The organism is Paenibacillus sp. 1-18 (assembly GCF_000520755.1).
GTDB classification, from domain to species: Bacteria; Bacillota; Bacilli; order Paenibacillales; family Paenibacillaceae; genus Paenibacillus; species Paenibacillus brasilensis.
The window spans coordinates 1-49357 of sequence record NZ_ASSB01000360.1 but is presented as its reverse complement, the minus strand read 5'-3'; the positions used below and the strand labels follow the sequence as shown (position 1 = coordinate 49357).

43 protein-coding genes, 1 tRNA gene, 6 pseudogenes and 1 other annotated feature are annotated in these 49357 nt (G+C 47.2%); of the genes and pseudogenes, 34 read left to right on the top strand and 16 right to left on the bottom strand.

The window, feature by feature from the left end:
* On the bottom strand, window positions 1-932 hold a 932-nt coding region (locus tag L693_RS0124630; protein ID WP_025720816.1), incomplete at its 3' end, for a GGDEF domain-containing protein.
* 209 nt (window positions 933-1141) lie between these two features.
* Between L693_RS0124630 and L693_RS0124625 the strand changes: the two genes are divergently transcribed.
* The gene (locus tag L693_RS0124625; RefSeq protein WP_025720814.1) at window positions 1142-2266 is read left to right on the top strand and encodes a glycosyltransferase family 4 protein; all 1125 of its coding nucleotides are present in this window, start codon (window positions 1142-1144) and stop codon (window positions 2264-2266) included.
* Here L693_RS0124625 and L693_RS0124620 read toward each other — a convergent pair.
* The gene (locus L693_RS0124620; RefSeq protein ID WP_025720804.1) at window positions 2263-3369 is read right to left on the bottom strand and encodes a YkvI family membrane protein; all 1107 of its coding nucleotides are present in this window, start codon (window positions 3367-3369) and stop codon (window positions 2263-2265) included. The genes L693_RS0124625 and L693_RS0124620 overlap by 4 nt on opposite strands.
* Window positions 3370-3509: 140 nt before the next feature.
* On the opposite strand from L693_RS0124620, the gene L693_RS0124615 reads away from it, so the two are divergent.
* The 5 genes from L693_RS0124615 to L693_RS0124595 all read left to right on the top strand — a co-directional run bounded on the left by L693_RS0124615 (window position 3510) and on the right by L693_RS0124595 (window position 6033).
* Entirely contained in the window at window positions 3510-4115 is a 606-nt protein-coding gene (locus tag L693_RS0124615) for a DedA family protein (protein WP_025720802.1), read from the top strand.
* A gap of 86 nt (window positions 4116-4201) precedes the next feature.
* The gene (locus L693_RS0124610; protein ID WP_025720801.1) at window positions 4202-4774 is read left to right on the top strand and encodes a xanthine phosphoribosyltransferase; all 573 of its coding nucleotides are present in this window, start codon (window positions 4202-4204) and stop codon (window positions 4772-4774) included.
* Window positions 4775-4877: 103 nt separating this feature from the next.
* Window positions 4878-5222, top strand: a complete 345-nt coding sequence (locus tag L693_RS0124605) for a hypothetical protein (RefSeq protein ID WP_007429850.1) — start codon at window positions 4878-4880, stop codon at window positions 5220-5222.
* A gap of 138 nt (window positions 5223-5360) precedes the next feature.
* Window positions 5361-5585 carry a hypothetical protein gene (locus tag L693_RS0124600; RefSeq protein ID WP_025720800.1) on the top strand — a complete coding sequence of 75 codons (225 nt, stop codon included), beginning with the start codon at window positions 5361-5363 and terminating at the stop codon, window positions 5583-5585.
* Between the two features lie 118 nt (window positions 5586-5703).
* Entirely contained in the window at window positions 5704-6033 is a 330-nt protein-coding gene (locus L693_RS0124595) for a carboxymuconolactone decarboxylase family protein (RefSeq protein WP_025720799.1), read from the top strand.
* 157 nt (window positions 6034-6190) lie between these two features.
* On the opposite strand, the gene L693_RS0124590 is transcribed toward L693_RS0124595, so the two are convergent.
* Window positions 6191-6730: a hypothetical protein gene (locus tag L693_RS0124590; protein ID WP_025720798.1), complete on the bottom strand. Its 540-nt coding sequence runs from the start codon at window positions 6728-6730 to the stop codon at window positions 6191-6193.
* 221 nt (window positions 6731-6951) lie between these two features.
* On the opposite strand from L693_RS0124590, the gene L693_RS0124585 reads away from it, so the two are divergent.
* The 4 genes from L693_RS0124585 to L693_RS0124565 all read left to right on the top strand — a co-directional run bounded on the left by L693_RS0124585 (window position 6952) and on the right by L693_RS0124565 (window position 10987).
* Window positions 6952-7036, top strand: a tRNA-Leu gene (locus L693_RS0124585).
* Window positions 7037-7300: 264 nt separating this feature from the next.
* Entirely contained in the window at window positions 7301-9196 is a 1896-nt protein-coding gene (gene shc / locus L693_RS0124575; RefSeq protein WP_025720796.1) for a squalene--hopene cyclase, read from the top strand.
* 203 nt (window positions 9197-9399) lie between these two features.
* Window positions 9400-9912 (top strand): peptide-methionine (S)-S-oxide reductase MsrA, encoded by a 513-nt coding sequence (gene msrA, locus L693_RS0124570; protein ID WP_025720795.1) that lies wholly within the window; start codon window positions 9400-9402, stop codon window positions 9910-9912.
* Between the two features lie 124 nt (window positions 9913-10036).
* Window positions 10037-10987: a divergent polysaccharide deacetylase family protein gene (locus L693_RS0124565; RefSeq protein ID WP_025720793.1), complete on the top strand. Its 951-nt coding sequence runs from the start codon at window positions 10037-10039 to the stop codon at window positions 10985-10987.
* On the opposite strand, the gene L693_RS0124560 is transcribed toward L693_RS0124565, so the two are convergent.
* On the bottom strand, window positions 10962-11723 hold the full coding sequence (locus L693_RS0124560) for an N-acetylmuramoyl-L-alanine amidase (RefSeq protein WP_025720791.1): 762 nt from the start codon (window positions 11721-11723) through the stop codon (window positions 10962-10964). The genes L693_RS0124565 and L693_RS0124560 overlap by 26 nt on opposite strands.
* A gap of 246 nt (window positions 11724-11969) precedes the next feature.
* On the opposite strand from L693_RS0124560, the gene L693_RS0124555 reads away from it, so the two are divergent.
* Window positions 11970-12161: a YqzE family protein gene (locus tag L693_RS0124555; protein ID WP_025720789.1), complete on the top strand. Its 192-nt coding sequence runs from the start codon at window positions 11970-11972 to the stop codon at window positions 12159-12161.
* 89 nt (window positions 12162-12250) lie between these two features.
* Here the strand turns inward: L693_RS0124555 and L693_RS0124550 are convergent, their stop codons facing one another.
* From L693_RS0124550 to L693_RS0124535, 4 genes are all read right to left on the bottom strand, one after another.
* The gene (locus L693_RS0124550; protein ID WP_025720788.1) at window positions 12251-13288 is read right to left on the bottom strand and encodes a hypothetical protein; all 1038 of its coding nucleotides are present in this window, start codon (window positions 13286-13288) and stop codon (window positions 12251-12253) included.
* 257 nt (window positions 13289-13545) lie between these two features.
* Window positions 13546-14508 carry a YqhG family protein gene (locus L693_RS0124545; protein WP_025720786.1) on the bottom strand — a complete coding sequence of 321 codons (963 nt, stop codon included), beginning with the start codon at window positions 14506-14508 and terminating at the stop codon, window positions 13546-13548.
* Between the two features lie 2 nt (window positions 14509-14510).
* Window positions 14511-16355 (bottom strand): DEAD/DEAH box helicase, encoded by a 1845-nt coding sequence (locus L693_RS0124540; RefSeq protein WP_025720784.1) that lies wholly within the window; start codon window positions 16353-16355, stop codon window positions 14511-14513.
* Window positions 16356-16490: 135 nt separating this feature from the next.
* Complete coding sequence (locus tag L693_RS0124535) at window positions 16491-17330, bottom strand: helix-turn-helix transcriptional regulator (protein ID WP_025720783.1); 840 nt, start codon at window positions 17328-17330, stop codon at window positions 16491-16493.
* A 160-nt stretch (window positions 17331-17490) separates the two neighbouring features.
* On the opposite strand from L693_RS0124535, the gene fabF reads away from it, so the two are divergent.
* From fabF to L693_RS0124515, 3 genes are all read left to right on the top strand, one after another.
* Entirely contained in the window at window positions 17491-18729 is a 1239-nt protein-coding gene (gene fabF, locus L693_RS0124530; RefSeq protein ID WP_025720781.1) for a beta-ketoacyl-ACP synthase II, read from the top strand.
* A 246-nt stretch (window positions 18730-18975) separates the two neighbouring features.
* A complete protein-coding gene (locus tag L693_RS0124520) occupies window positions 18976-19929 on the top strand; it encodes a helix-turn-helix transcriptional regulator (RefSeq protein WP_025720780.1) in 954 nt (317 codons plus the stop codon).
* Window positions 19930-20041: 112 nt separating this feature from the next.
* Window positions 20042-20782: a zinc ribbon domain-containing protein gene (locus tag L693_RS0124515; protein ID WP_025720779.1), complete on the top strand. Its 741-nt coding sequence runs from the start codon at window positions 20042-20044 to the stop codon at window positions 20780-20782.
* A gap of 105 nt (window positions 20783-20887) precedes the next feature.
* On the opposite strand, the gene L693_RS0124510 is transcribed toward L693_RS0124515, so the two are convergent.
* Entirely contained in the window at window positions 20888-22090 is a 1203-nt protein-coding gene (locus L693_RS0124510) for an MFS transporter (RefSeq protein ID WP_025720777.1), read from the bottom strand.
* 197 nt (window positions 22091-22287) lie between these two features.
* Between L693_RS0124510 and L693_RS0124505 the strand changes: the two genes are divergently transcribed.
* On the top strand, window positions 22288-22875 hold the full coding sequence (locus L693_RS0124505) for a TetR/AcrR family transcriptional regulator (RefSeq protein WP_025720775.1): 588 nt from the start codon (window positions 22288-22290) through the stop codon (window positions 22873-22875).
* Between the two features lie 281 nt (window positions 22876-23156).
* Here the strand turns inward: L693_RS0124505 and L693_RS0124495 are convergent, their stop codons facing one another.
* Entirely contained in the window at window positions 23157-24341 is a 1185-nt protein-coding gene (locus L693_RS0124495; RefSeq protein WP_025720773.1) for an aminotransferase class I/II-fold pyridoxal phosphate-dependent enzyme, read from the bottom strand.
* A 43-nt stretch (window positions 24342-24384) separates the two neighbouring features.
* Window positions 24385-24623 (bottom strand) — a binding site (T-box leader).
* 111 nt (window positions 24624-24734) lie between these two features.
* Between L693_RS0124495 and L693_RS0124490 the strand changes: the two genes are divergently transcribed.
* Window positions 24735-25010 carry a DUF1361 domain-containing protein gene (locus L693_RS0124490; protein ID WP_231503757.1) on the top strand — a complete coding sequence of 92 codons (276 nt, stop codon included), beginning with the start codon at window positions 24735-24737 and terminating at the stop codon, window positions 25008-25010.
* Window positions 25011-25064: 54 nt separating this feature from the next.
* Here the strand turns inward: L693_RS0124490 and L693_RS30800 are convergent.
* Window positions 25065-25511 (bottom strand): annotated as a pseudogene (locus L693_RS30800) (transcriptional regulator); the annotation flags it as partial.
* Between L693_RS30800 and L693_RS32530 the strand changes: the two are divergent.
* The 8 genes and pseudogenes from L693_RS32530 to L693_RS0124450 form a co-directional block, all read left to right on the top strand.
* Window positions 25507-25605: pseudogene (locus L693_RS32530) on the top strand (carbohydrate ABC transporter permease); the annotation flags it as partial. The pseudogenes L693_RS30800 and L693_RS32530 overlap by 5 nt on opposite strands.
* A gap of 27 nt (window positions 25606-25632) precedes the next feature.
* The gene (locus tag L693_RS0124480; protein WP_025720770.1) at window positions 25633-26475 is read left to right on the top strand and encodes a carbohydrate ABC transporter permease; all 843 of its coding nucleotides are present in this window, start codon (window positions 25633-25635) and stop codon (window positions 26473-26475) included.
* Window positions 26476-26556: 81 nt separating this feature from the next.
* Window positions 26557-27936 (top strand): annotated as a pseudogene (locus L693_RS32020) (arabinan endo-1,5-alpha-L-arabinosidase).
* 238 nt (window positions 27937-28174) lie between these two features.
* Window positions 28175-29146, top strand: a pseudogene (locus L693_RS0124470) (glycoside hydrolase family 43 protein).
* Between the two features lie 258 nt (window positions 29147-29404).
* Window positions 29405-31492: a class I SAM-dependent methyltransferase gene (locus L693_RS0124465; RefSeq protein ID WP_025720768.1), complete on the top strand. Its 2088-nt coding sequence runs from the start codon at window positions 29405-29407 to the stop codon at window positions 31490-31492.
* Between the two features lie 119 nt (window positions 31493-31611).
* Window positions 31612-32133: a GrpB family protein gene (locus L693_RS0124460; RefSeq protein ID WP_025720767.1), complete on the top strand. Its 522-nt coding sequence runs from the start codon at window positions 31612-31614 to the stop codon at window positions 32131-32133.
* Between the two features lie 99 nt (window positions 32134-32232).
* On the top strand, window positions 32233-32658 hold the full coding sequence (locus L693_RS0124455) for a VOC family protein (protein WP_025720766.1): 426 nt from the start codon (window positions 32233-32235) through the stop codon (window positions 32656-32658).
* The gene (locus L693_RS0124450; RefSeq protein ID WP_197030054.1) at window positions 32621-33343 is read left to right on the top strand and encodes a hypothetical protein; all 723 of its coding nucleotides are present in this window, start codon (window positions 32621-32623) and stop codon (window positions 33341-33343) included. The genes L693_RS0124455 and L693_RS0124450 overlap by 38 nt, the downstream gene beginning before the upstream one ends.
* A 28-nt stretch (window positions 33344-33371) precedes the next feature.
* On the opposite strand, the gene nrdF is transcribed toward L693_RS0124450, so the two are convergent.
* From nrdF to nrdI, 3 genes are all read right to left on the bottom strand, one after another.
* Window positions 33372-34337, bottom strand: coding sequence for a class 1b ribonucleoside-diphosphate reductase subunit beta (gene nrdF, locus L693_RS0124445; RefSeq protein ID WP_025720764.1), 966 nt, complete (start codon window positions 34335-34337; stop codon window positions 33372-33374).
* A 214-nt stretch (window positions 34338-34551) separates the two neighbouring features.
* Window positions 34552-36636 (bottom strand): class 1b ribonucleoside-diphosphate reductase subunit alpha, encoded by a 2085-nt coding sequence (gene nrdE, locus L693_RS0124440; protein WP_025720763.1) that lies wholly within the window; start codon window positions 36634-36636, stop codon window positions 34552-34554.
* Window positions 36623-36982, bottom strand: coding sequence for a class Ib ribonucleoside-diphosphate reductase assembly flavoprotein NrdI (gene nrdI / locus L693_RS0124435; protein ID WP_025720761.1), 360 nt, complete (start codon window positions 36980-36982; stop codon window positions 36623-36625). The genes nrdE and nrdI overlap by 14 nt, the downstream gene beginning before the upstream one ends.
* A 371-nt stretch (window positions 36983-37353) precedes the next feature.
* Here nrdI and L693_RS0124425 point away from each other — a divergent pair, with 371 nt between their 5' ends.
* Both L693_RS0124425 and L693_RS0124420 read left to right on the top strand, forming a co-directional pair.
* Window positions 37354-37719, top strand: coding sequence for a DUF2500 domain-containing protein (locus L693_RS0124425; protein WP_025720759.1), 366 nt, complete (start codon window positions 37354-37356; stop codon window positions 37717-37719).
* Window positions 37720-37777: 58 nt separating this feature from the next.
* The gene (locus L693_RS0124420; RefSeq protein ID WP_025720757.1) at window positions 37778-38338 is read left to right on the top strand and encodes a GNAT family N-acetyltransferase; all 561 of its coding nucleotides are present in this window, start codon (window positions 37778-37780) and stop codon (window positions 38336-38338) included.
* Window positions 38339-38450: 112 nt separating this feature from the next.
* On the opposite strand, the gene ahlS is transcribed toward L693_RS0124420, so the two are convergent.
* A complete protein-coding gene (ahlS, locus tag L693_RS0124415) occupies window positions 38451-39299 on the bottom strand; it encodes an AhlS family quorum-quenching N-acyl homoserine lactonase (RefSeq protein ID WP_025720755.1) in 849 nt (282 codons plus the stop codon).
* 173 nt (window positions 39300-39472) lie between these two features.
* Between ahlS and L693_RS0124410 the strand changes: the two genes are divergently transcribed.
* Window positions 39473-39856, top strand: coding sequence for a winged helix-turn-helix transcriptional regulator (locus tag L693_RS0124410; RefSeq protein ID WP_025720753.1), 384 nt, complete (start codon window positions 39473-39475; stop codon window positions 39854-39856).
* Window positions 39857-40018: 162 nt separating this feature from the next.
* Here the strand turns inward: L693_RS0124410 and L693_RS0124405 are convergent, their stop codons facing one another.
* Complete coding sequence (locus L693_RS0124405) at window positions 40019-41710, bottom strand: ABC transporter substrate-binding protein (RefSeq protein WP_025720751.1); 1692 nt, start codon at window positions 41708-41710, stop codon at window positions 40019-40021.
* Between the two features lie 282 nt (window positions 41711-41992).
* Here L693_RS0124405 and L693_RS0124400 point away from each other — a divergent pair, with 282 nt between their 5' ends.
* The 7 genes and pseudogenes from L693_RS0124400 to L693_RS0124375 all read left to right on the top strand — a co-directional run bounded on the left by L693_RS0124400 (window position 41993) and on the right by L693_RS0124375 (window position 49275).
* Window positions 41993-43060 carry a LacI family DNA-binding transcriptional regulator gene (locus L693_RS0124400; protein ID WP_025720749.1) on the top strand — a complete coding sequence of 356 codons (1068 nt, stop codon included), beginning with the start codon at window positions 41993-41995 and terminating at the stop codon, window positions 43058-43060.
* Window positions 43061-43273: 213 nt separating this feature from the next.
* Window positions 43274-45822: pseudogene (locus tag L693_RS0124395) on the top strand (beta-mannosidase).
* Between the two features lie 298 nt (window positions 45823-46120).
* Window positions 46121-46483, top strand: coding sequence for a hypothetical protein (locus L693_RS28490; protein ID WP_197030052.1), 363 nt, complete (start codon window positions 46121-46123; stop codon window positions 46481-46483).
* A gap of 4 nt (window positions 46484-46487) precedes the next feature.
* On the top strand, window positions 46488-47489 hold the full coding sequence (locus L693_RS28485) for a hypothetical protein (RefSeq protein ID WP_049825270.1): 1002 nt from the start codon (window positions 46488-46490) through the stop codon (window positions 47487-47489).
* Window positions 47407-47940, top strand: coding sequence for a hypothetical protein (locus tag L693_RS28480; RefSeq protein ID WP_155983932.1), 534 nt, complete (start codon window positions 47407-47409; stop codon window positions 47938-47940). The genes L693_RS28485 and L693_RS28480 overlap by 83 nt, the downstream gene beginning before the upstream one ends.
* Before the next feature lie 79 nt (window positions 47941-48019).
* Window positions 48020-48316 (top strand): annotated as a pseudogene (locus tag L693_RS0124380) (ABC transporter permease); the annotation flags it as partial.
* Window positions 48313-49275 (top strand): sugar phosphate isomerase/epimerase family protein, encoded by a 963-nt coding sequence (locus L693_RS0124375; RefSeq protein ID WP_025720746.1) that lies wholly within the window; start codon window positions 48313-48315, stop codon window positions 49273-49275. The pseudogene L693_RS0124380 and the gene L693_RS0124375, both read left to right, overlap by 4 nt.
* Window positions 49276-49357: the final 82 nt, after the last annotated feature.

Sequence of the window (49357 nt, the reverse complement as noted above, 5' to 3'; positions counted from 1 at the left end):
ACCAACTCCTCACCGCCGTAACGACCGGTCAGTCCGATTTCATCCAGCTCATCCTCCATAATCTGTGCAACCTGCTTCAATACTTCATCCGCGCGGGCGTGACCCTGTATGTCATTCAGTTTTTTGAAATTGTCAATATCACAAAAAATAACCGACACCCGGATCCCCTGCTCTATATATCGTCGCAGTCGTCCCGAAAAGTATTTGCGGTTGTACAGGCCGGTCAGACCATCTGTGATGGAAGAACGGTAAATTCTTTGAAGCAGTTCCGCAATCCGTTCAAACAGGATGATAAACAGCGTGGTGTAATACAGCAGCGGCAAAAATGATATCCACAGAGCTGTACTTGCCGTGCCTTCCTCTACAGGGATATCGCTTCCCAGCCACAGGCAGCCGAGCCAGAGCAAATACAGAAGCAAACCGACTGTAAATTTCTTGGGCTGGCCGATTCGCGGGGTAATGAACGCCATGCTCAGTATAAGCACCAATACTCGATAAAACAGAGTGAACTCCACCAGCTTTGCTGTGCTGATCCAAGCGGGCAGCAAGCCGGCAGCCCAGGCGAGAATGGGGAGTAACAGTAACGCGCCCAGTAACAGGAGGGTCCATGTTTCCGTACGCTTTAGCTTTCGGTAGAGTTGAAATACGGCCCCGTTGATAAGCACGAAGGCTAACGCCTCAAGCGTGTTTTTCCACACGATTCCGTGCGTCTGCACCTTGCCTCCACTCGCCGAATAGAGATTCATCGCTTCATATGTCATAATAAAAATAGCGGCAATTGAAAAAAGAATATAGGCTTTTTTTCGTTGTCTGCTATATATGATTACGCACATAAGCGCCATCATGAGTATAATATACAAACCGCAGGCTGCAGTTACAGCCCCGGCCAAAGATGGGAAACCCCATGTTCCCATCAAGAACAATAACGTCAACGTCACCGACTCCATCTGTCTGGATAGTAATCTATTGAACGGGCGATATCGTTCCGATACAATAGACAGGATTAATTCCAATTAAAATGTTATAATTTTCTTTTGTACCTAACATTTATCCTCAATATATCATCTTTCAGAAAATCCGGAAACCTATACATATAACCTGTGTTCCGGTCAGTACAATTGCTTGAAAGGGGAAGCACGTCATGAAATTGCTACAGGCTCTCTTTTTCCCACCCGAGCAACCGGGCGGCGTATCTTCTATGATTCCATATCTGCAAGAGCGATTTTCATCTCCCCGTTGGGAAATGGAGCTATTTTCAATCCCTAAACGGATTCGTAACAAGGGGAGGGATGAAGTAATCTTTGATACCTTTGACTGGACGCAATATGCACAGTATCCAATTGTTCAAAAATATATCCAGACGTACCGTGACTATTTGTGGTGGACCCGGTTGCGTATTCAGAAGCCCTTTGATCTTATTCATGCTCATCATCCCATTGCCGGGATTGCTATGAAAAATGTTTTTCCTGACATCCCGCTCGTACAGACGATCCACTCTTCTTATGAGAAGGAGTTAATTCTAAACGGTAAAATAGAGGAAAATGGGCCTGAACATCAATTTCTGGTGTCGCTCTATCGAGAAATGGAGTATAAGGCAGACCGCCTGGTTGCGGTATCTCGTTCATTCCAGCATTATTTAGCACCGTATGTACAAAAACCGGAAGATATTGTGGTCATTCCGAATGGATACGATGAAAAGCGTTTTAAGCCCATCCCGCACGAAAATGAAGTGACGCAGCTGATCACAGTCTGCCGCCTCGTTCCGGCCAAGGGACTGGATATTTTGTTGAAGGCCTGTGCTGAATTGAAAAAAAGAAATCAGAGCTATGTCCTGCATATTATCGGAGATGGTCCGATTCGCCCTGAGCTGGAAGAGATGGCGCGTCAGCTGGATATTTACCATGAGACGATTTTTTATGGATATACTCTTCATCCGGAAGAGTTTATGCCTTTCTTTGATGTATTCGTTTTGCCTTCACGTGCGGAGGCCTTTGGTTCCGTATTTGCAGAGGCGGCGCTGAGCTGTCTGGCATTGGTCGGTACACAGGTGGGGGGAATAACGGAGCAAATCGAGGACGGGGTCAATGGTCTGCTTGTGCCACCCGATAATCCGAAGGCACTGGCAGACGCACTGGAAAAGGTGATTGCAGATCCTGCCTATCGTTATGAGCTGGCTAGATCAGCCTGCGATAAGGCTAAATCAAGCTACTCCTTGAGCAGGGCGGTTAATGAGCTGAAGAAAATGTATTTGAAATTTCCACATTAGCTATGTCGCTTATGATCTGGCTTGGAATCGGAATGTCGAAAGCTGGAGTGAGGACGTGAGGAGCGGAAGGGTCTCCTGCGTCCTGCCATAATCAGTTTACTAACCCACATCAGACTGAGCATTCCGAAAATAGGATAGAGGACGGATAACAGTGAGCTGAAGCCGAACTGACTGATTAGAAAACATGTGAGCATAATGAATAGTGTGATAAGCTTGGGCGAAACTTGGATATGCTGACGAATTTGCAGACTGGCTCCATAAATATCGGCCACAAAGGTACTGAAGATTTCCATAAAAATGAGTAAAATGTATATGATTTCGACCATCGAGCCCAACTGGTAAGCAATACTGCCCATCGGAATTTCAAATTGCTGAATGCCCGGCATATGTGCTGACATGACAAAATGTGCAGCCATCAGCATAAACCCGACACCAAGGCCACCGAAAATGCCGCCCAAACGGATGGTTCTGCGGGAAAAAGTCTGGCTGCCAAGCGGGACAAGCACGGCCTGTGCCATCGTTAGATTAAAGGACGTGTACAGGATTGGAGAAATCCATGTCCGTAATGTGCTGTGATCTGTCGTATTCGTAATAAAGCTCTGCGGATTTGGCATGGAAAGTGTGCTGTGAACGAGCAAAATAGATATGGTAATCATCAGTGGGACAACTATGGTATTCATATGCAGAATTGCTTTAATCCCTTTATTCAGCAGCAAGTAAGTTCCGATCAATGTAATGAGCAGTCCTGTCTGGTAGTGCAGATGAAGATGCTCTACAAAAACGGAGCCGGCTCCTGCGAGCATGACGCTGTTTACGCCGATCAGTACAGTAAGCGTGGACCAGGTGATCCATTTTCCGGCCTTGGCGCCAAAAAGGTGCTTGTTCAGATCCTCGTAGGACCTGGCTGAAATATCATGGGCGATTAGCATCATTTTTGTACCCAGCCATACAAATATGATTGTGGACAGCATTATAGTGAGTGTAGCCCAGCGTCCAAACTGTGTGAAAAATTGCAATATTTCTTGTCCGGTAGCAAATCCGGCACCGACGATTGTACCGATGTATGTAAAAGCAATCTGCAAAACATGAATATTACGTTTCATCCCTAGTCCCTCCTTGCCTGCTTGAATAACCCTACAGCGAGCATATAATACAAACTATGTTCAACTGAAATGGGACATGACTGGATGAGACTGAAATAATTATAGTGAATTCAATGAATAGCTTGACGGGAGCGTAATTTATGGGTCAAATCCTTGCATGGATACTGGAATACGGATATTTGGCAATGTTCGGCTTGCTTGCCCTTGGAGTGGCTGGTATGCCGATCCCTGACGAAGTGCTGATGATTGCCTTCGGCGGGCTCGTGTCTCAAGGACACTACAACTTTATTGCTGCGCTGGCAGTTACATTTTTCGGAAGTATGACGGGGATGATGGTTAGCTACACGCTCGGCCGTCTGCTGGGCAAGCCGCTGTTGCACCGATACGGTAAATGGGTGAGGCTTACACCCTCAAGAATTGCCTCTTCCGAAAATTGGTTTGGGCGCTACGGCACCTGGGGGATCTTGTTTGGTTATTTTGTCCCTGGCTTAAGACATGTGTCCTCATATTTGGCAGGTACAACCCGTCTAAGCGTTTTTCGCTATATTTGTTATGCATCAGCAGGAGCGCTGCTGTGGTGCGGTACGTTTCTGGGGATTGGACATGCGGTAGGTATGCACTGGGAACAGGTGGCAAAGCTGATGGAGAAGGTGACGCATCGGGTAGGTTTGGTCGTCATTCTTTTGATCGTTTTGGGAGGAATCACCGCATGGTTCTTGAACAAGCGTAAAAAAAATGTTACATGACCATATGGAAAAGCAGGCTTTGGCTTGAAAGCGGCGGGTAAAGTATGGTACTTTTACCGCATAGGAATGCCTTGGGAGGTCATGGAATGGAAGTATTAAAGAAACGAATTTTAAATGAAGGTGTGATTGCGTCAGATCAGGTGTTGAAGCTGGATGGTTTGCTTAATCACCAGGTTGATCCGGAACTGACGATGGAAATGGGACGAGAGTTCGCAGCCCGTTTCCGGGAAGAAAAAATCACAAGAGTAGTGACCGTGGAATCTTCAGGCATTGCCGTCGGTTTTGCGACCGCGCTGGAGTTGGGTGTACCGCTGGTATTTGCTCGTCGTAAAAAGACTTTATTGGCTGCCCCGGACGCGCTGTGCGAACGCGTGCCTTCGTTTACGAAAGGTATTGTCACGGATATTATGCTATCCCGTCAATTTATTCACGAAAATGACCGTGTATTGTTCATTGATGATATCATCGCTAATGGCGATGCCGCCCGAGGTATGGTTAAAATCATCCAACGTTCGGGAGCAGAACTGGTTGGATTCGGAGTTGCAGTGGAAAAATGCTTCCAAGCCGGAGCGAGAACGATCCGTGAACAGGGCATTCGTGTCGAGTCACTGGTCAAAATTTCATCGCTGGCTGACGGTAAGATTGAGTTTGCTGAATAGTAACAATTCAGCAGCTCATGATCCGGATTTCTAATAATAACCTTTGCATGTGCCTCAATTTCGCTTATAATATAGTTAAGGTTTTGGGAGAGGAGGCAGCAACATGGGGAAAGAACAATTGACCGAACAGTTTTTTCTGGAAAAACTGGCAGCGGCTAAAGTACATTTTGAACGCGCCTTGGATTGTAAGCATACGGAATTCGACGATTTATATCCCTATATGATTGAACATCCTCAGTTTTTTTGGTATAAACGCTATGTGGCCTGGTCGGAGTTATTGACGTTGGTTAACCTATGCGAGGAATTGTCCTTCTCTTGGAAAGAAGAATTTACTGCCCACCAAGTGGAGTATGTAGATCAGCGAGTGTTGTCTGCACAAGTGCTGGACTTCTGGTACGAGAAGAACGATACAAAAGAACACGATCACAGTGTAAATCAGTCGGGATAATTTGTCGCTCTGTTGGCAATCCATATAAGTAGTAAGAGAGAAGAGACCTAAGTGATTCGTTTAGGTCTCTTTTTAAGCTATTTAATTGCATATATTGCTGTTCGTTATACCAAATAAAGTGTGTAAGGGGGGACAAGGATGATTTTAGATGAAGAATTGGATGCCTATCGACTTTCCGGTGAGAAGGTACGTGTCGTGCGTGATGGATTGGAGTCCAACGATGTCATTGGCATTGTTTTAGCGTGGGATGATGAGCAAGTACTTATTCGCCGCCAGAATCGACGTGTGGTCAAGCTGGATCGCAGCTATACATATCAGCCGTTCAGTGAGCCGCGTTACAATCCGGTAGAACTGGATAATTAGAGGCATGTGCTTCGATAATTGGTTGAATATCATTGGTTGGTGGCTCATCAGCATACAGAAACTCCAAACCGGACACAGTAATGAAGAATAACTCAACATGAGAGGACGTGCTGTGTCAATGACTGTTATGAATGAAAAAGTACATGCTTACAAGGATCAAATCAGCCATTTGGAAGAAAAGCTGCCGGAGGTAGTCCATGCATATCATCGTTTCACTGGAGAGTGCTTTCAAGCCGGGAGTCTAGATGAGAAAACCAAGCAACTGATTGCGCTCGGCATTGGTTTATTTGCTAACAATGAGGTATGCACCTTTTATCATGTGGACGAGGCTCGATCCAAGGGAGCAAGTGACCAGGAGATTATGGAGACCATTGCTGTAGCTGCAGCGGTAGGCGGAGGACACGCACTTAGCCAAGGGGTTACACGTGTACAGAATGCACTGCAATAAAGCGAATGATTTATGGGAATTCTTTATACACCGTTCATAGCGGTTAAAATGGATAACGATAGCTGATGATTATGTAAAGAAGCTTCCGAGCACGTTATGGGGTTAGTCCTGTGGTGTGCCTGCGGAAGCTTCTTTTGTTTGTGGGCTGTTGCGGGGATTATGCACTTCCACTTGCGGCAGGAGCAGCAGAGCGAAGCGGTTTATGCTTATAGGCCGAGGAGGGGGTAACCAGACTCCGTTCAACGAACCGTAGGGGCTTGGAAGTTGAGCGGCTGTCTGGAGACTCGGGGTGATGTTTTTCGGGTAAAGGGAAGGCAGCTGTATGAGGCATAGAGGTTGAGAGCCCGAGATAAGCACGCATTCGTTCATACATTTCTTTGCGGAATGCGGGCATAGCCATACTGAACTGATTTTTGATCCCCTTACTTATATAGGTGGCGTGAACGCCTGAGTGGTTTTGTTGTATATCCAGAACACGAATATGACATTTATTGAATTCATGTTTTACTTCCGATAGTAAGATTCCGGTACGATCTACTCCTGCGTTGATCATTTCGACATAAAGACCAGGTGTTTTCAGGACACCGCTCTCTTCAAGAATCAGACTGTCCCGCTCAAATACTTTTTGAATAAAGGTCAGGAGCAGATAACTTTTTACAAGAGACAATTCATTCTGAACAGTAGCTGAAGAGATCATAACCATTCACCGCCTTAGGGAAATAGAATGATAAATCATATCTGAATGAATAAATAGGGAACCTATGTTCTACAGAACCCGTGTTCCTATTTTAACTCATTATTCCTTATTTATCAAGAAGAATTAAAAAACATAAAAGGTTTGACATCTTGATATGAGCATGGTATGATCTATTTTGTCGCTAAGAAAGTTATCTTTCGAAGACATACGACAACATATATGCGGTCGTGGCGGAATTGGCAGACGCGCACGGTTCAGGTCCGTGTGGGCTAACCCCCCGTGGAGGTTCGAGTCCTCTCGACCGCATTATCTTAAGAATGAACAAGCTCTTGATTTCCTTATGTGGAGATTCAGGAGCTTTTTTGCATATCCGGAATCTGCAAAGCGGTGCTCATCACATGGGCCGAAGACATTTTCAAGCTGTAGATAAGCATAAATGTTCGCCGTAGTAGAATAATCGCTATGTCCCAGTCATTCCTGAATTTCCTTTAAGCTGATAAGCCGTACATCATTTCCTCATACCGACGTTCATATAATGTACATCATGACGTTATTTGGAGGTACAAGAGAATGGGGGATATACAGAGCGCGGTCAATGAGGGGTTAAGGAAGCTGAGGGACTTTTTCGTGCGACGTCAGCATCAAGATGGATCATGGCATTTTTGCTTTGAGAATGGGGTGACGATGGATGCTTATGTGATCATCCTCTTTAGGATATTGGATATACAAAATGAAGAGCTGATCCGGCGTCTTCATGATCGCATTCTTGCAGAGCAGCAGCCGGAAGGCTGTTGGCGTTGGTACCGGGATGAGCAAGAAGGTAATTTATCCGCTTCCGTTGATGCCTATTATGCCCTGCTCTATTCCGGGTACAGTGAACCGACGGACGAGTCAATGGAGCAGGCCAGACGTTACATTCAATCGCAAGGTGGACCGGGGAAATCGAACAGCATTCTGACAAAGTCGATTCTCGCTGCAACAGGGCAGCGCAAATGGCCTGCATCAATCTCGTCTATACCGCTGGAGATCATCCTTTTTCCTGCCTATATGCCTATCAATCTGTATGAATTCTCAGGTTATTCCCGCGTCCATCTGATCCCAATGCTGATCATGGCGGATCGCAATTTTTCTATATCAACGGATAAGGCTCCCATTGTATCCGATCTGTTTGATTCACGCTATCATGACGAAGAGCCACAATCCCGGGAGCATCGGGAGATTGCGGAAAGCATCCGTATCGGTCTCAGCAGACTTCTCGGAACTCCCCGTTATATCCATGAAGCAGCTCTAAGCAAGGCGGAGCAATTCATGCTGAATCGCATCGAATCGGACGGCACCCTCTATAGTTATGCGAGTAGCACCATACTCATGGTTTTTGCTCTGCTTGCATTGGGCTATGATAAACGCCATCCACTTATTTTAAAGGCCGTTCAAGGGTTGACAAAAATGCAGTATCGCTTTGACGGTAAAGCCACCATTCAGAATTCGCCCTCAACGATCTGGGATACGGCCTTGATCTCCTATGCGCTGCAGGAGTCCAGTGTCGGCGGGGATCATGAGGCCGTGCAGCGGTCGACAGCCTATCTCTTATCCAGACAACAGGACAAAGCGGCGGATTGGAGTGTTCATAATCCGGATACGGTTCCTGGTGGCTGGGGATTCTCTGAGACCAATAGCTTAAATCCCGATGTAGACGACACAACAGCCGCATTAAGAGCGATTCACATTCTGTCCCGTACAAATCCTAAATATCGTGACTCATCCAATCGGGGGCTAAACTGGGTTATATCCATGCAAAATAAAGACGGCGGTTGGCCCGCATTTGAAAAAAACACCAATAGGAAAATGCTTACATGGATGGCTATAGATGGTGCCAAGTCTGCCGCTATCGACCCATCGGGAGCAGACCTTACTGGACGCACATTGGAATACCTCGGAAATTGTTGCGGACTCGACACGAGGCAAGATTTTATCAAACGAGGGGTCAACTGGCTGATCTCCCATCAGGAGAAGGACGGATCATGGTATGGAAGATGGGGGATTTGTTACATTTACGGTACTTGGGCGGCACTGACTGGTTTAGAGGCTACCGGGCTCCCGGCGAACCATGCTGCGATTCGAAAAGGAGCGGAATGGGTCTTGCAGATTCAGAATTCGGATGGGGGTTGGGGGGAATCCTGCACCAGTGACCGGGTGATGCATTACATGCCCTTAGGGGAAAGTACGCCATCCCAAACTGCGTGGGCACTCGACGCACTCATCGCGGTTCAGCCGCAGCCGTCTGCTGCCGTCGATAGAGGAATATACAAGTTGATGGAATTGCTGCAAAACGATGATTGGCCGACCGCATATCCTATGGGTGCAGGGCTCCCGGGTAATTTCTATACTCATTATCATAGCTACCGGTACATATGGCCACTTCTGACCCTAAGCCATTACAAGAAGAAATACGGAGGATATAAATAGCCATACTGAACGAGCTCTTGAATTTCATCCTATGGAGATTCAGGAGTTTTTTTGTATAAATGCAAACTGGAGTAAATCCTTTTTTCGTTGTACATAAACAGTATACAGAGTGTGTTGCGGGTGAATTATGGAGCGACTTCGGATGGCTAGATATGATAAAATTAACACGCTTATGATGAAGCTATTGAAAGGTTGGATGATAGATGGAGAAAGCTACTTTTGCAGGTGGATGCTTTTGGTGTATGGTAACTCCGTTTGAGGAACTACCTGGCATTCAGGGTATTGTCTCAGGCTATACTGGAGGCACGATTCCCGATCCGACCTACGAGCAGGTTAAAACAGGAACCACAGGTCACTACGAGGTGGTACAGATTACGTTTGAACCTGAACTGTTTCCATATGAAAAACTGCTGGAATTGTATTGGCCGCAAACAGATCCTACCGATGGGGAAGGTCAATTTCAGGATCGGGGTACACAATATAAGCCTGCTATTTTTTATCATACGGAGCAGCAACGGGAGCTTGCGCAACAGTCGAAGGAGCAGCTGGGACAGAGTGGACGTTTTGATAAGCCCATTGTAACGGAAATCCTTCCAGCTTCGGTTTTTTATCCGGCAGAGGAGTATCATCAGGATTACCACAAGAAAAATGTGAAGCACTATAAGGAAGATCGCGCCCAGTCAGGTCGTGATGAATTTATCAACAAGAACTGGTAAACGATTTTAAGTATACGTTTTTACGTCTCTGAGGCAGATTGTGATGAATTCATGGGTCTGCCTTATACATATTTAGACGAGGTTACTCACACAATGAAGGGACAGAGAAGGAGGCTGACCCGCAATGAGTAAACGACGGAAGCTGCGCATGAGAAATATCATAAAAAAGGCCATACAGTCATTTCGTAATCGGAACGAGCCCACGTGTGCGCCTATTTATCAACCAAGCACTAAAGTACGAAGAACCGTTATGGTCTGTATTTCGGTCTGTCTCATGTTTATGGTATGTGGAAATGCTTGGAGCATGGGAAGTGATTTCGCAAAAGCCTTAGATAAGCAGGAACAGCGGCAAAAGATGGTTGCCGTCATAATCGACGACATGGGAAACAACATGAAAGGGACAAAGCAGATTTTGGAATTACCTGTTAAAGTTACGGTGGCTGTGATGCCTTTCCTGCCTACAACCAAACAGGATGCCACAGAAGCGCATATGCGTGGTCATGATGTCATCGTTCATCTTCCCATGGAGCCAAAGCAGGGAAGACCGGAATGGCTGGGACCCGGAGCGATTAAGGCCAATATGACGGATGACGAAGTGCGTGCCAAGGTGACGGCAGCCATTAAGGATGTACCTTATGCGATAGGGATGAACAACCACATGGGCTCCAAAGTTACTTCAGACAAGCGAATTATGTCCATTGTTCTTGATGTTTGCAAGGAGCATGGACTATTTTTTGTCGATAGCCGTACAAATTATTGGTCAGTGGTGCCTGAACTTGCCGCTGCAAAGGGTATGCCGCCAGTACGCAATGATATTTTTTTGGACGATGCTCATACGCTCGCCCATGTGAATCGACAAATTGCGAAGGTGATTGAATGGCTGGACAAGAACGACACTTGTGTAACGATTGGACATGTCGGCGTGTCTGGGATGTACACGTCCTCAGCTCTTCGATCGGCGGTTCCTGCACTAAAAGATCATGCCAAATTTGTGGGCATTAGCGATCTGGTGCATTCTGTTTGGGGATGGAAGGGGAAGCCAATCAACACTACCATACCGTCAGATGCGCAATAATGCCTTTGGCTATAGCCTCAGCAATGTCTTTTTGTCCGCGATCCGCTGAAAGCATAGCTCTGTCTTGTTCATTACTGATAAATCCGGTTTCCACAATTACCGCGGGCTGCTGGATTGTGTTCAGAAGATAAAAGGGTTTTCCGTAAACCGTTTCTTTATTCATGCAGAACAGGCGGTTTAATGAATGCTGTATCCGCTGAGCTAATAGATAACTGCTGCCTTCATCCTGAAATAAAACGATCGGCCCCCGTTTCTCGGAGCGTTTGGCCCAATTAACATGGAGGCTTACAACCAGGGAGGTAGGCAGCTGCTCGGCGAGGCTTTTGCGCTGGGCCAGGTCTTTCAGGTGTCTGGATTTGGAGGGAAGCCAGCGGTTATCATCACTCAGCGCGTAATCCTTGTCTCGATTCAGAACAGCAGGATAGCCCTGTGAGCGTAAAATCAAGTACAATTTTTGACCGATGGCAAGGTTAACATCTTTCTCCAAAAGATTTTTATGACTTGTTCCGCCATCCACACCGCCGTGACCGACATCTATCAGGACAACTGGATTGGCAAACGCATGATAGGGTGGATATGGACTAGATCGACCATCTGTAGTCTTATTCAGTTCAATGCTTTTTTCACTGGGCCGAGTAGCTGCATCAACATAGGCCGGAAATACAGAACTGAAAAAGATGCAAATACTCACCCCAAGCCCTGTCAGCCATAGCTTGTTCAATTTCTTATTTTGCACGTTCTATTCCTCCAGTAGACGGATTGATTGCAGCATAGCTGCCTCCCATAAATCATTAGCTATGGGAAAGATTATGTTGAAGATAGTATGTTCCATTTAAGAGAAACCATGCATAGTTATTCCTGTTGGGATTAGACTTTTTGAAAAATGAGCAAGCTAGGTTTATCTGCACCTCATGTGTAAATCAGGTATCTCCAAGTAGCTTGAATGGAAATGCTAAGGGGAAGATTGAAGGAGGTTGTGAGGATGGCGAAGAGTGACGAGCTGGTGACATATATTACGCAGCGGATTGTTCGGTATATTGAAACACCGCGTGATGTACGACGCAGCCAAAGACAGACCAAAGAGCCGTGGATGAACAAATGGTTCGGCATGCTGCCGCTCGCTCTTAAAATGTGGATAAAATCTGCACGCATAAGACGAAGGGAGCGACATTGAACCTGCAAAAGAGACCACAGTAGGCATAGGGTATGCCGTTTGAGGTCTCTTTTTTAGGTTGCATATGGGATGACTCCGTAATTGTAATACTATGAGTCCAAACGATAGAATTCGCCAGCAGGCAACAACTGTTTTAGTGGTACAAATCGGGAGAGATCATGGTGCTGGGTTAGCGCATATAAAATTGGATGTGACGGATCATCTGGGGATCTCCAGGCTTGATACCCGTTAATGGATAAGGGCCCACCAAATGCAAAGTTGATACTTGTGGCAGAAAAGATTATACGTGGTGATATACGCAGCGTATCTATAAATTGGTCTGTGTTATGGATGAAAAGCTTTTGCTTGGATTGAAGCCAACCAAGATCGTCATAGGGGTTGAAAGGATCAGCCGAGAAAGTAACGGATTGTGCCTGTGTTTGCAAAAAGTTTACTGTTGATGGGGGTGGATTATTATGAAGCTTATGTTTCCAACTCCCATCTGCTACTTCTACCGGAAGTGGATCACCGGTCATTGCATCAATACATAATTCGCTGCCTGTTGAGGAACGTACCAGCCAATAGGCTAATAGCGGTTCCTCATACATGGGTGTGATTTGCAGCTTGTCGCTAGATGAAAGTTCGGTCTCTGCGAGTGACTTAAGAGATTGGCGAAGTACATCCATACTGTATGGCCCGCCTGGGCCGTTTCCGTATTCATTAAGTTGATAGACGCCATTAGTGTCTGTTCCGATAATCAGGTAGCCAATGGATTTTCCGGCACGGTTCACTTGAACAAGCCAGCTATGGGTTCCAGGTCCCAGTGGATGGTAGCTAAGCTCGGCATCCTTCCACTGGGAAAAAGGAGGCTGCGATGATAGGGATTGTATCATGTCGTCCGCAGTCTGTTTTACATCCGAAGGCACACCTTGCTCTTGAATAGGGGGATTTGCGGAAGCATCACCCGCCGATTCCTTCAATGGGGAATCCAAAGAACTTGATTTGTAGAGGAACTCTGAGCTAACATGGTTGCCCTGAGCGGCTGAGGAAGCCGCATGGATAGAAGCGAACGGACAGATTGCGGACAGGCCGATCAGAACAGCTGCGATCATGCCCACGCTATAGTGCCCGGAATGATTTTTCTTCAATGAAATCCACCTTTCTGCCGGCTGTCTTGTCCGGCGGAGGCATTCTTTTTATCCAGCATACAGCTTGTCCGGTGAAAAGACTGCTGCACCTTGTCGGCGCAAAGGTTCTGACCGTGTTCGCTTTTTGCTGTCGATAAATAGGGGCAGGCTCAGCGAGGCTTGTCGTTCCCATAGCGGAAATCGTTCCAGTCTGAGGCACGATGTTACAAGCTGGCGATACTTCTGTAAATAGCCTGCGAAGGAACGAGAGATATCGGTTACCGCAGGTGAAATATGCCGCAGTTAATGGCGGATACGAGTACCTTGGGCTCATATTGCCATACCATTTCTTTGCGACGGGCTTGATGCTGCTCCACGATGGCTTCTTTTTTGTCCTCTTCCTCTTTATCCTGATCCTTCTGCTCCTTGGTTAGGTCTTCGTAGTAGTGGTCAATGACCTCCAATTCCTCTCGCAACCGTTCCTTTGCTTGCTCAGCCCAACTATAATCCTGCTGCCGGAGCAGGTCAGTGAGGTAGTTTTCAAGCGAATTGGAAGCCTCGGAGACCGTTAGCTTGGCAGCTTGTACATGCATATTGCCCGCCAACAGTGGACTTAGTTGACGTGCTTCAATCATTTCGCCAAAGTCGGATATGATTTTGCCGCTCTTGAGTGAAATGCCCAGCCAATGAAGCTCCTCTCGCTTCAAGTCACAGGCAAATTCAACCTTATAGCAGACGCCGAGCCAGGCTTCATAGACTACCGGAGACCGGGCAGTCAGCTGACGGGCATCAGGCTGCTCAAACAAATAAACATATTTTCCCCCGTCCCGTGCAGCTTCAAAAATTTGATGCAGACGACGGCTTCCATAACGAAGCTCCTCTTGCAAAATACGGCCGGGGCCGAGCTGCGGTAATGCTGGAACATGGCCGAAGTAACGGCCCATCACCTGATCCTGAGCGGGATTGCCGGCTGTTGGAGCTGGCGGTGCCTGACTGGACAAGCGTTCCTGTTCCGCTCGGTAGGCTTCTCCATCAAAAATGAACGTGAAGGACATCGTTTGTGCTGGAACGCCAGTACGCTCTACATACCCCCAATAGTAGGGCCGGTTGGTTAAGGCTTTATCCGCTTCGGGAGAAAGCTTGACGGTTACATGGTTGGGCGACCTCTCGATAACGCTACATCCGGTAGCTTCCAAATAGGTGAGGACAAAACGCTGAACTTGCTGCGAATTCATGCTCAAATTTAGCGACCTCCTTTTACGCTGCGTCGAGCTTTGGTCGCAGGCACTGCATTGCCAGACAAGTTTAGCAACTCAGCGCCGCTTTGGTTTGTTCCTGCCGAATTCGAAGAGGATGGTCTATCAGCACGCAGTTGTTCCATTTCCAGTTTGATAGAATCCAGTGAGTGGCCCAGCTCCTGCATTTTTCGGCGAATTTCATCATCATCGCTGGATTCGAGCATGATTTTGTACAGACTTTTTTCAATTGATTCTTTTTTCTCAAACTTTTCGAGAATGACGTCCAACCCGCCAATGACCATTTCGAACATATTAATCTTTTCATGCAGGAGGTGAAGAATATGCTCCTCAATGGTTCCGGTTGTGGACAAGTTAAAAATATGAACATCATGCTGTTGTCCAAGCCGATGCACCCGCCCGATCCGCTGTTCCACCCGCATGGGGTTCCACGGCAAATCGAAGTTAATCATATGGTGGCAAAATTGCAGGTTAATGCCTTCACCGCCAGCTTCGGTAGCGATCATGACCTGAATGCGTCCTCGGAACAGATCCATCATCCAATCCTTGCGTCCCCGATTCATACCGCCCCGGTAAGGAACGGCAGACAGCCCGCGGTCACGGAAATAGTTCAGCAAATATTCCTGTGTAGCCCGGTATTCGGTAAAAATGATCACTTTTTCGTTCATCTGACGGATGAGTTCGAGCGCTTTTTCGGCTTTGGAATTGGCCTTGATCGCTTTAATATGTGCGACCAAATCCCAGACACGATCGCGTAGAGGAGAGTCCGGCGCCATTTTTTTGGATAAATTAACGAGCGTGACGAATACGGCATCCCGGCTGCTGCACACTTCCCGTTGAAGGGTAACAAGAGACAGCATACTGCTTAAATTTCCGCCATTCGCCTGATATTGCTCTTTGACAAAAGAGGTCACCCCATCGTACAGCGCCTGCTCCTCCGGTGAAAGCTCCAAATGAATGTTGGAAACATTTCGTTTGGTGAATTGAACCGGGCCTTCGCCGCGACGATTGCGGATCATGACTTTGGATAGCTCATCCTTGAGTTGATCCTCATTTTTAGGCAGACGCTTATCCACCACGAAATTGGCTGAAAAATCGCCTTGCCTGCCCAACTGACCGGGCTTTAGCAATGTAATGAGATTGAACAACTCTGACAAATCATTTTGGACAGGAGTTGCCGTCAGGAGCAAACAGTATTTTTTACGCAGCTTCATAATGAACTGGTAGTTTGATGTTTTTTTATTTTTCAGCTTGTGAGCTTCGTCGATAATGAGCAGATCATAATCAGTATCCAGCAGGATGCTGCTGTGTGGCTCACGCTTGGCGGTATCCATAGAGGCCACAACGACCTCGGATGACCATGAATATGCTTTTTTTTGGGCGACAGCGGGAATGCCAAATTTGCTGTTCAGCTCCCGCACCCATTGCAAGACTAGGGAAGCGGGTACAAGAATGAGCACTTTAGAAGCTAGTCCGCGAACCAGATATTCCTTGAGGATCATTCCGGCTTCGATTGTTTTGCCCAAGCCGACCTCATCAGCAAGAATGGCCCGACCGGACATTTGAAACAGTACCTTTCGAGCCGTATCCAGCTGATGGGGCAGTGGAGTGAGGTCTTGCAAATGCTGCAGACATTGAAGCTCATCAAAGCTCGGCACCAGCTTGGCTTTTTCCGCCTCGATTGCCAGCTGATACAGATCCCAATCTCCCCAAGGACCTCCCTTGTGCAGGCGCTGGTCCAGCTCTTCCTGCCAGCTGCGGTCGAATTGCACCGGAACAGGCAATGGCGCTTGAATTTGTGTGTGCGGGGAACTTGTTGGCTTGGCTTTCATGATGATTCCCTCCCTCCTGGTAGTAGCACAGTTGAAGTTCTTGGCTCTGTCACATATATGACATCTATTTTGCACAGATCGTAGATGTAGTATGGACGGAAAAAGATATCTTCATAACAAGAGGGATAAAATCCGTTAGCTGTCTTCCATTAACTTTTGGAGTTTGCTTTCCGTAGAGGATTGCGCGTTGGGGGTGTAAATGCTGCAACGCAGATCGCCGCCCCCCTGTACCTGGAGAGAAGTTAGGTCAAACAACATCTTGCCGGCCTTGGCATGACGAAATTCTATGAGCACTTCCGGCGCAGAGCTTACTTCGCTCTGATTCCAAAGCTCGTTGAACTCCGGATAGGATTGACTCATATTTTGTATAAATTGTGCATACCAAGGGTCTGTCACGTATTGTCCGTAATATGCCCGGAAAATGGCCAGAAACCCTTTTACAAAATGCTCCCAATTTACGGCTAGACTTTTAAACTCCTTTTTGGTGAATAGCAGTTCAATCATATTGCGCTGCTCATGTGGCAGCTCGGCAAAATCCATAAAAACATGCGCCGCAGCGGCATTCCAGCCGACAATATGGCAGCGCCGATCTGAAATAATGGCAGGACAGTAGCGCAGCTCCTGCACAATCATTTGCAGCGATGAGGAAATGACCGTTTGTTCGGCAGAAGCAGGCGGGGCGTGAAAACCGGCTTCGAGCGCCAAATCATACAAATATTTGCGCTCATCCGTATTTAGCTGCAAAGCGGCGGCAATGGCGTCCAAGACAGAGGGCGACACCTTGATATCCCGTCCCTGCTCCAGCCAGGTATACCAGGTCGTACTCACACCAGCCAGCTGAGCAACTTCTTCTCTGCGCAAGCCAGGTGTTCTGCGACGTGATCCTTGGGGCAGGCCGACCATATGCGGGTGTAGACGAGCTCTTTTTGTTTTGAGAAAAACAGATAATGCTTCCAGGCGTGCTTCGGTTTTCATAGGTATTTTCACTCCATTCATAGGTAAAGAAGGACTGAGCAGCTATTGCTCTCTCATAGTAGTGTTCATTATACCAGGATAAACAAACACTTGTAATAGGATAAAGTGAGGGTAAAATGAGGATTATAAGTAAGCTATCGAGCAGGAGGAATGAATAACTATGCAAAGAGTAGTGATTACAGGTATGGGTGTCGTGTCGCCACTGGGCAATGAAGTGGACACGCTGTGGGAAAATTTGCTGGAAGGCCATTCAGGTATACGTAAAATTGATACATTCGAAGTATCCGATCTAAAAGCACAAATCGCCGGGCTGGTACAGGATTTTGATGCAGAAAAGCGATGGGGACGTAAGGATGCCAGACGAATGGACCGGTTTACTCAGTTTGCATTGTATGCGGCAGAGCAAGCGCTGAAGGATTCGGCTTTGGATCTGGATCATATCAATCTGGAACGCGTCGGGGTCTATGTGGGATCAGGAGTCGGCGGTTTGGACACGTTGGTGGACAATGTAGAGGTGATGCTTAACCGTGGTCCGGGCAGAGTTAGCCCAACACTGGTGCCGATGATGATCTCCAATATGGCTGCTGCGCAAATTAGTATCGCGTTCGGAGCAATGGGTCCTACTATGTCGCCCGTTACAGCGTGCTCTATCGGGAATACAGCGATTGGCGAAGCTTTTCGGACCATTCGTACAGGGGACGCGGACGTCATTTTTGCCGGTGGAGCAGAAGCGGCGGTTACCCGATTAGCCTTGGCCAGCTTCTCTAACGCGACCGCCTTGTCAACACGCAATGAGGAGCCTTCGATTGCAAGCCGACCGTTTGATCAGGACCGGGATGGCTTTGTCATGAGCGAAGGCGCAGGCATTCTGGTGCTGGAATCGCTGGAACACGCTGTGCAGCGCGGTGCACGAATCTATGGTGAGGTCATCGGCTATGGAGCGAGCTCAGATGCCTATCATGTGGTTGCGCCGCATCCTGAAGGAACTGGAGCTTATCTGGCGATGAAAGCGGCCCTCCATTCTGCACGTATCACTCCGGAAGAGGTGGACGTGATCAGCGCCCATGCAACGAGTACGTTGCCGGGGGATAAAGCTGAGACCTTTGCAATCCACAAGTTGTTTGGCGACTATGCCTACCAAATTCCTGTGACTGCGAATAAGTCCATGCTGGGTCATATGCTGGGAGCTGCAGGCGGTGTCGAAGCGATTGCGCTGGTACAAAGTCTGCGGGAGGGTATCATTCCGCCAACGATTCATCTGGACAACCCGGACCCGGTCTGCGATCTGGATTATGTGCCTCACAAAGCGCGCAAAGCATCATTAAATATCGGGCTATCCAATTCATTCGGCTTCGGCGGTCATAATGCGGTCATTGTGCTGAAGCGCTATGAGTCATAAATGGAATGAGTGGTTAAAACCTCAGGTATTCTATCCAGCTGGATGGAATACTTGAGGTTTTTTTATACGAGAAACAACAGATTCATTTTAGTTAAGAGATAGAGTAAGATGAAGGAAAACATTGGAGAAACGGAAGTTAAGCTTTGAAACCTATGGTATAGAAAAGAATGCACTGGTATATCACGGTCAGGGATATGATGAGGAGCTAATGGCTTATTATTATTAATGGTGAAAGGTTTTGAAAAGATGAAAATTGACCGATTGCTTTCTATCGTCATTTTGCTGCTGCAAAGAAATAGAGTTCAAGCGAAGGAACTGGCCGATAAGTATGAGGTTTCAATTCGGACGATCTACAGAGATATTGAAGCGATCAGCATGGCTGGTATTCCGGTGGTGACCTTTCAGGGAGCCAATGGGGGAATCGGCTTGATGGAAGGATACCGTCTGGATCGCAGTATGCTGACGGATCTTGATATAAAGGATATTGTGATGGGTCTGCAGAGCATATCCTCGTCGTTGGGTGGCCCCAATGTGTCACGGTTGCTTAACAAATTCGAGAGCATTATACCAGAGTCCGGAAGGGAACAATTTAGTGTCCGTGCTGCTCAGTTCATCGTTGATCATTCCGGATGGGGAAATCAGGCTGCGCAGGAAGGTAAATTGATAAAGGTGAAGGAAGCAATGAGCCAGGCGCGCACTGTCGCTTTTACCTATCGAAATGCGGAAGGAGTAATCACGAAGCGGGATGTCGAACCGCATACGCTCGTTCTGAAAGGACAGCAATGGTTTGTGTATGCTTACTGTTCCGACAGGGAGCAGTTTCGTTTGTTCAAGCTTTCCCGCATGAGTGACCCTGTCGTGACAGAGACGGCTTTTACTCGCAAGGATCTTTCCTATGAAATACTTCCATGGAATGAAGGGCGGATGGCAGCAGCCAGAGCTGTACAGCCGTTTACATTACAATTTAACCGCAATTCCAGGCATCTGGCGGAAGACTGGTTTGGCGTGGAAGCATTGCACGAGCAGGAGGAGGGGATCTATACGGTTTCGGTCCCGTTTCCCGAGGATGCGTGGGCGTACGGATTTATTCTCAGCCTGGGACCGGATGTGGTTGTCAAGGAACCGGCCCATTTGCGGGACAAGATTCGGGAGATGGCGCTGCGTATTGCGTCTAATTATGAAGCGGGTCCGGAATCATAAAGGAATTCTTATTAGATATTCTAGGCTAAAGCAAAACGAACCTGACTGATAGCTGTCAGGTTTGTTTCGTTATACTGGTGGCATATCAGTTAGCGAAAGGGGATTGACAGAAATGGATACAGCTTGTCAAAGCTGCGGGATGCCGCTGGAGCATGAGGATCAATATGGGACAGATGCACAACATGGTAAAACGGATGAGTATTGCAAGTATTGTTACAAGGAAGGGGCATTTGTACAACCTGACTTGACTATGGAGGAGATGATTCAACAGTGTGTGCCTATCCTGGTAGAGGAGGGAATGCAGGCAGAAGAAGCGACTTCGATGCTGCGCAATCATCTGCCGAATTTAAAGCGGTGGCGTACTTCAGAAGATACTGAACTTCAAATGGACGGGCCCATTCGGGTGGAATACCGGGGTGACATCCATTTAATCGGACTTAAAGCACGTACAAGTAATCTAAAAGAACAAACATCGCATGGGATCATACCAGCCATGTGGGAACGTTTTTGGGCTGAGGGTGTGTCTGGTCGGATCAGAGGTCATGAGGGACAAGCTTACGTCTATGGCTGTTACACCGACTATGAAAATGGTGCTTTGGGCGAGTACACTTTTTTTATCGGGAAGGAAGCGGCTGCGGATTTTCAAACTCCTGACGATCTTGAAGAGCTTGCAATTCCGGCTGCACGCTACGCTGTTTTCCAGGGAACCCAAGAGCCTTCTTCTGTATTCCGTGTATGGCAGACTATTTGGCAGTGGGCTGCCATGGGACATGCGGAGCGGACATACACAGGTGACTTTGAAGTGTATGGCAGCCCGGAGGAGCCGGTTTTGATTTACATTGCGATTAAGTGATGAATTTTGAGTGACAGAGAGAACCGCCTGGCCATGATTTGTGGAAGGGCGGCTTTTTTGATGCTTTAAACTTATAGTATGAGCTGTTCAAGACACTATAGCTGCTCAAGACGAATGGCGGGTTACCGCCCAAAAGATAAGAGCCAGAGCGCTGACACTAGCTCCCAATAGACATACCCCGTTCCACCCGGCATAGGTGTACATATGAGTCGAGGCAATGGCTCCGGTGTCGCTGCCAATCGAATAAAATATCATATAGCCTGCGGTAAGTCGACTGCGTGCCTCGGGGCGAACGTTGAAAATCATGCTCTGATTGGTGACATGTACGGCCTGTACGGCCAAATCGAGCAGGATTACGCCAAGCACCAAAGCAACCAGAGAATACTCGGTATAGCTGATTGGCAGCCAGGATAGCAATAGCAGTGCCAGCGCTATACCCGTTGTTCGCTGTCCCAGACCTTGATCGGCAAGACGTCCAGCGCGTGCAGCTGCTAAAGCCCCTGCGACTCCAGCCAGGCCAAAGGCTCCGATGGCAGTATGTGAAAGAGAGATTGGGGGAGCACTGAGAGGCAACACAAGCGAAGTCCACAATATGCTGAATGCCGTGAAAATAAGCAGCGCAAGGACAGCACGAATACGCAGAATTCGTTCTTGCACAAATAGTACGAGAACCGAACGAAGTAGCTGCGGATAGGAAAGCGTCGTACCTTTAGGCTCATGCTTCGGCAGCACCCAAAACAGAACTATAGCTATCAACAGCGTCAGTATAGCAGAAACGAGGTAAACGGTACGCCAGCCAGCGAGATCAGTCAACACACCAGCCACGGTTCGGGCCAGTAAAATACCGATCACCACTCCGCTTGTCACCAAACCTACGATTCGTCCACGTTCAGCAGGGGCGGCCAAAGTTGAAGCGAACGCAACAAGCGTCTGGGTTACTACAGCCAGCATTCCAACTGCTGCCATGCTTAGGAGCAGCAGAGTGCGGCTGGGAGCCAGGCTGACCGCGATTAACGCCAGTACAGATAGCAGCATTTGTCCTGTGACCAATCGCCGCCGATTCAAAAGATCGCCGAGCGGGACGAGCAGCAGCAGTCCTAACGCATAACAAATTTGCGTGACCGTAATGACCACACCTATCGATGAAGGCGTAATACCAAATTCGTTCGCAATCGCATCCAGCAAGGGCTGTGCATAATAAATGTTGGCGACAGCCAGCCCGCAGGCTATGGCAAACAGGAGTGCTACTGAGCTGGACATGGAATGAGTGGCAACAGATTGCATAGGTCTGACTTCTGACATCTTCATTGCATACATCACGTCACTTTCTAGTCTTATTACATACTGATAAGTATAATATACCGATTGGTACATAATTATTTTAGGCCAATATAACTCGTATTCCAGTGAGATGTCAAGTATTTATCATATGCTTATTTGACAGCTGTTGCTGGTGATCATACAATCTTAATATACTGAACGATACGAAAAAGTAGGGATTACTTATGGTTCGACCACGGGAATTTGATGAGGAACAGGCATTGGATGCAGCAATGCAAATTTTTTGGGAAAAAGGGTTCGAGGCCACGTCTTTAAGCGATTTGACCTCCAAAATGGGAATTCAGCGCCCCAGCATTTACGCTGCATTTGGGGACAAAAAACAATTATTTGAAGCTGCGCTGCGTAAATATACGCAATCTCATGCTGCTCGTGTGCGCGCTAAGCTGCAAAGTCGTTCATCTGTAAAAGAAGCATTTTATCTTTTTTTTACAGGAGTTGTGGCGGAAGAATATGAGGGTGACTCTAACCGGGGATGCTTTTGCGTCAATACGATGGTCGAATTAGCCCCTCATGATGAAAAATTTGAAGTTTTGACCAGAGAGCACCAGATGTACCTGTCTGCCGTCTTTCAGGAAGCCATCGAACGTGGTATACGATCCGGGGAGTTGGAGGCTACTTTGGATGCACGAGCTCTGGCTCATACAATGGTCTCTTTGTTAATCGGGATTACCGTGATGATGAAATCACGTCCAGCGCGTTCTTTTGTGGATCAGGCGGTTGCAACTTTACTTCTATTACTGGATGGAAAATAAGATATAAAGCCATATGAAAAGTCCCCAACAGGAGGTGTACGATGCTGGCGAGGCTGATAAATAAAATCCCGAGGGATTGGCTTGTATTCATGTATAAGCATATGCCGTTCACCCGATTGAAAAATGCATTGGTGTATCCGGCCAAGCTCCGAAATCTCCGACATTTGTTATTGCCGTGTAGGGGAATGGCCGGAAGGTTTGCCAGCACACCAGAAAAAGCTTATTCAAGACCTGCTGAAGTAGCTTTGATTCAGTGTTTGTGTTCGTTTATGAAGGGTTGATTACAGGCGTTTCAAGAATTTGCCGATGCGCTCCAAAGCGACTTCCAGCTGTTCTCGCGATGATGCGTACGAGCAGCGGATAAAGCCCTCGCCACCGGGGCCGAATGCGGAACCGGGTACAGTAATGACTCCTTCTTCGTCCAGCAGTCGCTTGGCAAACTGCTCTGAGCTGAGTCCCGTGTGCCTAATGGAAGGGAAAGCGTAGAAGGTTCCATTCGGTTCATGACAGGGCAGTCCTGTCTGACACAGGCTTTCAACGAACCATTTTCTGCGCAGATTGTAGGATTCCATCATGCGGTCTTTTTCCTCCAGCCCGTTGCGCAGGGATTCAATAGCGGCAATTTGCCCGAGAATAGGAGCGCACATGGCGGTATATTGATGAATCTTCAGCATGGCAGCAATCAGCTCTCTCGGACCGCATACATAACCGACCCGCCAGCCAGTCATTGCAAATGCCTTGGAAAAACCGCTGATGAGCAGGGTCCGCTCTTTCATTCCCGGCAGAGCACCGAAGCTTGCATGCCGCTGTCCGTAGGTCAGTTCAGCATATATTTCGTCGGATATCACAACTAGATTATGCTCCTCAACCAGGCGGGCAATAGGCAGCCAATCCTCATAGGTCATAATCCCGCCAGTCGGGTTGTTCGGATAACAGAGAATAAGCACTTTGGACCGTGGGCTCAGCTTGGCCTTAAGCGCCTCTTCTGTCAGCTTGAATTGCTGGTCAGCAGAGGTTTCGACCGTTACGGTGTGTCCTCCGTTCAGAAACGTAATAGGCGCATACGAAATATAACATGGATCCGGGATGAGTATTTCATCGTGTTCTGTAATCAGGGCACGCAGTGCCAAATCCAGCGCTTCACTGCTGCCGATGGTGACCATGATTTCATTCGCCGGGTTGTAGGATGTGTTAAAGCTGCTCTCCAGATATCCGGCAATCTCCTCACGAAGTTCGGGAAGACCGGCATTGGGTGTGTATGAGGTTTTTCCATTTTCGAGAGCTGTAATGCAGGCCTGTCTGACATGCTGAGGGGTCACAAAATCAGGTTCACCGACCCCAAGCGAAACGATATCTTTTCTGCCTGTACTATATTCAAAAAACTTACGAATACCTGAAGGCGGCATTTCCCGTACAGCTGGAGTCAAAAAATCGGTTATAGATGCTACTGTCGACACGTTCGTCATGTTGATTTCCTCCTTTTTGAAAAACAAAAAAACCCGCCCCTGTAAAAGGGACGAGTTCATACCCGTGTTACCACCCTAGTTTCATTCCATACGAAATGACACTCTGTTCACGTATCCATCAATACGTGTTCCGGTTAACGCTGGAAAGGCGGCAGAGCTTACTTCAGGTTCAGCTCGCTTCTCGGAGATGGCGTTCAGCTACCCTCGGAATGTTGGCTTTCACCTGCCCCAACTCTCTGCAAATCCGCTGTATAGCTTACTCGTTCTCGTCATTGAAATTTATTGCCGTATCAAGTTAGGTGTAATTATAAGCACAACATTTCAGGATGGCAAGTCTTTTTTTTAGATTATAGAATTTACAAATTTTCAGCGGAGCTGAGAAACATCCACCGAATGCTGCAAAAAGCTTGTAATGGCTGGCTTGCGTGGGGCATCATTTTTATTTTGCTGTGGCTGGCCAGCGTGGGCGTATATATCGGCAGATTTGCTCGCTGGAATAGCTGGGATGCGATGTTAAAGCCCTTGGTCATCCTTACAGATGTTTGGAAATGGGTGAGCCTGGCAGGGGAAAGACAGCATTTGCTGTCCTTTAGCTGGCTGGTGTTTGGGATTACGGTCATTTTTTATCTAATGATGTATATCTCTTTAAGCGAGGAGAAGGACCTATAGGCCAAGGACACGTATTGAATGCATACGGTCTTCGGCCTTATTGCATGTGGCGAGCTAGTCGCTATCGTGGTCTTCAGCATGTACATCATAAAGCACGCGCACGAGCAAATCCTGACTAAAATTGCCGAATCTCTTGCCGAAAATAGTGAGCCCTCCTTTGTTCTCCGACTGATCGGATACGGATAAGCGGAGTGTAATGTCGCTTTTATAGTCAAGGCCAATTTCGTCTATTGTGACTTCTGATATACGGCAACCGTCAATGAAGCTGCCATGCTGATTGATGCGAATTAATTTGAGCATGCCATATTGATTCAAATGCGGTGGCCACCAATCGGGATTCAGGACTCCCGGTACTTCTCCAAAATCTCCGGGGCTGGTCCAGTACCCAATAGGGATACCATTGATGTGAAACCAAATATCGGAAGGATATTCCTCACAATAGCACGGTGCTTCTGAGCCCAGTTCTGTGGAAAATTGAATTTCCTTAAAAGATTGATATGCCTCCGCGATGGCTATGATTCTTGGCATCTTCATTTTTATCGTAACTTTGATTCAATTTAAAATGAATGAAAAATCGTCCTTTGATGGGGATTGATTTTCGCGGAAAGGAGGGAGTCTGATGATGTCCCATAGTCAAAGAACGAAAGTTACCAATATCATAATCTTTATTGCACTGGCCATTGGAGCAATTGCGATGATCGCACCGCTGCTGTGGATGCTGTCCACTTCGGTGAAAGAAAAGCAGGATGTCTTTGCTCTTCCGCCGGTTTGGATACCAGAGGTGTTCCAGTTTGGCAAGTACAAGGAAATTTGGGAAGCAGGACCTTTGCTAAGCGGGATCAAGAACAGTGTGATTGTGGCTGTAAGTGTTACCGTGGTGGGGACCTTTACATCCAGTGTGGCTGCGTTTGCATTTGCAAAGCTGAGATTTCCTCATAAAAATAAACTGTTTCTTGTACTCATCGCATCCATGATGGTTCCATATCCAACGGTTATGATTCCGCAGTTTATGATGTTTTCCAAGCTTGGTTGGGTAGATACGCTTTTGCCTCTGATTGTTCCCGGATTGTTTGGGAATGTAGTTATGATCTTTTTCCTGCGGCAGTATTTGCTCAGTGTACCGGATGCCATTATCGAAGCAGCCAAAATTGACGGCAGCTCTTATTTCCGCCTGTATTCGTCCATTACGTTCCCGCTCATTAAGCCGGCAGTGGCGGCACAGCTTATTTTATGGTTTATGGGAATTTGGAACGATTATTTGGAGCCGATCATTTACTTGAACTCACCGGAAACGCAGACATTACAGCTGGTTATCGCGAATTTTAATGCGACTTACGCCATTCAGACGGACTATCCGCTTATTATGGCAGCCTCCATTATAGCGTTGTTACCTGTATTAATTATATTCTTGATCTTTCAAAAACAAATCATTGAGTCAGTTGCCATTTCCGGTGTCAAAGGATAAGTGCGTCCATGGAAGGCACCGAGGAGCGATGGAAGACAGTCACGATATGTAATGAATAAAGGAAGGAGGAGAAGAACAGTTATGGTTATGCTGCTGATGCTAGGCCTATCCGGCTGTGGGGATAACACCCCGGACCCGGTGTATCCGCAGGCTCCGCCTCCTGATCACTTGTATGATCAAAGTACGATAAACGATGAACAGCGCTGGACCATCAACAATGCACATGACCCGGCGATTATCAAAACAGATCAGGGCTACTATGTCTATTCGACGGATGTAAAGACGGGTGGAGAGTTGAGGCCTGGTGTTATGGTGCGTAAATCGACCGACCTGATTCACTGGAACTGGGTTCAGTATGCATTGCCCGGCATACCCAAGGAAGCAGGAGCATGGTCATCAGCGACGAATCTGTGGGCACCGGATGTTATCAAGATGGGTGACACTTATCGGATGTATTACTCCGCCTCCACCTTTGGCAGCACGCGGTCAGCTATCGGATTGCAGACATCCAGCTCGCCGGAAGGCCCTTGGAAGGATGAGGGGCTGGTCGTTAAAACGGATGCGCATGACAAGCTGAATGCGATTGATGCCAATCCTGTGCTGGATGCGGATGGGAATCCGTGGATGGTGTACGGCTCTTTTTTTGGCGGTATCTACATTACTCGGCTTGATCCCCACGGGGAAGCTCAAGGAGTCCGGTTATGGGCAAAATATCGCTGCCAGAGACCGGGCAACTGAGGATGGTGCTGTGGAAGGACCCTACATTGTGTACAATCCAACCTTCCGTAAGTATTACTTGTTTGTCTCGTATGATTCCTTGTTTGAGGATTACAATGTTCGCGTAGCCCGCTCGGATTCCATCACAGGGCCGTACGTGGATATGAACGGACATGATATGGCAGATACCAGATATTTACCTCAATACGAGATTGGCAACAAGATACTGGGCGGTTATCAATTCAGTGAAGGAGAAGGCTGGATTGCGCCAGGTCACAATCCGTCCTGAAGGACGGAGAGGATTATTATATGGTACATCATGCGCGGGGAGAGACCGATAAGAGCTGGCCGTACCTGCATGTACGCAAAATATTGTGGACGGCGGATGGCTGGCCTGTCGTATCACCGGAACAGTATGCAGGCGAGAAGGAGCAGGATATACCTCAAAGGTTATTATCCGGCAGTTGGGAACGCATCCTGATGAAGCAGGAAGTGGACGGTCAGGTGCAAGCTGAACCACTCCGTCTGGAAGACGGAGGACGGGCGGCCAGCGGAGCTCTTGAAGGCCAGTGGAGTTTTGATGGCAAGCGTACTTTAACACTGGATTGGAGCGATACATCCGAAGGAACTAAGGAGCAACTGTTATTGCTTCCTTCATGGGACTGGGAGCTGGGTCGCCATACGCTAGTTTTTACAGGTATGAACAATAAGGGAATTTCAATTTGGGGTAAGCGTATCAGCTAATAACAAACCCAAAAATAGAGCTGAACTTTTGAAAATACATATGGAAACGGAGCAGGCGGAATGGTGCTGGACAAGCGGAGCGGTCGCCTTTGCCTCGGAATTTCCTCCTTTAATAGTACATTCAGGAAATTCGGGGGCAACAACGATGGTAAGCACCATCCGTCTGCGCAGTGGCGCTCCATGTAAATCTTAAGTTCAGCTTACAAATCACATATTACACATAGAGGAGAGAAAAACCATGAATCAACCTGTACCTTTTATTAATCCGGTCATTGAGCAACGGGCAGACCCTTGGATCTACAAGCACAGTGACAGATACTATTATTTTACCGGCTCTGTGCCGGAGTATGACCGCATTGAGGTTCGACGGGCCCGTACCATTCAAGGTTTGAATACGGCAGAGCCTGTCGCAGTGTGGCACAAGTATGAAACAGGTCCATTAAGCGCGAATATTTGGGCACCGGAAATTCATTTTATTCATGATAAATGGTACATTTATTTTGCAGCAGCTCGTACAACAGAAACGAAGGAAGGTCTGTTCGACCACCGGATATTTGTGCTGGAAAATGATTCTGCTAACCCGCTGGAAGGAGAATGGGTGGAGAAGGGACAAATCAAAACCCGATGGGAATCATTCGCTCTCGATGCAACAACCTTCCAGCATAATGGAGTTCTGTATTATGTGTGGGCTCAGAAGGACCCAGACATTGTCGGTAATTCCAATCTGTACATTTCTGAAATGAGTAATCCGTGGACGCTGCGTGGAGAGCAAGTGATGATCTCTACCCCTGAATATGAGTGGGAGGTCATTGGTTTTTAGGTGAATGAAGGAGCTGCGGTTCTGAAACGGAACGGGCGGATCTTCATCAGCTATTCAGCCAGCGCGACTGACCACAATTATTGCATGGGTCTGCTGACCGCGGACGAGAATGCGGATTTACTCGATCCGAAATCGTGGACGAAGTCTCCTATACCGGTATTCTGTACGAATGAGGAAACAGGTCAATTCGGACCAGGTCACAACAGCTTTACGGTTGCGCCTGACGGCAGCGATGTTCTCGTGTACCACGCTCGCAATTACAAGGAAATTACAGGCGACCCGTTGTATGATCCCAATCGTCATACACGCGTGCAGCCGTTGAACTGGAATGAAGATGGAACCCCTGATTTTGGTATCCCTGTGCCGGATGGAGTTCCCGTGGATAAATAAGAAGTAAAGTATTGATGCGTATAACAAGGTAAATAAGATATCTTCCAAGCTAAAGGCTTGGGGATATCTTTTTTTCATTCGTGAATGCAAGGGGAATTCTGTTTTGTTCAAGCATTTGATTGATAAAAATGTTTAATATTTTCCACGGGATGGAAACTGCAAATGTATGGTAAAGTGTAGTTTATAAAGGAATTTATCCAAGAGTTTTTTCCAAAGTCTCATGTGCATACCGAATCCGAATCACACGAGGTGAGAAAAATGCTGCAATCATTAAAAGCCATTGCTAACTATCGGAAAGAAAATGATCTGGCCTGGGATATGCCGACTTGGCTGAAGCTGCTCGTTTCGGCTGAGGAGCGTATTGTCAATCTGGAACGTATCCGCTCCATTGGAGAGCTTAAGGATGCCAATCCTGTTCTGGATTATGTGGAGCGTACGCTGCTCATTTTGGACGGGCTTCCATTGTCTTTCTGGATTAAAGAGCTACTGGAGGATGTGCTGGTATGGTCTGAGACGGCCAAAGGGGGTACAGGCCGCGAACGCCTGCGCTGGCAGCAGGAGGGCATTAATTTATTTGTACATAATATCGGCTCTTCCCAGCTATATGTCAGACAGGCTCAAGCGGAGTCCCCTGCGTATCCGCGCAACAGCATGACCCGGATTTTGATTGAGACGCATGGACTTATCGGACAGTATATACGGGGCGAAATTCCTTTTTCGGAAAATCGGCCGTTGCTGGAAATTACTCGCAAGGGCTGGCTAAGCGCCGAGGAGCTGGAGCTTGTTTTACGTGCTCTGAACGAATGTATCATCGCCGGGGTAGATCCAGCTCTATGGGAGCAGGTACGTAGTGAAGTGGAGCAGTTGATCGGCTGGATCGCATGGGATAACGTGCCTGTAGTTTGGGGCGTAAAAGAACGGCTGCAGAGATTGCGGTCCGTTTCTATTCATGAAGGGGAGCCGTTTGAACAGGCTTATGCGGAGTTAAAGCGTGAGCTAAATGTGGAAAAGGCGCTTGCTCCGCTGGAGAATCGCACGCTTTGGTATGTAGAGTCAGCTTTGAAGGATTTTTCGCTTGAAGAGCTGGTAAAGGTGTTTTTACTCGCGCTGAGAGAGGGTACGGGACAGGAGCAGCCAGCTACGGTACGTCATATCAGCTTTGAATCTCTCATGAACACGATGTATTATGATTATCGTGGTGTCAAGAAAATTAACGTATACAAAAAACGAATGATTGAAAAATATCTGAGTGCGCTGTCCTGGCAGGATCTTTTAAAAGGAAAGCGGAAACATAACCCTCATTTGAATGTGATCGTGGAGCATAAGGAGGAGCTGCCGAGCACCGTATTTTTTAATTTTGCATTTTCATCTGCGGCTGAGAAGCTGATTGACTTTTGTATTGAGGCAGAAAAAACGCCGCTGTATGATAAGGCCGTATTGCTGCTGTTCGATCTGTTCGGCTTACGGCGTGATGCTTATGATCGTTTTCACAATGAGGAAACGTATCTTACGGATATGAACCAGACTGTAGATTACAAAAGGGTCATTCTGGACTACGTGACCGGAACCCGCATTCTGGATATTGGACCTGGCGGGGGCGTGCTGCTGGATCTGATTGAGCAAGAAAGGCCGGATGCAAAGCCGCTAGGGCTTGATATCTCTGTGAATGTTATTGAAGCACTTAAACGGAAAAAGCAATTGGAGGGTCACCGTTGGGATGTGATCAAAGGGGATGCGCTCCGATTGGAGGAATTTGTGGAGACGGGGAGCATGGACACGGTCATTTTTTCTTCCATTCTCCATGAGCTGTATTCTTACATCGAACGAGATGGAACCCGGTTCAATCCGCAAACAGTGGAGGCTGCTCTGGAGAGCGCCTATCGTGTGCTGGCACCCGGCGGACGCATCATTATTCGTGACGGCATTATGACCGAACCGATAGAACAGCGCAGACGTATCCGGTTCCTGGAGCCGGACGGGATGGAATGGCTGATGCGTTATGCCGAAGATTTTGCAGGCCGCCAACTTGAAATAGAGCGTGTGAGTGAGTCTGAGACTGTTTTGCCTGTGAACGATGCGATGGAGTTTCTGTATACCTATACCTGGGGGGCAGAAGCCTATGTGCATGAAGTGCAGGAGCAGTTTGGTTATTTTACCCCTTCACAGTATGAGGAGTGTATTCGTAACACACTTGGCCCACAGGCGATTATTCGGGTGAACCGCCACTATTTACAGGAGGGTTATACCAAGGCGTTGTCCAAGCGTGTTGAGCTGACAGACGAGCAGGGACAGCCGGTTCCTTTGCCAGACAGTACCTGTCTGATTGTGATTGAGAAGCCGGAATAGGGCTGGAATTATTAATAGTTGGAGTTGCTAGATATTTGTTGAACAAGAGGATGCCTTCTGATTTGCGTCATGCGCGATTAGAAGGCATTTTTAGAAAATAACGGAAGGTGTGTTCATGTATGTCCTCGCATGTAGAGATATCCGAATATGATCCGCAGTGGGCGAAGGAGTATGCACGGGAGCGAACGAAAATTATAGAGGCTCTCGGAGAACTATGCATCGGCATAGAGCATATCGGCAGTACGTCCGTTCCTGGTCTGGGAGCCAAGCCTATTATTGATATCATGGCTGGGGTGGAGGATTTGGCCAATATTCAATCTGATCATCGTGAGCGCTTGCTTGGTAATGGATATGAATATGTACCTAAACCTGATTTTCCAGAGCGGGCTTTCTTTCGCCGTGGAGAATGGGGAGCAGGCACTCATCATTTACATATTTATAAGTATAAAGGAGAGCATTGGCAGAATCATCTGCTGTTCCGTGATTATTTACAGTCACATCCGGAGAGCTTGCGGGCGTACACTGACCTGAAAAAAGACCTGGCGCAGCAATTCACATATGATCGTGCAGCATATACCGAAGCCAAAGGGCCGTTCATTCGGCAGATTATTGAGCAGGCACGGCATGAAAAGCCTGTCTAGAAAGAAGAAGAAAAAACAGATCTGTTTTTCTTGACAAGTTTTGCATATAATACAGGAGAAGTAGCTGGGTGAACTTAATATAAAGGAGCTGTGTTGAAGATGTCAAAACGTTTGATTCCTTACATCACGATGAATGGAAATGCCAAAGAAGCAATCGAATTTTATGAAAAGGCATTGGATGCTCAACTGCTTTTTATTCAAACCTTTGGTGAAATGCCGGAAAATCCTGATTTTCCGATTCCCGCTGAGATCAAGGAACGTGTTGGACATGCTACTCTTAAAGTTGGTGAGACCGAGCTTATGTTTTCCGATACCTTTCCCGGATCGCCGTTCAGCAGCGGGAACCAGGTGAGCATCTGTATTACAACCGACAGTGTGGAGCAAGCCCAAACAATGTTTGATGCTTTACAGCAAGGAGGACAGGTGGGTATGCCCTTGCAAGAAACCCATTTTAGTCCTGCCTATGGGAATGTCACAGATAAGTTTGGTGTCACCTTTCAAATTTTCACAGAGGCTCGATCATAAACAATGGAAAACGGTCAGATTTCGCTATTTAGGCGATCTGGCCGTTTTTTGCATGAATGCCCTCGTTCAAGAGGTTGCTCCATGTTGGCGAAGACATGATCCAAAAGGACTTGCACAGCGTCAGCATGACCGTAATGTGCTGCAAATCCCAATGAAGGAGCACCATGAGCGGTATGGGATTACAGGTAATTGTTTTGACTTAGCGATCTGGCTGCTGCACGAGTTTAAAAAAGAAGGAATTGAAGCTTATCCTATCGGCCATGATTTAGGGACAACAGAGGCACACGTCGCTGTTGTCCCTAAAAATGAAGATGGCAGACGTTATTTATGCGACTTGGGAGACCAATGGTTGATTCCAGTATTAGTAGATGCAGATCATCCAAGCTTTACATCAGAGAGATTAACAGGCTTTTTTCCAGCAGCAGAAATTGAGGTCCAACCGCATCAGGATACGGTTACAATCTTATATCACAGACCTAATGGTAAAATGAGTAGTCAGAAGTTCGATCTTGTACCCTTGGAACTCTCGTCATTTTGGAAGGCGGCGGAAATTTCTCAGAACACGATAAAAAAGTCGCCTTTGCCGGGGGATTCTAACCTTATAACTAATTTAAAAAGAATCCCCTGGCAACAGCGATCGGAAGAACCATCCACTCGCGGAATGGACCTCCTCAGCATCACCTAAACAAACTATTTTCACATATACCTATTACCTACACTCCAAAATTAAAATCATCATCAGTCAGCGGCTCTACATTCATCGCCCGCACGTAGCCATTTCCTTTTTTAGAGAAGAAGTCATGCTGCTTCGTGTGGGTGCTGATGCCGTTGAATACGATCGGGTTAACCTCTTCGTCTTCAAACAACGGATCAAAGCCCAAGTTCATCATGGCCTTGTTGGCATTGTAGCGCAAGAAGACTTTAACGTCGTCTACGAGTCCAATAGGGGCATAAATCTGCTCGGTGTACTGTTCTTCGTTATTGTGCAAGTAGCGCAGCAAGCCTACCAGCGTCTGGTAGAGATCGCGTTGCTCTTCCTCGCCCAGCTCCGCATAAATCTCCTGTGCCAGCACACCTACATATACACCGTGAATACTTTCATCTCGCAAGATCAGGTCGATAATTTCTCCGCTGCATGTCAGCTTGCCCTGACCTGCCAGATAGAGAGGGTAGAAGAAGCCGCTGTAAAATAAATAGCTTTCCAACAGCACCGAGGCGGCCATTGCGAGATACAGGTCTTTCGGTGTATGGATATTCATATAATACTGACGAATGGTTTCCGCTTTGGTTTGGAGATGCGGATTCTCTTCCACCCAGCGGAATACACCGTCAATTTCTTCCGTGGAAGCCAGTGTTGTAAAAATACTGCTGTAAGACTTGGCATGAATCTGCTCCATCATCGCCATAAAGCTGAGTACGGCTTTACGTTGCAGCCCGTCCACATGCTCCATAATTTGCGGCATCCCCACACCGCCTTGAATGGTGTCCAGCAGGGTCAAGCCGCCCAGCACCTTCATGTAGGCTTCTTTTTCGATATCACTGAGGGTTACCCAGGACATTTTATCATCAGACAGTGGAATTTCATCATCTGTCCAAAATTGCATAATGTTCTGGTTCCAGAACATCAGTGTGAAATCATCGTCCGAGCGATTCCAGTTTACAGCTTGTATACCTGTCATTGTTTAGCATTCTCCCTTCAGCTTGCGAGATTCCCCAGGATCTCAATAAAAGTGATGCAGGCGAATCATCGGATGCTTGACATACGGAAGCTGTATCCGCAAGGCTGTGACCCAATCATACCCGTAATGGGCCGAACGTCACTCTGGATACAGCTTCTAATGAAAAGCATTTTTATATCATCAAATTTCTAATCATCATGCTATCCATAATGCTTTAGATCGAGCAGGTGAGACACTCTTCCACAGACAGCTTTTTGGTACGTGTGTAGTACAACGATTTAAGTCCTTTATGTGCAGCGTACAGGTAGCAACGGGCTAACTGACGTGTAGTCACATCACTGTTCACATGAAGCACTGTCGAGATTCCCTGATCCACGTGAGGTTGAATTTCCGCAATCAGGTCAAGCACTTTGAACTGATCCATTTGATAAGCGGATTTATAGAAGAACACATTATCTCTCTGCAAATAAGGCATTGGATAGTAGGTTGTCGAATTTGCATAAGTGCGTGTCTCAATCTGCTCAACAATCGGCATGACGCTGGATGTCGCATTTTGAATATATGAAATGCTGGCAGTTGGCGCAATCGCCATACGGTAGGCATGGTACAGACCATTTTTCATCACGTCCGCTTTCAGCTTGTTCCAATCGGCTGGAGACGGAACATAAATACCGTTGAACAGCTCTTGCACACGTGCGGTTGTCGGACGGTAATCCGTATTCAGATAACGGTCAAAATACACGCCGGTCGCATAATCCGATTCCTCGAACCCGTAAAAGCTTTGTCCAGCCGCTTTCGCAATTTCCATACTTTTCTCTATGGAATGATAGTTCATCGTCATGAAGAAGGTACGGACAAAATCCTTCGCTTCGTTGCTTTCATAAGCAATTTTGTTTTTGGCAAGGTAGCCGTGCAGATTCATAACACCCAGACCAACGGAATGCATTTCACGGTTTGCTTTGGCAACACCCGGTGCATTAGCCACATGTGTCATATCGCTGACCGAGGTGAGCGCAATCATGCCCTCATGAACGGATTCGCGGATTTTGCCATGCTCCATCACATTGACAATGTTCAGGGAAGCCAGATTACAGCTCACATCGCGGCGAATGGTATCCTGTTGTCCATAATCGGTAATCTCGGAAGTTTCCTGCAATTGGAATATTTCCGTGCACAGGTTCGACATCTTGACTTGACCCACGTTTTTAAGAGCATGCGCCTGATTGGCGTTACTTTTGTTCATAATATATGGATAGCCGGATTCCAGCTGAATCATGGCAATTTTCGTCAGCATGTCACGTGCGCTCATCGCTACTTTTTTCTTCACTCGGTCATCGGCGAGCAGCGTATCGTACATTTCATCCAGATCCATGTCGTCCAGATGCGTTCCATAGGCTTTATACACACTGTACGGAGCAAATACGTGCAGCGGTTCATTATCCTGAGCCAGCTTGTAAAAGCGGTTCGGCACCAACAATCCGATCGAAAGTGTTTTAAGGCGCACTCTTTCGTCTGCATTGATTTTTTTACTATCCAGGAACTCCAGTACGTCCCATCCGAAAATGTTGTAATATGCTGCGCCTGAGCCCTTACGTTGCCCCATTTGATCGGCGTAGGAGAAGCCGTCTTCCATTAGCTTCAGTACAGGCATAATACCTTTTGCTGCGCCTTCTACGCCTTTGATCGCTTCGCCGCGTGCCCGCAGCTTCGACAGGTTAACCGCGACACCGCCGCCGATTTTGGACAATTGCATACAAGTGTTCAGTACATAGTTGATTGAGTTCAGGGAGTCGTCCATTTCGAGCAGGAAGCAGGATACCAATTCCCCGCGGCGGCTTTTGCCTGCGTTCAGGAAGGTGGGTGTCGCTGGCTGGAGACGTTGCTCCATCATCGAGCGGGCCAACACGCGCGCCGTATCGGCATTACCGCGTCCCAAATGCAGAGCGACTGCTGCAACCCGGTCAGGATAATGCTCCAGATAGACCTTACGGTCATTACTTTTCAGTGCATAATCGGTATAAAACTTGGATGCTGCCATATAGGAAGGAAATTTAAAATGATAGCTGTGCGTGATATGGAAAATATCATTAATTTCATCCGCCGTATAGCTATTATAGAAATTCTCGTAATAATCATTCTCAATCATGTACAGCACTTGAGCCGCTGTATCAGCAAACTTCAAGCTGCGTTCCTGAACTTCCTTCATAAATTCTGCTACAGCCTCTTGATCCTTTTCCAATTGGAAAAAGCCGTCTGTATCGCGTTTCATCAACATGTTGTTCAATTCAATATGCCGCAACTCGGCTCACCTCCTGTTTAAAACGCTCTACATCTCCGAACGTTCCAGATAATTCAAATTTACTAATCACGGGGACATTGTAATGATCGGCAATCAAATCTGCGCTTTTTGCAAAGCTCTCGCCCCAATTCCGGTTGCCGCTTGCAGCTACACCAACGAGGTTTTTAGCGTTTTTTTGCAAAAAGGAAGATACCCTCTCAGGTATCTGGCCAAACCCCGTTGTATATGTAATGAGTACGTAAGGTTCATCTATAGTCATTTGCTCCTGGATCTGAACTGCCGGAAGCTTGAGCTTTCCAATAAATCTTTTTACATTGCCGGTTTTAGAATCATAGGCAATCAGCATTGTAGGCATCCTCCTTAACAATTAACGAAAAAAAGAAAACGGTATTACCCGCTTTTTAAAATGTTGGACTCTATATTTACATGATTTTCATACCTGTATCTTCAAGATATCGGGCAAAAACACGTTTTTTACACTATATTTAGAGTACATTCTCTATTTTATATCTATATATAGTTTTGTCAATCGGTCCAGAGGGGAGCGGAGGGCCCAGATCCGGTATAAGTCCAAGCGGGGTGCGGAAAAGAGCGAAAGAACTTTTTTTTCGTAAGTATGTTAAAAAAGTATTGGAGTTTTTGAGGTTGAAGATGTACCATTTGTCAATGGGCAATAGAATGGAAAATTTACATTTTACTGTAGAAAGGATGAAGTAGATGGGAGGTAGCTATATGGATCAGGCTGAATCATTTAATACGATCTTTTTTAGCGTGTTTGGTATTATTGCTCTTTTGATGATTATCGTTATTGGCAAGACGATAGGAGCAGGGCTTTCCAACCAAGCTGCCGAGCTGGTCCAACGTCCATGCAAGGTTGTGGATAAGCGCACGAGGGTACGCGGAGGGTCAGGCGATTTTTCGGCTTCAACAAATTATTATATTACCTTTGAATTTGACGGGGGTGAACGTAAGGAGCTGGAGGTGAAGGATAGGGACTTCGGTATGATTGTGATCGGGGACCGTGGTGAGCTTCATTATAAAGGTACACGTTTTGTGGAGTTTGTGAGAATCATGGAAGCATAAAATGTGTTGGTAGAGAGCTGGAATACCTGAAAAAATACATACCGGAGGGCAGATGACGATGCCGCATATCATTGGGGAACGAATTGTATTGAGAGAGTACCGTCTGGAGGATATACCTGATATCCGAAAATGGGTCAATGACCCGGAAATTACACATGGTTTAAGCGATGTATTTATCTATCCGCATTCACAGTTCAATAGCGAATCCTTTGTACAGATGATGGTTGACGGCAGCTCCGAGATCAAAGGCTTTGTCATTGCGCATAAAGACACACTGGACTATATCGGGCAACTGGATTTATTTAAAATCAACTGGGTGAATCGGCACGCCACACTTGGAATTGTGATCGGATGTGACGGTGATCTGGGCAAGGGCTACGGACGGGAAGCGATTCGGCTAATACAGAAATTTGCATTTCATGCTCTGAACCTGCATCGGCTGGAGCTGGAGGTCTATGCGTTCAATGAACGTGCACACCGTTGCTATCTGGCTTGCGGCTTCAAGGAAGAAGGGCGGCTACGGGAAAAGCTATTCAGGGAAGGAAAATATTATGACATCATTCAGATGGGGATTTTGCGAAGTGAATATGAGGCTGTAGAGCAAGCGAAGGAATCCTGAAAGTGAAACCGTATAAGTTATTTTACTTGGTTTAATCCGGACAAAACGAGCGAATCATAGAAGCCCGCGAAATTGCGGGCTTTTGGGGTGGATACCTGATATATTAAACTTTTTATTCGTAATATCCCTCGGTTGATTTGCGGAATTGTTTGAATTGATTAATATCATGTCCGAACCATACTTGAGAATTCGTCCGTGCAGCCAGTGTGCGAATTTTTTCCACCGTATCCCGGTAACCAAGCAGATCATAAATAATACCTGGCGGCTTGACGGGTGGACCGTAGCTTTCCGCTGAATAGATAGCGTCCGAAGCAAGGATGATCCCCCCTGTCTCCGGCAGTTCAATATGCAAGCCTATCATCCCCCAAGCATGCCCGCTGCCAAAGTTGAGAATGTTGATACCTTCAGCCAGTTCCAGGTTATCCTGATGGCGTTTGATTGTTTTCCACTGCAAGTGATTTTTGATCCATGCATTAATGTCCGCCCAGACATAAGCTCCTTCCTTTACATTACGGGCATAGTTCTGCAGCGCACCGTTCAACTCATCCTCATGTACGATAACGGTAGAATTCGTAAACATTTCCAAACATCCCGCGTGATCCAAATGCAAATGGGAGGCAATGACGTACCTAATTTCCTCAGGTCTTACATTCAATTGCTCCAGCCGGTTATGCAGGTAACATTCCTCACTGGCCACCCAAGGGGATGCCAATTGCGTTGATTCGGCCCAACGCCCTTCGCTGCCCATCGAGTTAGGATTACATGCTGTATCAAACAAAATCTTTCCCTCAGGGTGGTCGATCAATACTGTATAGATGGGGAATTCAGTGAACTCTGTTGAGGCATTAGGATTGTTAATCGTGGCCGGATTATGCATGGCGATTATCCAGTTCTTGTCCATGCTCATTCGTCCGTTATCCATCACATACAGCTTAGGCCGCGGTTTAATAATATTTGACATGTTCGTTTCCTCCCAATGAAGAGTAATTTCCAAGTGAATCTCTAGCTTCACTCTTGACGGTTACGCTGCCGTAGCGGCAGGTATAGACATATCCTAATATAAAATCTAAACTTACATAAGGAGGCACTTTAATGTGTCCAGGGTACTTTTAGGTGCATAGGAGGGGAAAGGATTTGACATCTTCAACCACAAATAAACAACCCGACATCACGCTGGCGGGTTGTGGCTATAGCAGAGTTCTTGAGATTATTTCCAACAAGTGGACGGCACTCGTCATTTACGCATTGGAGAATGGGCACATCAGATACGGGGATATTTCCAGAAGAGTCGAGGGCATTTCCAAAAAAATGCTGACACAAACGGTGCGTAAGCTGGAGCGGGATGGGCTAGTCCAACGCCATATTACACCAACAGTACCCCTTACCGTGGAATATTCGCTAACCCCTTTAGGCGAAACCTTACTTCAACCAATGAAAGAATTAAGACAGTGGGGCAGAACGAATTATTCGCATGTAGAGGAGGCGAGAGGCAATTATGATCTGAAATACAGTAAGTGAAGATTTGCAAAAGAATCTCTAATGAGTATCGTTCTACATTTGAGTATCGTTCTACATTAAAACGGAGTAGTCGGATGGTGCTGTACAAGAGAAGTCCCATCCGACTGCGTAGTGGCACGAAGTAGTACGATAGGTAACTTTTAAGTTCAGCTTATTTGATCGTTATTTCTCCCCGTACCATAGCTTCAGCCGATTTTGGATCAGGCCGGTGTAGACTTCTTCAGCCTTTGGCACACCCGCTTGATCCAGCTCCTGCAGCATGTGGTCATAGACGGTGTCGAACTGATCCGGCTTGGCAAGTACAGCCTCAGGAATCCGTTTACGTACAATATCCTGCGACTTCTGATAAATGACATTGTAGTTCGTGTCGGTCGGAACAGGCATATTGTAGGCGGCACCCCATTCTTTTGCCGGAAAATCCTTTTCATTTGGAAACAGATCCTTCCACGTGTGGGCCTTGTATGCCTGAAGGGATTCTTTTTCAGCTTGACTATAATTCTCGGTAATCATCTCTGGATAGTTGGTTGTGTAGTAATTGCCAGAGGGGTCCTTGACGCTGTCTCCATAATGAGGTCCCCATATCCAGTACAAACCGATACCCGACTCTCTGGTAAAGGAAGCATTATCAATGTTTTTGTGCTGCTGTACGTCAGCCGGAATGACTCGTTTGCCGTTCTCTACATTGTAATGCTGGCCTTCAATTCCCCAGTTGCGTAAAATTTGTCCTTCGTCAGAGGCGAGAAAATCCAGAAACTTGATGGCACGCACCGGATTTTTGCACGAAGTTGTAATTCCAATGCCGTACGCAGCGTCAAATCCAACCGGCTGGAGGGAATGATCCTCATATTTTTCATTTAAAGTGACCGGAAAATGGGCGTAGGTGAATTCATCCTTGCCTGCTGCCTTGAGGGCGTTTTCGGCATCCTGGTAGTTCCATTCCTGATCAATGAGTCCAATGACCCGACCTGCGGCGATCTTGGATTTGTACTGATCGCTTTTTTGTACAAAAGTATCTTTATCCAGCAGTCCTTCGTTGTACATATGATTCAGCCAACGGAAATATTCCCGTTCCTCTGGGCGCTTATAGTGAAGGATGGCTTTGTGTGTTTTGGGATCAATATAATACTCACCATCGTCCGGTCCGCCTGTAGCGGTCACGGCCGGATTCGTCACGGTAATTTGAAGTTTCCAGTCTTCGGCATCAAGTGAGAGGGGAATGGTAGGCTGGCCGTTGGTGGTGGGATATTTGGCGACATAGTCCTTGAGTGCCTTTTCAAAATCCTGAACGGTACGAATTTTGGGGTATCCCAGCTTCTTAAGTGCCTGATGCTGGATTTCAAAGCCGGCCTGTGCATCAAATGCGATGTGATCTACGCCCAAATTGGTTGGAATCGTATAAATAGCAGGATCTTCATTGCTATATTTGATACGGTTAAAATAGTCTCCGTACACTTTCTTGATATTAGGACCGTATTTGTCAATCAGGTCGGTTAAGTCAATGAGTGCTCCTGCATCGACCATCTTTCCAACCTCCCCTTTGGGATAGACAAGGTCTGGATACTCTCCACTGGCCGCCATCAAAGCAAATTTTTCCTCACCTCGGCCATTGACTGCATATTCGGCATTGAGTGTAACACCCGTTTTTTTGATAATTTCCTGCCCGACCGCGTCTTTCATGTTGTTCCAGTTGGAGCTGGAATCACCGCCAAAAAAGGTTAAGGTAATGGGACTGGTGTCATCTGGGTTTTCTTTTGATGCTGTACTATTTGTTCCGCTTGCGCAGCCCGTTGTCACGAGCAGCAGCAAGCTCAGAAGCAGGATGGAGCTTTGGCGTACCGACCTGTTTTTGAACATTTGCAAATCCCCCTTATTAAGTATGATTCACATAATGTAAGTGCTTTCAATAGTAAATTTTAGGAAATAAATAACTCTGCGTCAAGTGATTTATGATGATTCGTTATGTGGTTTGTTTTTTTATTAGCAAACATATTTTGGTGGATGATATGGATTCGCGCAAATATATCGTTTGATGATCTAAAACAATGTATGCTACGATGGTACCAGTTTATGGGGTACACCCGTGTATTTGAAAAAAGGCAGAAGTAGACTAGATTCCGAATAGGGTTGGGTGAGAAAATGCGTGGAAAAGTAACGTTGCAGGAAATTGCCGATGCGGCGGGCGTTTCAAAATTCGCTGTTTCGCGTGCATTATCAGGCAAGCCTGGTGTAAGTGAAGAGACAAGGACGGTGCTGGTCAAGTTGGCTGCCCAGATGGGCTATTTTCGCAATCATCCAAAAGTGACCGGAGTAGAGCCGCGTGATACGGATGCCGGGGAATGGTCGGGAACTGTGCTGGTGTTATTTCCAAATATAAGACACCAAAACAGGGAATCCAGATACTGGGGGCCTGTATTTGAGGGAATATCCGAGCGTTTGAAGCGCAAGGGAATGGATATGGTCACGTTAACGGAGCCCTCGACTGAAGATATGTTTTCGTTGCTGAACCCGGAAGCGATCAAGGGGATTATTACGGTAGGGTCGGTTTCAACGCCGATGCTGCTGAATATTTATCGGATGGGTATTCCGGTCGTCATGGTAGATCATTGGGATGCTGCATTTTTAAGTGATACGGTGTTTACGGATAACCGCACATGTATGAGTGAATTAATGAAGGACCTGCTGCGCAGAGGCTATACACGTTTTCAATTTGTTGGTCATATTGCCGATGCTCACAGTTTCTATGAACGCTGGGAAGCTTTTCGCTCCACACTGGAAATGAGCAGCGTACAATTACAGCAGAACAAAACCTTTCTCCAGGGGGGAGTGCAAGCACTGAATGAGGAATTGGACAAGCTGACCGAGAACGAGCTGCCAGAGGTGTTTGTGTGCGCCAATGATGTGACTGCTACGCAAGTGGTGGATGTGCTGAAACGGAAGGGAATTGACGTCCCGAGGCGCTGCGGGGTGACTGGATTTGATGATACGAATGAACAGATGCCGATTTATGCGACGGTAAGAGTGGATAAGGAGCTGCTGGGAATGCGTGCGGTAGATCAATTGTTATGGCGCATAACCAACCCCGATTCGCCTGTCGAAAAAAAGCTGCTGCACGCAGAGCTGGTTATTCGGGAGCGACATGCACCGCGAGTCAATCGGGAGAATGATGACCATGAGCGACCAATCAGCTCAATCAGATATAGCTAGTATTCGGATAACATTAACTTATCTCCATTGATGTGGAGAGATATAGATGTCGCTTTTTAGCCTGTTTAAGGCCAGAGAGCGACTTTTTTGGTTGTTGTGCCAATGTCTTGCAAAAAAACAATTTGACTAATTTGTTAGCTTGATGTTATTTTTGTTATGTTCAAAGAGAAAACCAGATGTTCCCAATCATCCTTACAGGGAGGCTTTGTGATCATGGTCAATGTGATAGTGTTGGATAGCTGGAGGTTTAGGGAAACGCAAAGTGATGAGTGGTTTCGTGCGCAAGTGCCGGGTTGTGTGCATACCGATCTTCTACGGCATGGGCTAATTCCTGATCCGTTATCGCTATAAACGAGGCCGAGGTACAGTGGATTGACAAGCAGGATTGGATCTATGAAGCTTGCTTTCAGATCCATGCAGAACAGCTTCAATGTCAACGGATAGAATTAGTGCTGGAAGGCCTGGACACTTATGCGACTGTAAAAGTGAACGGACATTGTGTTTTGTCGACTCATAATATGTTTCGGCAATGGAGACAGGATGTGAGGGCTTTTGTTCAACTAGGGGAAAATCAGCTGGAAATTACTTTTCGTTCTCCGATTGCTGAAGATATCCCCAAGCTGGAACGGTTAGGTTATGCGCTCCCTGCACCGAATGATCAATCCGAAGCTGATGGCTTGGCAGACAAAAAAAGTAAGCGTTTTCGCGCGCAAGGCTCCCTATCATTATGGTTGGGATTGGGGACCGAGGCTGGTGACGAGCGGCATTTGGAGAGAGGTGCGGGTTGAGGCTTGGTCCGGTATGATCGTGAGAGACTTATTTATTCGACAGGATGAGGTGAGTGCAGAAGAGGCCAGGCTCACGGCGGTAATAGAAGTGGACAATGCGGGAGAGGCAACGGAGGCCGAGCTGCGTATCCTCGCTGACAGCAAGGTGTGGTCGAAGCCTGTTCACCTGCTAAAGGGAAAGCGAACAGTTGAGCTGGAGCTAGCTATAGGTAACCCGAAGCTTTGGTGGTGCCGAGGGCTGGGAGAGCCCCATCTATATACGTTTGCAGTCGAATTGGTTGAGCTAGAGCAAGGAGCCGTAATGGCGAAAAAAAAGGTGAAAACAGGTCTGCGTTCGATCCGGCTTGTACGCGAACCGGATGCAGAGGGAGAGAGCTTTTATTTTGAGCTGAATGGAGTCCCGGTGTTTGCAAAGGGAGCCAACCATATTCCGAATGACAGCTTTGCCACTGAGGTGACGAAGAAACGATATCGGCATGAAATTGCCAGTGCGGCTGCCTCCCATATGAATATGTTGCGGGTTTGGGTGGTATTTATGAGGAAGACGTATTTTATGAGCTTTGTGATGAATACGGCTTATTGATATGGCAAGATTTTATGTTTGCATGCAGCATGTATCCGGGAGATAAGGCCTTTTTGGATAATGTGGCACAGGAAGCTGAGGACAACATCAAGCGACTGCGTAATCATCCCTGTATTGCGTTATGGTGCGGCAATAATGAGATTGATTCGGCATGGGCGCATTATGAGGAGAACGGAGGCTGGGGCTGGAAAAAGGATTACACGCCTGAGCAACGGGATCGCCTGTGGAGTGATTATGAAACACTCTTTCACCGGATTTTATCGGAGGCGGTACACACCTGGACTCCGCAGACAGCTTATTGGCCCTCCTCTCCGCTCATTGGCCTGACCGGAGATCGAAACCAGCATGCGCATCCGTCCTCGAAGGCCGGGGATGTTCACTACTGGGGGGTATGGCACGCATCTGAGCCATTTGAGCATTACCATGTACATGTGGGACGTTTTATGAGTGAATATGGTTTTCAGTCCTTTCCTGAATATAAGTCAGTGCGTGCTTATGCGGAGGAGAAGGACTTGGCGCTGGAATCTGCGGTAATGCTGGCGCATCAAAAGAACGGGGCAGGCAATCGCCTGATTAAAGAATATATGGAACGGTATATGCGGGAACCAAAGGATTTTACATGTTTTCTTCTCATGAGCCAGGTTTTACAGGCCGAATCGATGAAAATGGCCATAGAGTCGCATCGCCGTCACAAGCCCTATTGCATGGGAACATTATATTGGCAAATGAATGACTGCTGGCCGGTTGCATCCTGGTCGAGTATGGACTATTTCGGTCGTTGGAAGGCGCTCCAATATACGGCGAAGCGCAGCTTTGCCGATGTGCTGTTAAGCGTGGCGGATACAGAGCAGGGCAATAAGGAGCTGCACATCGTCAACGATACGCTGAAGCCGATTGCTGGTACGCTGCGGCTGACGCTTTTGCATATTCGCAGCAGTAAGGTGATCCGTGAAGAGGACATTCAGGTAGAGCAGCCAGCCAATGGTGCAGGGATCGTACATATACTGCCAACCGCCCAATGGCTGAACGGCCTAAACCGTGCAGAGCATATGCTGGTCGCATGTCTGACACAACATGGTGAACAGGTGACCTCCTGTGAAGTTTATTTTGCAGATACCAAAGCGATGGATTTACCGCAGACAAATATTAAAATAACCGAGGTACACGGCAGCAGGGGCAGCAGCTTTATGCTTTGTTCGGATGTGCTTGCCAGACATGTGTGGCTGTCGGCTGAACGGGAGGGCATTTTCAGCGATAACCATCTGGATCTGGCCCCCGGTGTTCCGAAGATCGTGGAGTTCATGGGCTTGAGCAGCGGCGCCTCAGCATTTGAGGCAGCTTCACCAGGCACTTTGACGGTGCAATCGTTGATAGACTGGATACAAGGTTAGGGAACCGTAAAGGCTTATCCGTCTTTAAGTGAGAATGGATAGGTCTTTTTGGTATTACTTTTTATTTTTACATGATATGTATAGCGCTTTCATTATGTTAATATATATAACAATGAAAAGCTTGAAAATGAATTATTAACGGATAATTTGTAAGAATTCTATCTATTAAGCATCTAAATTTGGGTAGAATAGGTTCAAAGTATAATCGAGAGTGCGCTAAAACTGACATCATAAGTATGCTTATGTTGAATGAAGCTCTATAGAGAGGGTCGGAAGGCATTAGACGGCAAGGGGGGACATGATGCGAAAGAGCTGGTATAGGAGATTGCTTTTTTCCTATTTCCCGATTTTTATGTTGACAGTGTCGATTCTTATTTTCTTATCCTTCCTGATTGTGAACGAGATATCGCGCAATGAAACCGGCAAAGCAAATCGGATCACGACTGGATTTGTGATGGACAGTGTGGAAAATTCACTGACGAAGGTAGAGATGGATGTTTTAAATGAGGCCGAGACGAACAAGAGCTACAGCACCTTCCTGAATGGACAGGCTCAAAGCGGCAGCATGATGCTATATGATCTGGTAGGCAGCCTGCGTACGCTGAAGGATAATCACGAGCTGGTGCACTCTATATTATATTTACCGAACGAAGGATCATAAGGTATTGACCACGAGTGGCCTTCAGGATGCTTCGACGTTTGTCGATTATCCGTACATTGAGCAGGCGCTCCGGTCGGAGGATCGGCAGTGGTCGCCAGTGCGGGAATGGAAGGAACCGGGCAAGCATACATCAGAACGTGTGATTTCGACGTATAAGCGGCTCCCCTTGCCGTTTGGGGGACAAGGACTGCTGGTGATCAATATCGGTGTGTATCCCTTGGAGCAAGTGATCGGTCAAATGACGAATCCGGCTGTTTCCTATCTGGTGATTAACGATGGCAGCGGACATGTGATTTATCCGGCTGTATCCGGAACCGAGGATGCTGTAAAAGCAGAGGGCGGGCAGCAGCTGACTCATCTGCTCTCCCCCCGGCTAGGATGGAGCTTTGATAGCGGCATTCGTGCCGGGCAATTGTTCGAATGGGTATCTGTGATCTCTTATGTCTGGATTGCGATTGGATTGGCTGTAGTGATATTGGCGGTGGTCTACATTATTTATGTGACCCGCAGAAATTACAGACCAATTCAGCTGATGATGCAGCGTATCCAGCAGCTGCCCGACCGTCCGGGTGAGGAAAACAATAAGGATGAGCTGTGGATGATTGATCATGCGCTGCAAAGCCTGATTCGGCAAACGGTGGATTATGAACAGCAGGAGCATGCGAATATACTCATTCGGCGGCGGCAGCTGTTCCTTGATCTTATGGAAGGTACAGCCACGGAAACGGTAGAATTTCGGCTGAATAATCTTTCTCCTTTTGCAGATGGCGAGAAGGGGGAGGCTATTCCGGTCTATGCTGTTATGGTGGTAGAACTGCACGATCTGGACCTGCCGCAGGCACCGGACGGGGAATCAGCAGGCACCGGACGGGGAATCAGCGGGCAGCGGACGTTCAGAGGATCACCGGGATGCGGATCAACGTTTGAGCCTGTCGCTGCTTGGTGTAATACAGGAGCTTGCAGCCACCTATGGATGGCAGGGCTGGGCAGAATGGATGAGCCGTGAAAGAATCTCCATTTTGCTGCGGAAAGAGGAAGGCGATGGGGAAGGTCTGCTGGGAGTGAAGCTGCAAGAGATGGCGCAAACGGGCTGTGAGTGGCTGCATGGGCATCTGGGGGTACAGCTTACAATTGGAATTGGCGGCCAAACTCACGAGCTGAAACATATTCAGGATTCCTATCGGGCCGCTGTTTCTGCTCTGCGATATCGGTTAACGCTCGGGGTACGCGATATTGTGACCAGTGATCAGGTTCCGCAGGCGAATGAAATTCCGTTATATTCGTATCTGCCGTTGATTTCGGAGACGATTCGTTCGTTTCGGCTGGCAAACCATGATTGGCGTATACAGCTGGAAGGACTATTCGGGGCGATGGAAACGGACAGGCTGAAGGATGGGGATATTTTAACGATAGTGCGGTGGCTACAGGGCTGCTGGAACGGGAAATGCGCGAAATGAAGGATGTATCGGGCGCGCTGGATCGTTATTTTAACGGGTCAGAGGGACAGCGCTGGAAAGCTGAGGTTGAGTCGGCTTCCTCATTGCGACGTTAAGTCTGTTTTACGGTGTGGGACGCTGGAATGGATTTCAGGATACGCTGATGTATATCCAAAACCCTGATTTATTTCCGTTACAGCTCAAGTTGTATCAAATGATTCAAAATAACATGGTATCCGAGTTGACCAGGCTGGAAGGGGCCAGCGGCGCGAGGATTACGCCTGAAGGGTTGAAGGCGGCGAGTGTCATTTTCGCTACGGTACCGATTTTGTTGGTTTATCCGTGGCTGCAAAGGGATTTTGTTAGCGGCGTGATGGTCGGAGCGGTGAAAGGATGATGACAATGAAGGCGAAAGGGGAATACTCCTTTTCCACCTGTTGGAATATAAAAAAGCATACCGTCGGCCGAGAGCTTATTGAGGAAATCCGCGAGCTGGGCTTTAGCCGGGTGGAGCTGAATTATAACATTACCCGGGAAATGCTGACGACGATTGAGCCTATGATTGAACGGGGAGAAATCGGCATATCGAGTGTGCATAATACGTTTCCTCATACACCAGACCCGGATTACGGCACGGATTCCGTTCTGCTCGGGTTTGATGACGAGACGAAGCGAAAACGCGCGATAGAGCTGCTGGTGCAATCTACGGAATATGCGCATCGTTACGGGGCGAAGGCAGTGGTTGTGCACCCCGGAGAGGTTCCGTTCCCTTACGATATCAGCGGTGAGCTGGAAGTGATTTATCATGAGCAGGGCAGAGATTCGGCAGCTTATCAGACGCTGTGGGCACAAATGCTGGAACGTCGGAACTCACTGAGCGGGCATTATGCACAGCGTATTCGCGACAGCTTGGAAGAGGTGTGTGACCGTATTGTCTCCAAGGGGGATGATGTAGCCATTGGTATTGAATCGCGTTCACGCTGCTATCAAATGCCTACCTTACAGGAGGCGAAAACGATCATAGATGGCCTAAAGGGTGCGCCTGTCTATCTATGGTATGACATTGGACACGGTATGATCATGGATCGAATGGGATTGTACGATAACGCCAAGGAAGCCAATGAAATGATCGACTATATTCTGGGTGTCCACATTCATGAAACGATCGGATTATCCGATCACTGGTGTCCTTATATTCATAGCGGTGATCTGGAGTTCTTTGATCGTTTTGTGAATATCATCCGGCAGATCCCTATTAAGGTCTATGAGCTGAAAGCAGCTTGCCAGCCTGAAGATATTGAACGCAGTCATGAACTGTTGACAAACAAGATAGCGAAGCTTGAGCCGCAGGGCTGATGAACGATTATGCATATTACAGGGGCTGAGAGGAATGTACAGTAAAATTGTAGCGATCAACGATGCCTGGGTGAAACCAGGC

What these genes read in the sequence shown, in the direction of transcription:
- L693_RS0124455 (WP_025720766.1), top strand. Translation starts at nt 32,233, where the DNA reads ATGTCAAAACGTTTGATTCCTTACATCACGATGAATGGAAATGCCAAA.
- L693_RS0124505 (WP_025720775.1), top strand. Translation starts at nt 22,288, where the DNA reads ATGGTTCGACCACGGGAATTTGATGAGGAACAGGCATTGGATGCAGCA.
- L693_RS0124405 (WP_025720751.1), bottom strand. Translation starts at nt 41,710, where the DNA reads ATGTTCAAAAACAGGTCGGTACGCCAAAGCTCCATCCTGCTTCTGAGC.
- L693_RS0124625 (WP_025720814.1), top strand. Translation starts at nt 1,142, where the DNA reads ATGAAATTGCTACAGGCTCTCTTTTTCCCACCCGAGCAACCGGGCGGC.
- L693_RS0124600 (WP_025720800.1), top strand. Translation starts at nt 5,361, where the DNA reads ATGATTTTAGATGAAGAATTGGATGCCTATCGACTTTCCGGTGAGAAG.
- L693_RS0124595 (WP_025720799.1), top strand. Translation starts at nt 5,704, where the DNA reads ATGACTGTTATGAATGAAAAAGTACATGCTTACAAGGATCAAATCAGC.
- L693_RS0124620 (WP_025720804.1), bottom strand. Translation starts at nt 3,369, where the DNA reads ATGAAACGTAATATTCATGTTTTGCAGATTGCTTTTACATACATCGGT.
- L693_RS0124520 (WP_025720780.1), top strand. Translation starts at nt 18,976, where the DNA reads ATGAAAATTGACCGATTGCTTTCTATCGTCATTTTGCTGCTGCAAAGA.
- L693_RS0124565 (WP_025720793.1), top strand. Translation starts at nt 10,037, where the DNA reads ATGAGTAAACGACGGAAGCTGCGCATGAGAAATATCATAAAAAAGGCC.
- msrA (WP_025720795.1), top strand. Translation starts at nt 9,400, where the DNA reads ATGGAGAAAGCTACTTTTGCAGGTGGATGCTTTTGGTGTATGGTAACT.
- L693_RS0124480 (WP_025720770.1), top strand. Translation starts at nt 25,633, where the DNA reads ATGTCCCATAGTCAAAGAACGAAAGTTACCAATATCATAATCTTTATT.
- L693_RS0124610 (WP_025720801.1), top strand. Translation starts at nt 4,202, where the DNA reads ATGGAAGTATTAAAGAAACGAATTTTAAATGAAGGTGTGATTGCGTCA.
- L693_RS0124495 (WP_025720773.1), bottom strand. Translation starts at nt 24,341, where the DNA reads ATGACGAACGTGTCGACAGTAGCATCTATAACCGATTTTTTGACTCCA.
- L693_RS0124425 (WP_025720759.1), top strand. Translation starts at nt 37,354, where the DNA reads ATGGGAGGTAGCTATATGGATCAGGCTGAATCATTTAATACGATCTTT.
- L693_RS0124605 (WP_007429850.1), top strand. Translation starts at nt 4,878, where the DNA reads ATGGGGAAAGAACAATTGACCGAACAGTTTTTTCTGGAAAAACTGGCA.
- L693_RS0124465 (WP_025720768.1), top strand. Translation starts at nt 29,405, where the DNA reads ATGCTGCAATCATTAAAAGCCATTGCTAACTATCGGAAAGAAAATGAT.
- L693_RS0124460 (WP_025720767.1), top strand. Translation starts at nt 31,612, where the DNA reads ATGTCCTCGCATGTAGAGATATCCGAATATGATCCGCAGTGGGCGAAG.
- L693_RS0124590 (WP_025720798.1), bottom strand. Translation starts at nt 6,730, where the DNA reads ATGATCTCTTCAGCTACTGTTCAGAATGAATTGTCTCTTGTAAAAAGT.
- L693_RS0124535 (WP_025720783.1), bottom strand. Translation starts at nt 17,330, where the DNA reads ATGAAAACCGAAGCACGCCTGGAAGCATTATCTGTTTTTCTCAAAACA.
- L693_RS0124510 (WP_025720777.1), bottom strand. Translation starts at nt 22,090, where the DNA reads ATGAAGATGTCAGAAGTCAGACCTATGCAATCTGTTGCCACTCATTCC.
- L693_RS0124615 (WP_025720802.1), top strand. Translation starts at nt 3,510, where the DNA reads ATGGGTCAAATCCTTGCATGGATACTGGAATACGGATATTTGGCAATG.
- L693_RS0124515 (WP_025720779.1), top strand. Translation starts at nt 20,042, where the DNA reads ATGGATACAGCTTGTCAAAGCTGCGGGATGCCGCTGGAGCATGAGGAT.
- L693_RS28490 (WP_197030052.1), top strand. Translation starts at nt 46,121, where the DNA reads ATGATGCGAAAGAGCTGGTATAGGAGATTGCTTTTTTCCTATTTCCCG.
- L693_RS0124375 (WP_025720746.1), top strand. Translation starts at nt 48,313, where the DNA reads ATGATGACAATGAAGGCGAAAGGGGAATACTCCTTTTCCACCTGTTGG.
- L693_RS0124400 (WP_025720749.1), top strand. Translation starts at nt 41,993, where the DNA reads ATGCGTGGAAAAGTAACGTTGCAGGAAATTGCCGATGCGGCGGGCGTT.
- nrdF (WP_025720764.1), bottom strand. Translation starts at nt 34,337, where the DNA reads ATGACAGGTATACAAGCTGTAAACTGGAATCGCTCGGACGATGATTTC.
- ahlS (WP_025720755.1), bottom strand. Translation starts at nt 39,299, where the DNA reads ATGTCAAATATTATTAAACCGCGGCCTAAGCTGTATGTGATGGATAAC.
- fabF (WP_025720781.1), top strand. Translation starts at nt 17,491, where the DNA reads ATGCAAAGAGTAGTGATTACAGGTATGGGTGTCGTGTCGCCACTGGGC.
- shc (WP_025720796.1), top strand. Translation starts at nt 7,301, where the DNA reads ATGGGGGATATACAGAGCGCGGTCAATGAGGGGTTAAGGAAGCTGAGG.
- L693_RS0124540 (WP_025720784.1), bottom strand. Translation starts at nt 16,355, where the DNA reads ATGAAAGCCAAGCCAACAAGTTCCCCGCACACACAAATTCAAGCGCCA.
- L693_RS0124490 (WP_231503757.1), top strand. Translation starts at nt 24,735, where the DNA reads ATGCTGCAAAAAGCTTGTAATGGCTGGCTTGCGTGGGGCATCATTTTT.
- nrdI (WP_025720761.1), bottom strand. Translation starts at nt 36,982, where the DNA reads ATGCTGATTGCCTATGATTCTAAAACCGGCAATGTAAAAAGATTTATT.
- L693_RS0124555 (WP_025720789.1), top strand. Translation starts at nt 11,970, where the DNA reads ATGGCGAAGAGTGACGAGCTGGTGACATATATTACGCAGCGGATTGTT.
- L693_RS0124420 (WP_025720757.1), top strand. Translation starts at nt 37,778, where the DNA reads ATGCCGCATATCATTGGGGAACGAATTGTATTGAGAGAGTACCGTCTG.